The sequence below is a fragment of the Rhizobium sp. RU33A genome, from assembly GCF_900156055.1.
Classification (GTDB): Bacteria; Pseudomonadota; Alphaproteobacteria; order Rhizobiales; family Rhizobiaceae; genus Allorhizobium.
The window spans coordinates 57,176-114,846 of sequence record NZ_FTMQ01000008.1; the positions used below are offsets into that span (position 1 = coordinate 57,176).

50 protein-coding genes (2 of these 50 running past the window's edge) are annotated in these 57,671 nt (G+C 61.7%); 33 read left to right on the plus strand and 17 right to left on the minus strand.

Annotated features, from left to right (window positions below; translation table 11 throughout):
• The 20 genes from BW978_RS21505 to ligA form a co-directional block, all read left to right on the plus strand.
• A protein-coding gene (locus BW978_RS21505; RefSeq protein WP_076397909.1) for a peptidoglycan D,D-transpeptidase FtsI family protein crosses the window boundary here: on the plus strand, positions 1 to 457 show its 3' portion. The gene continues 1,289 nt to the left of window position 1, outside the view; only the last 457 of its 1,746 coding nucleotides appear in the window; the start codon falls outside the window, past its left edge; its stop codon occupies positions 455 to 457.
• 58 nt (positions 458 to 515) lie between these two features.
• Positions 516 to 1,970: a UDP-N-acetylmuramoyl-L-alanyl-D-glutamate--2,6-diaminopimelate ligase gene (locus BW978_RS21510; RefSeq protein WP_076398102.1), complete on the plus strand. Its 1,455-nt coding sequence runs from the start codon at positions 516 to 518 to the stop codon at positions 1,968 to 1,970.
• Positions 1,967 to 3,400, plus strand: a complete 1,434-nt coding sequence (locus tag BW978_RS21515) for a UDP-N-acetylmuramoylalanyl-D-glutamyl-2,6-diaminopimelate--D-alanyl-D-alanine ligase (protein ID WP_076397912.1) — start codon at positions 1,967 to 1,969, stop codon at positions 3,398 to 3,400. Before BW978_RS21510 ends, BW978_RS21515 begins: the two co-directional genes overlap by 4 nt.
• 24 nt (positions 3,401 to 3,424) lie before the next feature.
• Positions 3,425 to 4,525, plus strand: coding sequence for a phospho-N-acetylmuramoyl-pentapeptide-transferase (mraY, locus tag BW978_RS21520; RefSeq protein ID WP_076397915.1), 1,101 nt, complete (start codon positions 3,425 to 3,427; stop codon positions 4,523 to 4,525).
• A 7-nt stretch (positions 4,526 to 4,532) separates the two neighbouring features.
• Entirely contained in the window at positions 4,533 to 5,942 is a 1,410-nt protein-coding gene (gene murD / locus BW978_RS21525; protein WP_076397918.1) for a UDP-N-acetylmuramoyl-L-alanine--D-glutamate ligase, read from the plus strand.
• A gap of 1 nt (position 5,943) precedes the next feature.
• A complete protein-coding gene (ftsW, locus tag BW978_RS21530) occupies positions 5,944 to 7,098 on the plus strand; it encodes a putative lipid II flippase FtsW (protein ID WP_076397921.1) in 1,155 nt (384 codons plus the stop codon).
• A 6-nt stretch (positions 7,099 to 7,104) separates the two neighbouring features.
• Positions 7,105 to 8,226 carry an undecaprenyldiphospho-muramoylpentapeptide beta-N-acetylglucosaminyltransferase gene (murG, locus tag BW978_RS21535; RefSeq protein WP_076397924.1) on the plus strand — a complete coding sequence of 374 codons (1,122 nt, stop codon included), beginning with the start codon at positions 7,105 to 7,107 and terminating at the stop codon, positions 8,224 to 8,226.
• On the plus strand, positions 8,223 to 9,635 hold the full coding sequence (gene murC, locus BW978_RS21540) for a UDP-N-acetylmuramate--L-alanine ligase (RefSeq protein WP_069041119.1): 1,413 nt from the start codon (positions 8,223 to 8,225) through the stop codon (positions 9,633 to 9,635). Before murG ends, murC begins: the two co-directional genes overlap by 4 nt.
• Positions 9,636 to 10,610: a UDP-N-acetylmuramate dehydrogenase gene (gene murB, locus BW978_RS21545; RefSeq protein ID WP_076397926.1), complete on the plus strand. Its 975-nt coding sequence runs from the start codon at positions 9,636 to 9,638 to the stop codon at positions 10,608 to 10,610. It abuts the gene before it with no gap.
• A 69-nt stretch (positions 10,611 to 10,679) separates the two neighbouring features.
• Entirely contained in the window at positions 10,680 to 11,534 is an 855-nt protein-coding gene (locus BW978_RS21550; RefSeq protein ID WP_076397929.1) for a GGDEF domain-containing protein, read from the plus strand.
• Positions 11,535 to 11,739: 205 nt separating this feature from the next.
• Positions 11,740 to 12,666 (plus strand): D-alanine--D-alanine ligase, encoded by a 927-nt coding sequence (locus BW978_RS21555; RefSeq protein ID WP_076397932.1) that lies wholly within the window; start codon positions 11,740 to 11,742, stop codon positions 12,664 to 12,666.
• The gene (locus BW978_RS21560; RefSeq protein WP_139330632.1) at positions 12,663 to 13,586 is read left to right on the plus strand and encodes a cell division protein FtsQ/DivIB; all 924 of its coding nucleotides are present in this window, start codon (positions 12,663 to 12,665) and stop codon (positions 13,584 to 13,586) included. Before BW978_RS21555 ends, BW978_RS21560 begins: the two co-directional genes overlap by 4 nt.
• Positions 13,583 to 14,914: a cell division protein FtsA gene (gene ftsA, locus BW978_RS21565; protein ID WP_006725945.1), complete on the plus strand. Its 1,332-nt coding sequence runs from the start codon at positions 13,583 to 13,585 to the stop codon at positions 14,912 to 14,914. Before BW978_RS21560 ends, ftsA begins: the two co-directional genes overlap by 4 nt.
• 96 nt (positions 14,915 to 15,010) lie before the next feature.
• Complete coding sequence (ftsZ, locus tag BW978_RS21570) at positions 15,011 to 16,756, plus strand: cell division protein FtsZ (protein WP_076398104.1); 1,746 nt, start codon at positions 15,011 to 15,013, stop codon at positions 16,754 to 16,756.
• A 261-nt stretch (positions 16,757 to 17,017) separates the two neighbouring features.
• A complete protein-coding gene (gene lpxC / locus BW978_RS21575; protein ID WP_076397936.1) occupies positions 17,018 to 17,974 on the plus strand; it encodes a UDP-3-O-acyl-N-acetylglucosamine deacetylase in 957 nt (318 codons plus the stop codon).
• Positions 17,975 to 18,193: 219 nt separating this feature from the next.
• Positions 18,194 to 19,060: an outer membrane protein assembly factor BamD gene (locus BW978_RS21580; RefSeq protein ID WP_076397939.1), complete on the plus strand. Its 867-nt coding sequence runs from the start codon at positions 18,194 to 18,196 to the stop codon at positions 19,058 to 19,060.
• Positions 19,061 to 19,093: 33 nt separating this feature from the next.
• The gene (gene recN, locus BW978_RS21585) at positions 19,094 to 20,767 is read left to right on the plus strand and encodes a DNA repair protein RecN (protein WP_076397941.1); all 1,674 of its coding nucleotides are present in this window, start codon (positions 19,094 to 19,096) and stop codon (positions 20,765 to 20,767) included.
• Positions 20,768 to 20,825: 58 nt separating this feature from the next.
• Positions 20,826 to 22,274, plus strand: a complete 1,449-nt coding sequence (locus BW978_RS21590) for a phospholipase D-like domain-containing protein (RefSeq protein WP_076397944.1) — start codon at positions 20,826 to 20,828, stop codon at positions 22,272 to 22,274.
• 76 nt (positions 22,275 to 22,350) lie between these two features.
• Positions 22,351 to 23,163, plus strand: a complete 813-nt coding sequence (locus BW978_RS21595; protein ID WP_076398106.1) for an endonuclease/exonuclease/phosphatase family protein — start codon at positions 22,351 to 22,353, stop codon at positions 23,161 to 23,163.
• A 63-nt stretch (positions 23,164 to 23,226) separates the two neighbouring features.
• Positions 23,227 to 25,383, plus strand: coding sequence for an NAD-dependent DNA ligase LigA (gene ligA, locus BW978_RS21600; RefSeq protein ID WP_076397946.1), 2,157 nt, complete (start codon positions 23,227 to 23,229; stop codon positions 25,381 to 25,383).
• 2 nt (positions 25,384 to 25,385) lie between these two features.
• Here the strand turns inward: ligA and BW978_RS21605 are convergent, their stop codons facing one another.
• From BW978_RS21605 to BW978_RS21625, 5 genes are all read right to left on the minus strand, one after another.
• Entirely contained in the window at positions 25,386 to 26,234 is an 849-nt protein-coding gene (locus tag BW978_RS21605; RefSeq protein WP_076397949.1) for a GGDEF domain-containing protein, read from the minus strand.
• A 249-nt stretch (positions 26,235 to 26,483) separates the two neighbouring features.
• Positions 26,484 to 26,894 carry a hypothetical protein gene (locus BW978_RS21610; protein ID WP_076397951.1) on the minus strand — a complete coding sequence of 137 codons (411 nt, stop codon included), beginning with the start codon at positions 26,892 to 26,894 and terminating at the stop codon, positions 26,484 to 26,486.
• Between the two features lie 11 nt (positions 26,895 to 26,905).
• Positions 26,906 to 27,775 carry a TIGR02587 family membrane protein gene (locus BW978_RS21615; RefSeq protein ID WP_076397954.1) on the minus strand — a complete coding sequence of 290 codons (870 nt, stop codon included), beginning with the start codon at positions 27,773 to 27,775 and terminating at the stop codon, positions 26,906 to 26,908.
• 143 nt (positions 27,776 to 27,918) lie between these two features.
• Positions 27,919 to 30,030 carry a DEAD/DEAH box helicase gene (locus tag BW978_RS21620; RefSeq protein ID WP_076397957.1) on the minus strand — a complete coding sequence of 704 codons (2,112 nt, stop codon included), beginning with the start codon at positions 30,028 to 30,030 and terminating at the stop codon, positions 27,919 to 27,921.
• A gap of 165 nt (positions 30,031 to 30,195) precedes the next feature.
• Positions 30,196 to 30,732 carry a GNAT family N-acetyltransferase gene (locus tag BW978_RS21625; protein WP_076397959.1) on the minus strand — a complete coding sequence of 179 codons (537 nt, stop codon included), beginning with the start codon at positions 30,730 to 30,732 and terminating at the stop codon, positions 30,196 to 30,198.
• Positions 30,733 to 30,979: 247 nt separating this feature from the next.
• On the opposite strand from BW978_RS21625, the gene BW978_RS21630 reads away from it, so the two are divergent.
• The gene (locus tag BW978_RS21630; RefSeq protein WP_076397962.1) at positions 30,980 to 31,621 is read left to right on the plus strand and encodes a 3'-5' exonuclease; all 642 of its coding nucleotides are present in this window, start codon (positions 30,980 to 30,982) and stop codon (positions 31,619 to 31,621) included.
• 43 nt (positions 31,622 to 31,664) lie between these two features.
• A complete protein-coding gene (locus BW978_RS21635) occupies positions 31,665 to 32,153 on the plus strand; it encodes a CreA family protein (protein ID WP_076397965.1) in 489 nt (162 codons plus the stop codon).
• 208 nt (positions 32,154 to 32,361) lie between these two features.
• On the opposite strand, the gene BW978_RS21640 is transcribed toward BW978_RS21635, so the two are convergent.
• The 4 genes from BW978_RS21640 to BW978_RS21655 all read right to left on the minus strand — a co-directional run bounded on the left by BW978_RS21640 (position 32,362) and on the right by BW978_RS21655 (position 36,381).
• Complete coding sequence (locus BW978_RS21640; RefSeq protein ID WP_076397967.1) at positions 32,362 to 32,724, minus strand: hypothetical protein; 363 nt, start codon at positions 32,722 to 32,724, stop codon at positions 32,362 to 32,364.
• A 239-nt stretch (positions 32,725 to 32,963) separates the two neighbouring features.
• Positions 32,964 to 33,428, minus strand: a complete 465-nt coding sequence (locus BW978_RS21645; RefSeq protein WP_076397970.1) for a chemotaxis protein CheW — start codon at positions 33,426 to 33,428, stop codon at positions 32,964 to 32,966.
• A 2-nt stretch (positions 33,429 to 33,430) separates the two neighbouring features.
• Positions 33,431 to 35,398, minus strand: coding sequence for a methyl-accepting chemotaxis protein (locus tag BW978_RS21650; RefSeq protein ID WP_076397973.1), 1,968 nt, complete (start codon positions 35,396 to 35,398; stop codon positions 33,431 to 33,433).
• Positions 35,399 to 35,592: 194 nt separating this feature from the next.
• A complete protein-coding gene (locus BW978_RS21655) occupies positions 35,593 to 36,381 on the minus strand; it encodes a DUF2189 domain-containing protein (protein ID WP_076397976.1) in 789 nt (262 codons plus the stop codon).
• 60 nt (positions 36,382 to 36,441) lie between these two features.
• On the opposite strand from BW978_RS21655, the gene BW978_RS21660 reads away from it, so the two are divergent.
• The 3 genes from BW978_RS21660 (at position 36,442) to BW978_RS21670 (ending at position 38,366) form a co-directional block, all read left to right on the plus strand.
• Positions 36,442 to 36,675: a hypothetical protein gene (locus BW978_RS21660; RefSeq protein ID WP_076397979.1), complete on the plus strand. Its 234-nt coding sequence runs from the start codon at positions 36,442 to 36,444 to the stop codon at positions 36,673 to 36,675.
• Positions 36,676 to 36,794: 119 nt separating this feature from the next.
• Complete coding sequence (locus tag BW978_RS21665) at positions 36,795 to 37,394, plus strand: SCO family protein (protein WP_076397982.1); 600 nt, start codon at positions 36,795 to 36,797, stop codon at positions 37,392 to 37,394.
• An 87-nt stretch (positions 37,395 to 37,481) separates the two neighbouring features.
• Positions 37,482 to 38,366: a 50S ribosomal protein L11 methyltransferase gene (locus BW978_RS21670; RefSeq protein ID WP_076397985.1), complete on the plus strand. Its 885-nt coding sequence runs from the start codon at positions 37,482 to 37,484 to the stop codon at positions 38,364 to 38,366.
• Positions 38,367 to 38,516: 150 nt separating this feature from the next.
• Here the strand turns inward: BW978_RS21670 and BW978_RS23660 are convergent, their stop codons facing one another.
• Complete coding sequence (locus BW978_RS23660) at positions 38,517 to 38,690, minus strand: hypothetical protein (protein WP_175616926.1); 174 nt, start codon at positions 38,688 to 38,690, stop codon at positions 38,517 to 38,519.
• A 264-nt stretch (positions 38,691 to 38,954) separates the two neighbouring features.
• On the opposite strand from BW978_RS23660, the gene BW978_RS21675 reads away from it, so the two are divergent.
• The gene (locus BW978_RS21675) at positions 38,955 to 40,790 is read left to right on the plus strand and encodes an aminopeptidase P family protein (protein WP_076397988.1); all 1,836 of its coding nucleotides are present in this window, start codon (positions 38,955 to 38,957) and stop codon (positions 40,788 to 40,790) included.
• A 3-nt stretch (positions 40,791 to 40,793) separates the two neighbouring features.
• On the opposite strand, the gene BW978_RS21680 is transcribed toward BW978_RS21675, so the two are convergent.
• Positions 40,794 to 41,105, minus strand: coding sequence for an AzlD family protein (locus tag BW978_RS21680; RefSeq protein WP_076397991.1), 312 nt, complete (start codon positions 41,103 to 41,105; stop codon positions 40,794 to 40,796).
• The gene (locus BW978_RS21685) at positions 41,102 to 41,803 is read right to left on the minus strand and encodes an AzlC family ABC transporter permease (RefSeq protein ID WP_076398109.1); all 702 of its coding nucleotides are present in this window, start codon (positions 41,801 to 41,803) and stop codon (positions 41,102 to 41,104) included. The genes BW978_RS21680 and BW978_RS21685 overlap by 4 nt, the downstream gene beginning before the upstream one ends.
• A gap of 170 nt (positions 41,804 to 41,973) precedes the next feature.
• Between BW978_RS21685 and BW978_RS21690 the strand changes: the two genes are divergently transcribed.
• Positions 41,974 to 42,222, plus strand: a complete 249-nt coding sequence (locus BW978_RS21690) for a DUF2164 domain-containing protein (RefSeq protein ID WP_076397994.1) — start codon at positions 41,974 to 41,976, stop codon at positions 42,220 to 42,222.
• On the opposite strand, the gene panB is transcribed toward BW978_RS21690, so the two are convergent.
• From panB to pncA, 3 genes are all read right to left on the minus strand, one after another.
• The gene (panB, locus tag BW978_RS21695) at positions 42,223 to 43,050 is read right to left on the minus strand and encodes a 3-methyl-2-oxobutanoate hydroxymethyltransferase (protein WP_076397997.1); all 828 of its coding nucleotides are present in this window, start codon (positions 43,048 to 43,050) and stop codon (positions 42,223 to 42,225) included.
• 2 nt (positions 43,051 to 43,052) lie between these two features.
• The gene (gene panC / locus BW978_RS21700; protein WP_076398000.1) at positions 43,053 to 43,925 is read right to left on the minus strand and encodes a pantoate--beta-alanine ligase; all 873 of its coding nucleotides are present in this window, start codon (positions 43,923 to 43,925) and stop codon (positions 43,053 to 43,055) included.
• An 89-nt stretch (positions 43,926 to 44,014) separates the two neighbouring features.
• Positions 44,015 to 44,641: a bifunctional nicotinamidase/pyrazinamidase gene (gene pncA / locus BW978_RS21705; protein WP_076398003.1), complete on the minus strand. Its 627-nt coding sequence runs from the start codon at positions 44,639 to 44,641 to the stop codon at positions 44,015 to 44,017.
• A 191-nt stretch (positions 44,642 to 44,832) separates the two neighbouring features.
• On the opposite strand from pncA, the gene BW978_RS21710 reads away from it, so the two are divergent.
• The 3 genes from BW978_RS21710 to BW978_RS21720 all read left to right on the plus strand — a co-directional run bounded on the left by BW978_RS21710 (position 44,833) and on the right by BW978_RS21720 (position 48,309).
• Complete coding sequence (locus BW978_RS21710; RefSeq protein WP_076398005.1) at positions 44,833 to 47,172, plus strand: glucose/quinate/shikimate family membrane-bound PQQ-dependent dehydrogenase; 2,340 nt, start codon at positions 44,833 to 44,835, stop codon at positions 47,170 to 47,172.
• 140 nt (positions 47,173 to 47,312) lie between these two features.
• Positions 47,313 to 47,594 (plus strand): DUF6074 family protein, encoded by a 282-nt coding sequence (locus BW978_RS21715; RefSeq protein ID WP_054151711.1) that lies wholly within the window; start codon positions 47,313 to 47,315, stop codon positions 47,592 to 47,594.
• Positions 47,595 to 47,709: 115 nt separating this feature from the next.
• Positions 47,710 to 48,309 (plus strand): thymidine kinase, encoded by a 600-nt coding sequence (locus tag BW978_RS21720; protein ID WP_076398008.1) that lies wholly within the window; start codon positions 47,710 to 47,712, stop codon positions 48,307 to 48,309.
• Between the two features lie 12 nt (positions 48,310 to 48,321).
• Here the strand turns inward: BW978_RS21720 and BW978_RS21725 are convergent, their stop codons facing one another.
• Both BW978_RS21725 and BW978_RS21730 read right to left on the minus strand, forming a co-directional pair.
• Positions 48,322 to 49,104, minus strand: coding sequence for a glycosyltransferase family 25 protein (locus BW978_RS21725; protein WP_076398111.1), 783 nt, complete (start codon positions 49,102 to 49,104; stop codon positions 48,322 to 48,324).
• A 76-nt stretch (positions 49,105 to 49,180) separates the two neighbouring features.
• Positions 49,181 to 51,658 (minus strand): ATP-dependent helicase, encoded by a 2,478-nt coding sequence (locus BW978_RS21730; RefSeq protein WP_076398010.1) that lies wholly within the window; start codon positions 51,656 to 51,658, stop codon positions 49,181 to 49,183.
• Positions 51,659 to 51,936: 278 nt separating this feature from the next.
• Between BW978_RS21730 and BW978_RS21740 the strand changes: the two genes are divergently transcribed.
• The 3 genes from BW978_RS21740 to BW978_RS21750 form a co-directional block, all read left to right on the plus strand.
• Positions 51,937 to 53,160 carry an efflux RND transporter periplasmic adaptor subunit gene (locus BW978_RS21740; protein ID WP_076398016.1) on the plus strand — a complete coding sequence of 408 codons (1,224 nt, stop codon included), beginning with the start codon at positions 51,937 to 51,939 and terminating at the stop codon, positions 53,158 to 53,160.
• Positions 53,157 to 56,306 carry an efflux RND transporter permease subunit gene (locus tag BW978_RS21745; protein WP_076398019.1) on the plus strand — a complete coding sequence of 1,050 codons (3,150 nt, stop codon included), beginning with the start codon at positions 53,157 to 53,159 and terminating at the stop codon, positions 56,304 to 56,306. Before BW978_RS21740 ends, BW978_RS21745 begins: the two co-directional genes overlap by 4 nt.
• A 117-nt stretch (positions 56,307 to 56,423) precedes the next feature.
• On the plus strand, positions 56,424 to 57,671 hold the 5' portion of the coding sequence (locus tag BW978_RS21750; RefSeq protein WP_076398021.1) for an FAD-binding oxidoreductase. It continues 162 nt past the right edge of the window; 1,248 of the gene's 1,410 nt are visible here — the first part of the coding sequence; it begins with the start codon at positions 56,424 to 56,426; its stop codon lies beyond the right edge, outside the window.

Sequence of the window (57,671 nt, forward strand, 5' to 3'; positions counted from 1 at the left end):
CGCAGCGCTGGTCAACGGTGGAAAGCTCCTGCCGCCCACCTTCCTGACCCGCGACCGAGAGCAGGCCGACCAGATTGCCCAGGTGGTGGTGAAAAAACAGACCAGTGACGATATCCGACAACTGTTCTGGATGAACGGCAAGGCGGGATCCGGCAAGTATGCGCTCGTTGATGGCTTCAATGTCGGCGGCAAGACCGGCACGGCCGAGAAAGTCATCAATGGCCGCTATTCCGACGATCAGAATTTCAACTCGTATGTCGGCGCCTTCCCGATGGATGATCCGAAATATCTGGTCCTGAGCTTCATCGACGCGCCGAAGACGGGCGAGGGTGGTGGTCGGACCGCCGGTCTGACGGCCGCGCCCATCGTCGGCGAGATCATCCGCAGAAGCGCCGCAATTCTTGGTGTAGAACCCACATTCGGGGAAGACGGCTCAGCATTGCTCGTCTCTTATTGATCAGATCGACTACAGGCGGGGCGATTCGCGGAACTTGCCCCGGAAGGATGGAATGCAGATGCTTTTGGGCGCATTGGCTGGCGAGGACTTTGGGGATCAGGTGACAGCCGGGAGCGCTGCTTCCGTCGAGGTTCGCGGACTTTCCGCAGATAGCCGTAAGGTCACGCCGGGCACGGTTTTCTTCGCGCTCTCGGGAAGCAAGACGGATGGCTCGACCTTCGTCGCTCAGGCTGTGGAGAAGGGCGCTGTCGCCATCGTCGCATCGCATCCTGTGGACGCGCCCGTTCCCGTCGTGACCGTGGACAACCCGCGACGTTTCCTGGCACTCGCTGCAGCCCGCCTCGTCGGGCGTCAGCCTGAGACAATGGTCGCGGTGACCGGGACGGCGGGAAAGACTTCCGTCGCCTCCTTTACCCGACAGATCTGGGCTGAAGCCGGCCATGCCGCCGCCCAGATCGGCACGACCGGCGTCATATCGCCGACGCGTAACGACTACGGTTCGCTGACCACGCCCGATCCGCTCGCACTCCACACGCTTCTCGGCGAACTCGCCGATGAGGGTGTGACGCATGCCGCGATGGAAGCCTCCAGCCACGGCCTCGATCAGAGCCGTCTCGACGGCGTGGTGCTGGCGGCCGCGGGTTTCACCAATCTCGGTCGTGACCACATGGACTACCATCCGACCATGGAAGATTACATGGCGGCGAAGATGCGGCTCTTCGATACGCTGCTGCCGAAGGGCGCGCCGGCGGTCATCTTTGCCGACGACGCCTGGTCGGACGAGGCGGTCCGGGTGGCCAAGGCCTCCGGCCACGATGTGCGCACGGTTGGTCGCAAGGGTGACTTCCTCAGCCTCAAGCGGGTCGAGCATTTCCGCCACAAGCAGGTCGCCGAAGTCCATCATGGCGGTGACATCTATGAGGTTCACATTCCGCTTGCTGGCGATTTCCAGATCGCCAATGCGCTCGTATCCGCAGGCCTTGCGATCTCGACGGGCGTTTCACCTGCCGTGGCGTTGAAGGCGCTCGAACACCTCAAGGGTGCCTCCGGCCGCCTCGAACTGGTTGGCCAGACCAAGGCTGGTGCGCTCGCCTATGTCGACTACGCACACAAGCCGGAAGCCCTTGAAAATGTGCTGACATCGGTTCGCCCCTTCACGACAGGTCGTGTGATCGTCGTGTTCGGCTGCGGCGGCGACCGCGACAAGGGCAAGCGGCCGATCATGGGTGAGATCGCCGCGCGGCTCGCAGACATCACCATCGTTACCGACGACAATCCGCGTTCGGAAGTACCGGCGATCATCCGTTCCGAGATCATGGCGGCAACGCCGAAGGGTATCGAAATCGGCGACCGTGCCCAGGCCATCCGGGCGGGTGTCGCGATGATGTCCACGGGCGATACGTTGATCGTGGCGGGCAAGGGGCATGAGGAAGGACAGACCGTCGGTTCCGAGACGCATCCGTTCTCGGACCATCAGGAAGTCCGCAAAGCCTTGGGGGAGTTCGACCGTTGACCCTGCTCTGGACCGCGCGTGAAATGGTTGTCGCCATGGGCGGCCGGCCTTTCGGCAATCTGCCGGAAGGTGTGACCGGCATTTCGATCGACAGTCGGACGATTACGCCTGGCGAGGCTTTCTTCGCCATCAAGGGCGACCGCGTCGATGGTCATAACTATGCCAGCATCGCCATCGCCAACGGGGCTGCCCTGCTCGTCGTCAGCGAAGCCAAACTGCCGGCGCTCGGTCGGCTGACAATCCCCATGGTCGTAGTCGAAGACGTTCTGGTCGGTCTGCAGAAGCTCGGCATGGCCGCCCGCGACCGCACGCCTGCGACCGTAATTGCGGTGACGGGCTCCGTTGGCAAGACGACGACCAAGGAAATGCTGCGCGCAACACTTGCGCCATCCGGTAAAGTGCATGCCTCTGTCGCGTCCTTCAACAACCATTGGGGCGTGCCATTGACGCTCGCCCGTATGCCGATCGACACCCGTTACGGCGTGTTCGAACTGGGCATGAATCATTCCGGCGAGATAGGGCCGCTGTCGCGCATGGTCCGGCCTGATGTGGCTGTCATCACGACGATCGCACCGGCACATCTCGGCAATTTCGCCAGCGTCGACGAGATCGCCGACGCCAAGGCCGAGATCTTCGAGGGAGTCGTCAATGGCGGGGATGCGATCCTCAACCGCGACAATCCCTATTACGAGCGCCTCGAGCAGGCCGCACTCGCCCAGGGCGTCGAAAACATCCACAGTTTCGGCCAGCACGCCAAGGCCGAGTTCCGGCTGGCGGAATTCGATGGTGCTGCCGAGCTTTCCACGGTCTGGGTCTCCTTCGGTGGCGAGACACGTGAAGTGACGATCGGCGCACCGGGGCGCCACCTGGCTGAGAATGCCATGGCGGTTCTTGCGGCCGTCTCACTGGTGGGTGCTGACATCGACGCCGCAATCGAAGCCCTGGCGAACCTTGCTCCGGTCAAGGGACGCGGTGAACGCCACCGGCTGCAGATGCCCGATGGCATACTGACGCTGATCGACGAAAGCTATAATGCCAATCCCGCCTCGATGCGCGCGGCGATCGCCGTGCTTGCATCGGCACAGCCGACGGGCGAAGGGCGGCGGATTGCCGTGCTTGGCGATATGTTGGAAATGGGCGAATTTGCGCCTTCCGTTCATGCCGAGCTTGCTGGCCCTCTCCTGGCCGCCGGTATCGAACATGTCTGGCTCGCAGGCCCGGAAATGGTGGCGCTGCGCGACGCCCTGCCGGAAACGGTTCACGTCGTCTATCTCGAAACCACGGAGGAGCTCGCGAATTTCGTCAGCGCCGAGGTCCGCGCGGGCGATGTCGTGATGGTCAAATCTTCTCTCGGCATCGGTTTCGGCAAGATCGTTTCGGCCCTGCTTGACAAGCATCCGGCATTCACCGACACGGAGCGCCACTTTTAATCCGGGCTTTTGGAAAGGGCTCCAATGCTGATTTGGCTTGTGGAACTGTCGGACAACCTGCAGTTTTTCAATCTCTTCCGTTACATCACCTTCCGAACCGGGGCAGCTCTCTTCACCTCGGCGCTGGTGGTTTTCCTGTTCGGCCCGGCCATCATCTCGTCCTTGCGCGTGCGCCAGGGCAAGGGACAGCCTATTCGCGCCGACGGACCGCAAACCCATTTCAAGAAGGCGGGAACGCCGACCATGGGCGGCTTGATGATCCTGGCCGGCATCGTGGTGTCGTCGCTGCTCTGGGCTGATCTCTCCAATGTCTATGTCGTCGCCACCCTGCTGGTGACGCTCGGCTTTGGCGCCATCGGCTTCTATGACGACTATCTCAAAGTCACGAAGCAGACGGAGAAGGGCTTCTCGGGCAAGGCGCGCCTCGGCATCGAATTCGTGATTGCGGGCATCGCCGTCTACTTCATGATGTCGACGGCGCTGAGTTCCGGGCCTCAAGGCTCGACCTTCGGATCTTCGATCGCCTTTCCATTCTTCAAAGACTTCCTTATCGATCTCGGGATCTTCTTCGTGCTGTTTGGCGGCTTCGTCATCGTCGGCGCCGGCAATGCGGTCAACCTGACGGATGGTCTCGACGGTCTTGCCATCGTGCCCGTGATGATCGCCGCTGCCTCGTTCGGCGTGATCGCCTATCTCGCCGGCAATGCGGTGTTCTCCAACTATCTGCAGATCAATTTCACGCCGGGCACGGGCGAACTTGCGGTGGTGCTGGGCGCCGTCATCGGTGCAGGCCTCGGTTTCCTGTGGTTCAACGCCCCGCCGGCCGCGATCTTCATGGGCGACACCGGCTCGCTTGCCCTTGGTGGCCTGATCGGCTCGGTGGCGGTTGCCACCAAGCACGAGATCGTCATGGCGATCATCGGAGGTCTCTTCGTCATGGAGACGCTGTCGGTCATCATCCAGGTTGGCTATTTCAAGCTGACCGGCAGGCGCGTCTTCCTCATGGCGCCAATCCACCACCATTTCGAGAAGCTTGGCTGGACCGAGAGCCAGGTCGTCATCCGCTTCTGGATCATTGCCGTCGGCTTGGCCATGGTCGGTCTCTCGACCCTGAAGCTGCGGTGAGGCGGCGATGATCCCGGCCACCACGTGCAAAGGCAAGACCGTCGCGCTGTTCGGGCTCGGCGGATCGGGGCTTGCGACCGCAAAGGCCCTTCAGGCCGGCGGCGCAAATGTCATTGCCTGGGACGACAATCCCGACAGCGTTGCGCGGGCAGAAGCCGAAGGCGTACCGACTCGGGACTTACGCGAGATCGACTGGTCGTCGGTCGCATCGTTCGTGCTGTCGCCCGGCGTGCCACTCACCCATCCAAAGCCGCATTGGACGGTGGGTTTTGCCCGCAATGCTGGCGTGGAGATCATCGGCGATGTCGAGATCTTCGTGCGCGAGCGGCGGGCGCAGGCTCCGGACTGCCCGTTGATCGCGATCACCGGGACGAACGGCAAGTCGACCACGACGGCTCTGATTGCCCATATCCTTCAGGCGAGTTGTCGCGACACCCAGCTTGGCGGCAATATCGGCCGTGCGGTGCTGACGCTCGACCCGCCGAAGGACGGCCGCTTCTTCGTCGTCGAATGCTCATCCTACCAGATCGACCTTGCCCCGACGCTGAACCCGACCGCCGGTATCCTGCTCAACCTGACGCCCGATCATCTCGATCGCCACGGCACGATGCAGCATTATGCCGAGGTGAAGGAGCGTCTTGTCGCCGGGGCGAAGACTGCGATCGTCGGGGCCGATGACAGCTATTGCGAGCTGATCGGCGACCGTGTCGAACGCGCCGGGACCAAGGTCATCCGAATCTCGAAGCGGCAGCCGCTCGCCGATGGCCTCTATGCCGATGGCTCACGCATCATGCGGGCCGAGAACGGAGCATCTGCTCCTCTGGTTGATCTCGATGGGATCCAGACGCTGCGCGGCAGCCACAACGCCCAGAATGCATGCGCTGCCATCGCGGCTTGCCTGGCAGCCGGCGTCTCGGAAGACGAGATCCGCAGTGGCCTCCAGAGCTTCCCGGGCCTCAAGCATCGCATGCAGCCGGTCGCCCGCCGCCGTCAGGTGGTCTTCGTCAATGACAGCAAGGCGACCAATGCGGACGCTGCGGCACCGGCCCTTTCCAGCTACGAGCGAATCTACTGGATTGCCGGTGGCCTGCCCAAGGAAGGTGGCATCGCAAGCCTCGCACCACTCTTCCCGCGCATCGTGAAGGCTTACCTGATCGGCGAGGCTGCTTCGGCCTTTGCGGCTCAACTCGGCGACCGCGTGGCTTACGAGATCTCGGACCGCCTGGAGCGCGCCGTGGCGCATGCCGCTGATGATGCCGATCGGGATGGCGAAGCTTCGGCCGTGATGCTTTCACCGGCTTGCGCAAGCTTCGACCAATACAAGAATTTCGAGGTCCGCGGCGACGCCTTTGTTGCGCATGTCGCAGATCTGGACGGAGTGACGATGCTGATCGACCTGCCGACAGGAGGCAATTGAGATGGTAAGCCGCGTAGAGAGAGGGCCGGTCGCAGACTGGTTCTGGACGATCGACCGTCTGTTCCTGATCACCTTCGTTCTCCTGATGGGGATCGGGCTGATGCTCTCCTTTGCGGCCTCACCGGCGGTTGCAGAACGCCTCAATCTCGACAGCTTCCACTTCGTCAAGCGCCACGCCTTTTTCATGCTGCCTGCCCTCGGGGTGATGATCGGGCTGTCGTTCCTGTCGCCACGTCAGGTCAGGCGCATGGCCATGCTGATCCTTGCGGCCTCGCTGATCATGATGGTGCTGGTGCTTTTCATCGGTCTTGAGGTCAAGGGCGGACGGCGCTGGCTCTCGGTCGGGTCGATGTCGATCCAGCCGTCGGAGTTCATGAAGCCGGCCTTCGTCGTGATCTGCGCCTGGTTGTTCGCGGAACATGCGCGGCAGCCTGAAATTCCAGGCAATCTCTTTGCCATCCTGCTGTTTGGCATCGCGGCCGCCCTCCTGATCGCGCAGCCCGACCTTGGTCAGACCATCCTGATCGGCAGCGTCTGGGGCGCGATGTTCTTCATGGCGGGGATGCCGTGGCTGTGGATCGTGGTTCTGGGCGCGCTCGGCGGTGCTGGCTTCTTCGGGGCCTATTTGACCCTGCCGCACGTTGCCGGACGAATAGACCGGTTCCTCACCGGCGAGGGGGACACCTTCCAGGTCGATACCGCGCGCGAAGCGATCATTCGCGGCGACTGGTTCGGCCAGGGGCCGGGCGAAGGCATCGTCAAGCGCATCATTCCCGACAGCCATACCGACTTCATCTTCTCGGTGGCGGCGGAGGAATTCGGCATCCTCTTCTGCATGGTGCTCGTGGCGATCTTCGCCTTCCTCGTTCTGCGCGGCCTCAGCCATGCCTACAAGGAGCGCAACGACTTCAACCGTCTCGCCGTGTCCGGTCTCGTGCTGCTGCTCGGTGTTCAGTCGATGATCAATATCGGCGTCAATCTCGAACTTCTGCCGGCCAAGGGCATGACGCTGCCGCTCATCTCCTATGGCGGATCGTCGATGACGGCGATCTGTGTCACGGCCGGTTTCATCCTGGCGTTGACCCGCCGCCGTCCGGAAAAACGCGCCCAGGAGCGCAGCCTGTTCCGCTCGGTCGCGGGTGTGCCTGCGGAGTAAAGCGTCATGACCAAGGGTATCGTCTTGCTCGCCGCCGGGGGAACCGGCGGCCATCTCTTTCCGGCCGAAGCGCTGGCGCATGAATTGAAGGCGCGCGGCTATGGCGTGCATCTGGTGACCGATCGGCGTGCCGAACGCTACGCCGGAAGCTTTCCGGCCGATGAGATCCACACCGTGTCCTCGGCCACCATCGGCTCGAAGAACCCGGTTGCCGTCGTCAAGGCGTTTCTCTCGCTCTGGCGCGGTTATCGCGAGGCGCGAGCTCTGGTGTCACGCCTGAAGCCGAAGGCCGTTATCGGTTTTGGCGGCTACCCGACCGTTCCGCCGCTTTTTGCAGCGGCCGGTCTCGGCGTTCCGACGGCGGTGCATGAGCAGAATGCCGTAATGGGACGGGCAAACAAGCTGCTCGCTTCACGGGTGCGGGCAATCGCCGGTGGCTTTCTGTCTCCCGAGGGCGAGCACAAGGCCAAGATGGTGCTGACTGGCAATCCGGTACGACCGGCCATCATCGCAGCTGCGGCCGAGCCCTACCTGACGTCCGGTGCCTCCGAAGCCTTCAACCTCGTGGTCTTCGGTGGAAGCCAGGGCGCGCAATTCTTCTCCGACGCCATTCCGGGCGCCATCCGGCTTCTCCCCGATGGGCTGCGTCAGCGCCTCGTGGTGACCCAGCAGGCCAGGCCCGAAGACCGCCAGAAGGTCATCGACAGCTATGCGACGCTTGGCATTCGCGCCGATGTCGCGCCGTTCTTCACCGACATGGCGGAGCGGCTGGCGACGGCCCATCTCGTGATCTGCCGCTCTGGCGCATCGACGGTCTCCGAACTCGCGGTGATCGGTCGCCCGAGCCTGCTCGTGCCCTATCCGCATGCACTCGACCACGACCAGGCGGCAAATGCCGCAGCGCTCGCGGCGCAAGGCGGGGCGCAGGTGATCGCCCAGTCGGAGCTTTCTGCAGAGCGCATTGCCGACCTTCTGACGACGGCGATGGAGGGGCCGGAGCGACTCGCAACCATGGCGGCCGCCGCGAAAAGCACGGGCAAGCCCGATGCTGCCGGCTTGCTCGCAGACCTCGTAGAGGCTATTGCCGCCGGCAAGGGCATTGCCCAGTCGAAGGGAGCCACACAATGAAAATGCCGAAAACCATCGGCCTCGTCCATTTCATCGGGATCGGCGGCATCGGGATGAGCGGGATCGCTGAGGTGCTGCACAATCTCGGACACAAGGTGCAAGGGTCGGATCAGGCCGAGAGCGCCAATGTCCAGCGGTTGCGCGCCAAGGGCATCGAGGTCTTCGTCGGTCACAAGGCCGAGAACCTCGGTGACGCCGAGGTCGTCGTCGTGTCCACAGCGATCAAGAAGAACAATCCGGAACTGATTGCCGCTCGCGAGAAGCTATTGCCAATTGTCCGGCGTGCCGAAATGCTCGCCGAGCTCATGCGCTTCCGCAACGCGATCGCGATCGGCGGCACGCATGGCAAGACGACGACGACCTCGATGGTTGCCGCTCTCTTGGAAGCCGGCAATCTCGACCCGACCGTCATCAATGGCGGCATCATCAATGCCTATGGCACCAATGCCCGCATGGGCGAGGGTGAGTGGATGGTGGTCGAGGCTGATGAGTCCGATGGTACCTTCCTCAAGCTTCCGGCCGATGTCGCTGTTGTCACCAATATCGACCCTGAACATCTCGACCATTACGGGACCTTCGACAATGCGCGTGCGGCTTTCCGCCAGTTTGTCGAGAACGTCCCGTTCTATGGCTTCGGGGTGATGTGCCTCGACCATCCGGAGGTGCAGGCGCTGGTGAGCAAGATCGAGGACCGCAAGGTCATCACCTATGGCGAGAACCCGCAGGCCGATGTGCGCTTCTCGAACGTGCGCCTCGACGGCATCCGTTCGATCTTCGACGTGGAAATCCGCCGTCGTCGTACCGGCCGGGTCTTCAATTTCAAGGATCTGGTGCTGCCAATGCCCGGGCGGCACAACATCTCCAATGCCTGTGCTGCAATCGCTGTCGCGAACCGGCTCGACATTTCGGAAGAGAGTATCCGCAAGGGACTTGCCGGCTTCGGCGGCGTCAAGCGGCGCTTCACGCTGACGGGCGTATCGAATGGCGTGCAGGTGTTCGACGATTACGGCCACCACCCGGTGGAGATCAAGGCTGTGCTGAGAGCGGCCCGCGAAGCCTGCCAGGGTCGGATCATTGCGGTGCATCAGCCGCATCGCTATTCGCGCCTTGCCAGCCTCTTCGACGACTTCGCCAACTGCTTCAACGATGCCGACACGATCTTCCTCTCGCCGGTCTATGCGGCCGGTGAGGATCCGATTGAGGGTATCGATTCAGAAACGCTGGTATCGCGCATCAAGTCAGGCGGTCATCGCGACGCGCGTTACTTGGCCGCGCCGGATCAGCTCGCCTCTCTCGTCGCGGGCATTGCACAACCGGGTGATTTCGTGGTCCTGTTGGGGGCCGGCAACATTACCCAGTGGGCTGCTGCCTTGCCGACAGAACTGGATGCAATTGCGGGAAAGTCTTGAATGAAACAGGTGGATGGGGAAAAGCTTCTGGCGTCGCTCGGCCCGGGGGTCAACGATCTCAAGGGGCGGTTGACGCCAGATGCGCCGATGGACCGGGTGACCTGGTTCCAGGCCGGCGGCCTCGCCGAACTGATGTTCCAGCCGCATGACGTCGAGGATCTGACCGCGTTTCTGAAGCTTCTGCCCGAAGAGGTCCCGTTGACAGTCGTGGGCGTCGGATCGAACCTGCTCGTGCGTGACGGCGGGATCCCCGGTGTGGTCATCCGTCTGTCTGCCAAGGGGTTCGGTCAGGTGGAGCTTGCGGGCGAAAATCGGATTCGAGCCGGCGCGATCTGCCCGGACAAGCACATCGCCGCCATGGCGATGGACAACAATATCGGTGGTTTCCATTTCTACTATGGCATTCCCGGTTCGATTGGCGGCGCGATCCGCATGAATGCGGGTGCCAATGGTGGCGACACAGCGAGCCGGTTGATCGAGGTCGAGGCCGTCGACCGCAAGGGCAATGTGCATGTCCTGTCGAATGCCGACATGGGCTACAGCTATCGCCATTCGGCCGCGTCCGAAGGCCTGATCTTTACCAGCGCGCTCTTCGAAGGCTATCCGGAAGACAAGGCGAAGATCCGCGCAGACATGGATGCGGTCCGTCACCATCGCGAGACGGTGCAGCCGGTCAAGGAAAAGACCGGTGGCTCGACGTTCAAGAACCCCGAGGGCCATTCCGCCTGGGAATTGATCGACGAGGCCGGTTGCCGCGGCCTGATGATCGGCGGGGCGCAGATGTCGTCGCTCCACTGCAACTTCATGATCAATGTGGGCCACGCGACCGGTTACGATCTCGAATATCTCGGCGAGACCGTGCGCCAACGGGTTTTTGAAACTTCGGGTATCAAGCTCGAATGGGAAATCAAACGCCTTGGCATTTTCATGCCCGGTCGTGAAGTGAAGCCGTTCATGGGTGTCGCTGAGGCCTGAGGCTTCCGCCTCTTTCCTACGAAATTTTAACGTCGCTCGGTTAGGCTCCCCGAAGGTTCGGGGAGTTTCATGTTTGATCTGGTGCATGTCTGGGTAATCCGGCAGCTCACGCTTGGCGAGTTTTCCTCGCGGCAGGCGGTGCTGTGGAAGGCCGTTGCCATGGCAGCCAAGATCGCCGTGTTTGCCTACGGCCTCAACGTACTCAGTCACTTCATTCTCGTCGGTCTCGGGCTTCTGCCATATCCTCTGGGGCCGGCGCTGGTCGTCGCGACCATGCTGACGCCGCCCGTCTCCTTCATTGTCGCCGTGATTGCCTATTCGATTGTCGGCCTTGCGATCTATGACCTTGGTGTATCGCGCCAGCGTTTCGAGACATTGAGCCGAACCGACATGCTGTCCGGTCTGATGAACCGCCGGGCCTTTCTCGACACGTTCGAGGCCGCCCGCGGGCCCGTGGCCTTGATCCTGCTCGATATCGATCGTTTCAAGTCGGTCAATGACACTCTCGGTCACAAAGCGGGCGACGACGTTATCGTCCAAACGGCGAACTGCTTGACGAATGTGCTCGGCCCGGATGAGGCCATAGCCCGGATTGGCGGCGAGGAGTTTGCCGTGCTCTTGACCGGGCAGGGGACGGAGCAGGCGATGGAGATCGCTGAAGCCATCCGCGCATCTGTCGAAGGGATGCGCCTTGAAATTTCAGGGCGGCCTGTTTCGATTTCCGTGTCTGCCGGGGTCTCCGACGGTGTCGCCGAACTCGGCTTCAGTGAGTTGTTCTCAGGTGCCGACCGCGCCCTTTATCTCGCCAAGGCCAGCGGGCGGAATCGAATCGTGCATGCAAAAGAGCTCCCGGGGATGCCTCTAAGCGCATCCATTCCTGACGACGGTCAAGTTGGCATCGAACGCGGCCGACTGAGCGCCTGATCAGGGCCATCCGTTAACTTCTTCAGTCTTTTCATCGGCTTCTTACCATAACCTCAAGTCTTGGTTTGGCTTGTAAGGCAGGCGCATTCGCGAGCAAATTAACGAAAGTAAACGGTTCATTAACCTTAATGTTGTTCAACTGATCTGACAAAGACGGATCAGTCGGTGCGATTGCCGGTCGAATTTTAGATTTTGCGAGGCGTAGATGAGTGGCAAGCATGTCGCGGTTTTGATGGGTGGATTGTCCTCCGAGCGGCCTGTGAGCTTGTCCTCTGGCAACGCCTGCGCTTCGGCTCTCGAAGGTGAGGGCTTCAAGGTCACGCGCGTCGATGTCGGTCGCGACATCGGTCGTGTTCTCGAAGATCTGAAGCCGGATGTTGCCTTCAATGCGCTGCATGGTCCCTATGGCGAAGATGGCACCATTCAGGGCGTGCTTGAATATCTCGAAATCCCCTACACCCATTCCGGCGTGCTCGCCTCGGCGCTAGCGATGGACAAGAAGCAGGCGAAGATCGTGGCTGCCCAGGCCGGTATTCCTGTCGCCGAAGCCGTGGTCATCAATCGCTTTGATGTCGGCAATACGCATCCGATGGCGCCGCCCTATGTCGTCAAGCCGGTTCGTGAGGGTTCGAGCTTCGGCGTTGTTATCGTCCGTGAGGACATGGCGCACCCGCCGCAGATTCTGACGTCGAGCGAATGGCGCTACGGCGATCTCGTCATGGTCGAGCGTTATGTGGCAGGTCGCGAACTGACCTGCGGCGTGATGGATGGCGAGGTGCTCGGCGTGACCGAGATCGTGCCTCTGGGCAACAGCTTCTACGATTACGACTCTAAGTATGCAGCCGGCGGCTCGGAGCACGTGCTTCCTGCGCAAATTTCACCGAAAATTTACCAAAAAATACAATCATTGGCGCTGAAGGCACACCAAGCGATCGGGTGTCGCGGGGTGAGTCGGTCAGACTTCCGCTACGACGATCGCTTCTCCGAGGATGGTGATCTGATTTGGCTGGAGCTCAATAACCAGCCGGGCATGACCCCCACTTCGTTGCTGCCGGAAATGGCTGCCCTTGCGGGTTACAGCTTTGGTGAGTTCGTACGTTGGATGGTGGAGGACGCTTCTTGTTCTCGTTGAGCGGCAAAAAATTGGTGGGTGGGTCCGGCGCGTATCCGGCTGCGCCGCTTGCTTCGGGCGAGGCAAAGGTGCTGCCGCGTCCGCTGCGTCGCCTGGTGCGCTTCGTGCTTGCTCTGTGCTCGGGTCGCATCGCTCTGCCGCGCCATCTCGGCAAGGTCAGTTTTGCGGCGTTCTACGGTCTGGTCAGTCTGCACGGAATCGTTGTTGGCGGTCACGGTCCGATCGTCATGCAGACCGTTACGGCGTCCGCCGGTTTTGCCGTTGAAGACGTTCGTGTCTCCGGCAATCAGCATACGTCGGAAATCGATATCTTGCAGTTGCTCGGTCTCGATGGTTCGACCAGCCTGCTCGGTCTCGATATCGCAACTGCACGGCAGGCGCTCTCCGAGCTGCCTTGGGTCGAATCGGCAGAGGTTCGCAAGGTTTATCCGTCGACGGTCGAAGTGGTTCTGCGCGAGCGCCAGGCCTATGGCATCTGGCAGCACGGCAATGATCTGTCGCTGATCGAGCGGTCCGGTTCGGTCATTGCGCCTCTTCGCGACAACAAGTTCGCTTCGCTTCCGCTCTTCGTCGGTCGCGATGCCGAGACCGCGGCTGCGGCCATCGATGAAGAATTCTCCAAATGGCCGGCGATTGCCTCGCGGGTAAAAGCCTTCGTGCGTGTCGGCGGCCGTCGCTGGGACGTTCACCTGGAAAACGACATTGTCGTTCGCCTGCCGGAAGGAAATGTGGCCGGTGCGCTGGCTCTGCTCAACCGTTTCGATGCCGAGCAGCAGGTCCTGTCGCGCGACGTCGCTGTCGTTGATCTGCGTCTGCCCGATCGTGTCGCTGTTCGGCTGACTGCCGGCGCGCAGGAGCGCCGTACGGCTGCACTCGAAGAGCGTCGCAAGGCTCTGAAGAAACTGGAGCAGAAGATATGAGCATCTTCGGTGGCTCTTCCTTTGGTTTTCCGCGCACAAAGCCGCTTTCGTCGAAGCGGGCACATGTCGTGTCGGTGCTCGATATCGGCTCGACCAAGGTGGTTTGCATCATCGCACGTCTGACGCCGCGTCGTGAGTCTGCCGTGCTGCCGGGTCGTACGCATAACGTCGAGGTGATCGGTCTTGGTCATCAACGCTCGCATGGCATCAAGTCGGGTGTGATTGCCGATCTGGATGCTGTTGAAAACGTCGTGCGCCTTGCCGTCGATGCAGCCGAGCGCATGGCGGGCCTCACCGTCGAGAGCCTGATCGTCAATGTATCGGCTGGCCGTATCGGCTCTGACGTCTACACCGCCTCCATCGATCTCGGTGGCCAGGAAGTCGAATCAGGTGACCTGCGCAAGGTGCTGATTGCTGCCGGACAGCAGTCCCAGGGCAATGACCGCGCGGTGCTGCATTCGCTGCCGACAGGCTTTTCTCTTGACGGAGAGCGGGGAATCCGTGATCCCCTTGGAATGTATGGCGACGTTCTCGGCGTCGACATGCATGTGGTCACGGCCGAACGTGCAGCGCTTCGCAATCTGGAGCTCTGCATTAACCGGGCGCACCTGACCGTCGAGGGCGTGGTTGCCACGCCTTATGCCAGCGGCCTTGCAGCCCTGGTCGACGACGAGGTGGAACTCGGTTGCGCAGCGATCGACATGGGCGGTGGCATGACCACCATCTCTGTCTTCGCCGAAGGCAAGCTGATCCATACGGACGCCATCGGGATTGGTGGTCACCATGTGACGACCGATCTGGCGCGCGGGCTTTCGACCCGTATCGAGGATGCAGAACGTCTGAAGGTCGTTCACGGTTCGGCTGTCGCCAATGGCGCCGATGACCGTGAGGTCGTGTCCGTTCCGCCGATCGGCGAGGACGATCGCGATCAGCCGACACAGGTGTCGAAGGCGCTTCTGACCCGGATCATCAGCGCGCGGATCGAGGAGACCCTCGAGATGCTGCGCGACCGGATCCAGAAGTCGGGCTTCTCGCCGGTGGTCGGAAAGCGCGTCGTTTTGACGGGTGGTGCCTGCCAGCTCACCGGCATGCCGGAGGCGGCCCGCCGCATTCTGGCCCGGAACGTGCGTATCGGTCGTCCAATGGGTGTCTCGGGTCTGCCGGCGGCAGCCAAGGGACCGGCCTTTTCGACGGCCGTCGGGCTAACGATTTATCCGCAGATGGCGGATCAGGAAACACATGCCGGGCAGGGCGGGTTGTTCTCGCCCTTCGGCAACGGAAACAGCCGCTTCGCCCGCATGGGCCAATGGCTGAAAGAGAGTTTTTGAGTTTACCCGGCCGGACACAAGGTTCGGCCAAGGGAAATCTGTTGAAATGACATGGCCGGCTTGGCGATGCGGCCGGAAAAAGAAGGAACGGGTACCATGACCATCAAGCTGCAGAAGCCAGATATTACTGAGCTGAAGCCCCGCATCACCGTCTTCGGTGTCGGTGGCGGTGGCGGCAACGCCGTCAACAACATGATCACCGCTGGTCTGCAGGGCGTCGATTTCGTCGTCGCCAACACGGATGCCCAGGCGCTGACCATGACCAAGGCCGAGCGCATCATCCAGCTCGGCGTCAACGTCACAGAGGGTCTCGGCGCCGGTTCGCAGCCGGAAGTCGGTCGCGCTGCCGCTGAAGAATGCATCGACGAGATCATCGACCATCTCAATGGTACGCATATGTGTTTCGTCACCGCCGGCATGGGCGGTGGTACCGGCACCGGTGCTGCTCCCGTGGTCGCACAGGCCGCCCGCAACAAGGGCATCCTGACCGTCGGCGTCGTCACCAAGCCGTTCCACTTCGAAGGCGCGCGCCGCATGCGGCTTGCCGAATCCGGCATCGAGGAACTGCAGAAGTCGGTCGATACGCTGATCGTCATCCCGAACCAGAACCTGTTCCGCATCGCGAACGACCGCACGACCTTTGCCGACGCCTTCGCGATGGCCGACCAGGTTCTGTATTCCGGCGTTGCCTGCATCACCGACCTGATGGTCAAGGAAGGCCTGATCAACCTCGACTTCGCGGACGTTCGCTCCGTGATGCGCGAAATGGGTCGCGCCATGATGGGCACCGGCGAGGCATCCGGCGAAGGCCGCGCAATGCAGGCTGCCGAAGCCGCCATTGCCAACCCGCTGCTCGACGAAACCTCGATGAAGGGCGCTCAGGGTCTTCTGATCTCCATCACCGGCGGTCGTGACCTGACCCTGTTCGAAGTCGATGAAGCCGCGACCCGTATTCGCGAAGAAGTCGATCCGGACGCCAACATCATCCTGGGCGCCACCTTCGACGAAGCGCTCGAAGGCATTATCCGCGTGTCTGTCGTTGCCACAGGCATCGACCGTGCAGCACTTGCCTCCAAGGGCTTCGAAGCCGCTCCGCTGGCAAAGCCCGCTATGCGTCCCTCCGCGGCCGTTGCTCCGGCACCGGCCGCATATCAGCCTGCAATGACGCAGGCCCCCAAGCCGACCATGGATCCGGTCGCAGACACCATCCGTTCGGCTGAAGCCGCCATGGAACGCGAACTCGAAATCGCAACCGCCCGCCAGCCGCTGAGCCAGCCCCAGGCCGCTCCGCAGCAGGAATTCCGTCCGGCAAGCCGTCTGTTCGCTTCGCCGGCTCCGGAAGCAGCTCCGGCTCCGCAGATGATGCAGCCGGTCGCGCCTGCACCGATCATGAGCCAGCCGGCTCCGGTGATGCAGCAGCCCGCTCCTGTGATGCAGGCGCCGGTCGCTCCGGCACCTGTCATGGCCGAGCAGCGCATGGCGCCTGAGCCCGTCCGCATGCCGAAGGTGGAAGATTTCCCGCCGGTGCTGCGCGCCGAGATCGACCACCGCGCCCAGCCGGCAGCGCCCGCTGCCCAGGACGAGCGCGGCCCGATGGGTCTCTTGAAGCGAATCACCAATTCGCTCGGTCGCCAGGCTGACGAAGAGACCGTCATGGGTGACATGACCGGTTCGGCTCCGGCCGCTCCATCGCAGCAGCGCCGTCCGTTGTCTGCCGAGGCCAGCCTCTACGCTCCGCGTCGTGGCCAGCTCGACGATCACGGCCGCGCCACGCCGGCCCGTGCCACAAGCGAAGACGATCAGCTTGAAATCCCTGCCTTCCTGCGTCGCCAGACGAGCTAAGGGAAGTCGAGACTCAGTTTGAGAGACCCGGGTCGAGAGGCCCGGGTTTCTTTCGTTTCACGCTCCGTTACGAGGCGCCGAATTCTTGAGGATAATCAAGGATCTGGCTTCGTTACAAAGCGAAAGAATCAGTGATTTGGCTCACGTCCTGGTCAGACGTATGTATGTGATCGAACACAGGGCCCATCAGCCCTTGGACAAGAGATTGCGACGGCAAGCAAACGATCCACCGCCTCGTCGCTTCATTTTAAGGCTATCGGAATGGCAATTGCTTTGCTCGGATTTCAAACCACGATCGCAGCGCCCCTGACGCTGACGGGTATCGGGGTTCATTCCGGCCGCGAGGTCTCCATCACCCTCCAGCCGGCGGAAGCCGGGACAGGTATCGTGTTCGTGCGCCAGCACGACGACGGTTCGACCAGCGAGTATCGTGCGGTTTCTGCACATGTCGGCAATACTGACCTCTGCACCGTGCTCGGCACCAATCCGGCGCGCTCCGTTGCCACCATCGAACATGTTATGGCCGCATTTTATGCGCTCGGTCTCGACAACGTCGTCGTCGAAGTCGACGGCGCCGAAATGCCGATCATGGACGGCAGCTCGGAAGTCTTCATCGATGCGATCGAACAGGTCGGCATCACCAATCTCGGCGTCAAGCGCCGTTACATTCGCGTCACCAAGCCGGTTCGCATCGAGGCCGGTGCGTCATGGTCCGAGTTCCGCCCCTATGACGGCACGCGCTTCGAGGTCGAAATCGACTTCGACAGCAAGCTGATCGGCCGGCAGACGTGGGAAGGCGACCTGACGGCTGAAACCTTCAAGGCCGAGTTGTCGCGCGCGCGCACCTTTGGCTTCATGCGTGATGTCGAGCGCCTCTGGGCTGCCGGTTTCGCTCTTGGCTCCTCGCTCGAGAATTCCGTCGTCATCTCGGACGACGATACCGTGATCAATGTTGAGGGGCTGCGCTACGACAAGGACGAGTTCGTTCGTCACAAGACGCTCGATGCCGTGGGTGACCTCGCTCTCGCGGGTGCCCAGTTCATCGGCTGCTACCGCTCCTATCGCGGCGGTCACAAGATGAATGCGAATGCGCTGAAGGCGCTGCTCAGCGACCCGACCGCCTATGAGGTCGTCGAAGCGCCGAGCCGCAGCCACCAGGTCCGCGCCCGGGAATTCGTTCCGGTTCAGGTTTCGGAATTTGCGCCCTGGTCGGCGTAAGTACAAGACAGATCAGGTAAAGTTCAGCGCCGGCTTCCTAAAGAAGGCCGGCGTTTTGCTGAGCAGAAAAGGATGAGGGCAGAATGGCACTTTCTGGGTGCCCTGCCACAAAAATGCGTTAAAGTCACATCACTGCGTTGCCCTAGTGCCGCTTTTGTGGCTAGAAACGCCAGTTGAAGGCGACGGTTTTCAAGCGGCGCTGCAATCGGGATCTTTCGAATGAATCAAGTGGGATCGGTCGTTGTGAAAAATGCCGTGCGTATTGCGGGCCTGAGCGTCATGTTGTCTTTCGGCGCCGTGCTCGCGGGATGCCAGAGCGACCCTGATATCGACATCAGCAAGCTCGCCGCCGAGACCGAGCCGCCGGAAGTGCTCTACAATCAGGGCCTTGCCAATATCAAGGCCGGCAACATGGCTGAGGCGTCCCGCAAGTTCGATGCGGTCGATGCGCAGAACCCGTTCTCCGAATGGTCGCGCAAGGCGCTCGTGATGAGCACCTTCACGAAGTATCGTCTCGGCCGACATGCCGATGCGATCGCGACCGGCAATCGCTACCTGAGCCTCTATCCGAAGTCCGAGGATGCGGCTTACGCGCAATATCTCGTCGGTCTGGCCTACTGGAAGCAGATTTCGAGCGTCACGCAGGATCAGCGGAACTCGATCAAGACGATCGAAGCGATGGAGCGCGTCGTCAACGACTTCCCCGATTCGGAATATGTCGACGACGCACAGGCGAAGATCCGCTTCGCGCGTGACCAGCTTGCTGGCAAGGAAATGCAGGTCGGACGCTACTATCTGGAGCGGAAGGAATATCTCGCGGCCGTCTCGCGCTTCCGCGTCGTCGTCGAGCAGTATCCGAACACCAACCAGATCGAAGAAGCTCTGGCCCGTCTGGTCGAGTCCTACTATGCCATGGGCGTGGTGTCGGAGGCTCAGGCTGCGGCGGCGGTGCTCGGACACAATTATCCGGACAGCCAATGGTATGCCGACAGCTATGCGCTGTTGCAGAGGGGCGGTCTCGAACCGCGTGAGAATTCCGGTTCGTGGATCACCCGCGCCGGTCGCAGGCTGCTGATCGGGACCTGACGGTCTTAAGTCACGAAGTGAGAAACTGAGCCTATGCTGGTCCAGCTGTCGATCCGCGATATCGTTCTGATCGAGCGGCTGGATCTTGCCTTCGAGACCGGTCTATCCGTGCTGACAGGTGAAACCGGAGCCGGCAAATCCATTCTTCTCGACAGCCTCTCGCTGGCCCTTGGGGGCCGCGGCGACGGCTCGCTCGTGCGCCATGGCGAGGACAAGGGGCAGGTCACTGCCGTCTTCGATGTCGGCGGCAGTCATCCAGCCCGCACGCTGTTGAAGGGCAATGGCGTCGATGACGACGGCGACCTCATCTTCCGACGCGTCCAATCCGCCGATGGCCGTACCCGTGCCTATATCAATGATCAGCCTGTCAGCGTGCAGTTGATGCGCCAGGTCGGCCAGTTGCTGGTCGAGATCCATGGCCAGCATGACGACCGCGCGCTGATCGACACGAATGCCCACCGTATGCTGCTCGACGCCTTTGCCGGGCTGACCGACGAGGCGCTGGATCTCGGGGAAAGCTATCGCCGCTGGCGGGAGGCCGAGCGGGCCTACAAGACCCACAAGGCGAAGGTCGAGGCGGCTGCACGCGAAGCCGACTATCTGCGGGCCTCCGTCGAGGAGCTGGAGGGTCTCTCGCCGCTTGATGGCGAGGAGGAGGACCTTGCTGAACGACGCTCCGCAATGCAGAAATCCGAACGTATCGCCGGCGATATTGCCGAGGCCTCCGAATTTCTCAATGGCAATGCTTCGCCCGTGCCGCATATCGCATCCCTGATGCGCCGACTGGAACGCAAGAGCCATGAGGCTCCCGGACTGCTGGAAGAGACCGTGCAACTGCTTGGCACGGCTCTGGACACGCTGTCAGCCGCTCAGATGGAAGTGGAAGCTGCCTTGCGCCGCACGGAATTCGATCCGCGCGAACTGGAGCGGGTTGAAGAGCGTCTGTTTGCGCTTCGCGCTGCCGGCCGGAAGTATTCGGTCGCCGTGGCAGATCTCCCGGCGCTTGCCGAAAAGATGGTGGCTGATCTCGCCGATCTCGATGCCGGCGAAGAGCGGCTTGGCCAGTTGGAAGCAGCCGTAAGCGAGACCAGGGCGCATTACGATCATCTGGCACTGCAGCTGTCCGGTAAACGGCAGAACGCCGCCCAGGCGCTCGCCGATGCCGTCATGCAGGAACTGCCGGCGTTGAAGCTTGAGCGCGCGCGTTTCATGGTCGAGGTCTCAGCCGACGCCGACAACGCGACCGCCGACGGTATCGACACGGTCGAATTCCACGTTCAGACCAACCCCGGCACGCGGCCCGGCCCGATCATGAAGGTGGCCTCGGGCGGTGAGCTGTCGCGCTTTCTGCTCGCGCTCAAGGTGGCGCTTGCCGATCGCGGTTCGGCGCCCACGCTTGTCTTCGACGAGATCGACACCGGGGTCGGCGGTGCGGTTGCCGATGCCATCGGCCAGCGGCTGAAGCGCCTGTCTGCCAAGGTTCAGGTTCTGTCCGTCACCCATGCGCCGCAGGTTGCGGCTCGCGCGTCGGCGCACTTCCTGATCTCTAAGGGACCGACCGGCGATGCGGGGGACAAGATCGCGACCCGGGTTGCCATCATGGAGCCGGAGCATCGCAAGGAAGAGATCGCGCGCATGCTTGCCGGCGCATCCGTCACCGACGAGGCGCGGGCGGCAGCCGCCAAGCTGCTTGCCGCCGGCGAGTGAGCCACATCCATCCGGCTGTGGTTGCCTTCCACCCTGAAACCTGTTTCGTTGCCGCATCATGATGGACCTGATCCAGATCTACTGGGCCGAAACCCTTGCCGTTCTGTCCGTCGTTTTCGGCACGGTGGCGGCCACCCATGCGGCGATGACGAAACGCGAGGTGCGCTCGGCGCTCGGCTGGGTCGGCATCATCATCCTGTCGCCGCTGGTGGGCGCAATGATCTACGCGGTGGCGGGGATCAACCGTATCCGGCGCGCAACGCTCATCTCCAGACGCGCGCTCGAACTCGACGAGATCTGGCGCAGCCTCTCGCTCTACAGCGTCGACCGCGAAACCGTGGCCGGCCAGTTCGGCGACCGATTCGGACCGATGAAACTGCTCGGTGACAGGGTAACCCGGCATCCTCTGTCGTCGGGCAACCATATCGCGATGCTCTCGACCGGCGATGAGACCTTCGATGCCATGTGCCAGGCAATCGAAGCTGCGCAACACAGCGTCATCCTTGAAACCTACATCTTCGATCGCGATGTCGTCGGCCGACGCGTGGCCGACTGCCTGATCGCCGCGCATCAGCGCGGTGTCGCCGTCCGTGTGATCGTTGATGCCGTCGGTGCGCGTTACAGCGTCCCCAGCATTATCGGCTATCTCGAAGAGGGGGGCGTTCCCGCCGCCGTCTTCAACGGGCAGGTCATCATGGGGTTGCGGCTGCCTTACGCCAATCTGCGCACGCACCGGAAAATTCTGGTTACGGACGGGACCACCGCCTTTGTCGGCGGCATGAATATCCGTGCGGGCTTCACCGGGCCGGATGGCGCGCGCGACACCCATTTTCGGGTGACCGGACCTGTTGTCGCCGACATTCTGGCTGTTGCCGCCGAAGACTGGCACTTCGAGACCGGTGAAGTGCTGCTGGGGCCGGAATGGGGCGTCCGGCTCGATGACGCGGTGCCGGGAGCAGGGACCGCTGTCCGGGCGGTGGTGTCCGGCCCTGACACGCATATCGAGACGAATCATCGGCTTCTGCTCGGCGCTTTTTCCGTCGCCGAACGGTCAATCCGGATCGTCTCTCCATACTTTCTGCCCGATACGACCTTTATTGCGGCACTGAACACGGCAGCCCGTCGGGGCGTTCAGGTGGACGTGATCGTGCCCTCGCAGAACAATCTGGCGATCGTCGCGCGTGCAATGATGGGGCAGTTCGACCAGATCCTCCGCGAAGGGTGTCGGGTGCATCTGGCGGACGGTCCATTCGATCATTCGAAGCTGATGGTCATTGACCGGCAATGGTGTTTCATTGGCTCGTCCAATCTCGACTCGCGTTCGCTGCGACTGAATTTCGAGATCGATCTCGAGGTCTATGATCGGGACCTTGCCGCGCAGATCGAAGACCGGATCGATCGCAGCCTGTCCAGCGCCGGGCAGGTCACCCTTGATACCCTCCGCGCACGATCTCTGCCCAATCGGATGATTGATCGCTTGTTCTGGCTGGGATCGCCCTATCTTTGATCGAGGACGGCGTTTTGTGCGTGGCCTCAACCGCAACCGGCCCCCGGCCCAACCGACGACGGATGCAACAGGTGTGATGAAGAAGACCAAGCCGAGCCTCGCCCGCACGATGGTGACATCCATTCGCAATCGCAGATGGCGTCCAGCGGAGCGGGTGGTCAAGGCACAGGTCGATGGTGCGCTGACCGTCGCTTCCTACAATGTGCACAAATGCGTCGGCACAGACGGCCGATTTGATCCCGAACGCATCATCGACGTTATCAGGGAAATCGGTCCCGACGTGATCGCGCTGCAGGAGGCAGACCAGCGTTTCGGCGAGCGCTCCGGGCTTCTCGATCTCAATCGGCTGCGGCTGGAGACAGGCCTTCTTCCGGTACCGGTACTCACCGGGCCGAAGTCGCATGGATGGCGGGGCAATGTGCTGCTGTTTCGCGAAGGGATTGTGCGCGACGTGCATCAGGTGGCACTGCCCGGTCTTGAGCCGCGGGGCGCCCTGGTGGCCGAAATCGATATTGAAGGCCGGGCTGGGCTGCGGGTGATTGCCGCGCATCTCGGATTGTTGCGCTGGGCGCGCCGCCAGCAGGCGGATGTCATTCTCGATCTCTTGCAGAACCGCGCCGAGCGGGCCACGCTCTTGATGGGGGATTTCAACGAGTGGCGGCTGGGGCCCGGTTCCGCGCTGACACGGCTGGAGCCGGTTTTTGGGCCGTTGCCGCCTCCAATCCCGAGTTTCCCGGCTCGAATGCCGGTTCTCTCGCTCGATCGGATCATGGCGAACCGGTCCGGTCTGATCGCCGATCTGACGGCCCATGATACACCTCTTGCCCGCCTTGCTTCCGATCATCTGCCGCTGACGGCACGGCTTGATCTCAGCAAGGTGGAGGAGTGAGCGCACGCTCTTTTCATTCGCCGATTTTCCGCTAAACCCGACTGACGAAATGCGGAGGTTGCCATGGCTGATGAGACCATTCCTGTCGAGACCTTGACCGAGGAACAGGCGAAGGCCGAACTGCAGCGGCTGGCAAGCGAGATCGCCCATCACGATGCGCTTTATCACGGCAAGGACAAGCCGGAGATCTCGGACGCGGATTATGACGCGCTGAAGCTGCGCAATGATGCGATCGAAGCGCAGTTTCCGCAGCTGGTGCGAACCGACAGTCCCTCACAGCGCGTCGGTGCGGCCCCCGCCGGGATCTTCGCGCAGGTGGTTCACGCCCGCCCGATGCTGTCGCTCGACAACACCTTTTCCGACGAGGACGTCCAGGACTTCGTGTCTTCCGTCTACCGCTTCCTCGGCCAGCTGCCGGACAATTCCATCGCCTTTACCGCCGAACCGAAGATCGACGGGCTCTCGATGTCGCTGCGCTACGAGAACCGCAAGCTGGTGACGGCGGCGACCCGCGGCGACGGCACGACGGGCGAAAACGTCACCGCCAATATCCTGACGATCAAGGAAATCCCGACCGAGCTTCCGGAGGACGCCCCCGACATCGTCGAGGTGCGCGGCGAGGTCTATATGGCGAAGTCCGACTTCCTGGCGCTCAACGCGCAGATGGAGGCCGAGGGCAAGCAGACCTATGTCAATCCGCGCAACACGGCTTCCGGCTCGCTGCGCCAGCTCGATCCGAAGGTGACGGCGAACCGCAAGCTGCGCTTCTTTGCCTATGCCTGGGGCGAGATGAGCCAGATGCCGGCCGAGACGCAATGGGAGATGGTGCAGGTCTTTGGCCGTTGGGGGTTCCCGATCAATCCGCTGACGCAGCGTCTGACGTCGATTTCGTCCATACTTGACCATTACCGCGAGATCGGGCTGCAGCGTCCTGATCTCGACTACGACATCGACGGTGTCGTCTACAAGGTCGACCGGCTCGATCTTCAGGCGCGCCTCGGTTTCCGGTCCCGATCACCCCGCTGGGCGACGGCGCACAAGTTCCCGGCGGAGCAGGCCTTCACCACGGTCGAGGCGATCGACATCCAGGTGGGCCGCACGGGTGCTTTGACGCCTGTCGCGCGTCTGACGCCGATCACCGTCGGCGGCGTCGTCGTCACCAATGCGACGCTGCACAACGAGGACTACATCAAGGGCATCGGCAATTCCGGAGACCGCATCCGGCCTGACGACCATGACATTCGTATCGGCGATACCGTGATCGTCCAGCGCGCCGGCGACGTTATCCCGCAGGTGCTCGACGTGGTGCTGGAAAAGCGGCCAGAGGACTCGGCGCCCTATGTCTTCCCGAAGACCTGCCCGGTCTGTGGCAGCCATGCCGTGCGGGAGAAGAACGAGAAGACGGGCAAGCTTGATTCGGTCACGCGCTGCACCGGCGGTTTCGTCTGCCGGGCCCAGGCCGTCGAGCACATCAAGCATTTCGTCTCGCGCAATGCCTTCGACATCGAAGGGCTCGGGACGAAGCAGGTCGACTTCTTCTTCGAAAGCGACGATCCGGCGCTGATGATCCGCACGGCGCCCGACATCTTCACGCTGAAGGCACGCCAGGACCAGTCGCTGACCAAGCTCGAGAATATAGAAGGATTTGGTCGTGTCAGCGTCCGCAAGCTGTTCGAGGCGATCGATGCGCGGCGCGAGATCGCGCTCCACCGACTAATCTTTGCGCTCGGCATCCGCCATGTCGGTGAGACCACGGCCAAGCTTCTGGCGCGCTCCTATGGCAGCTACGCAGCCTTTGCGGAAGCCATGCAGGCGGCCGGGCCAAAGTTTGGCGACACCTGGAACGAGTTGAACAGCATCGATGGGATCGGCGAGGTGGTCGCCGCCTCGATCGTCGAGTTCTTCAAGGAGCCGCGCAATCTCGAAGTCGTACAGCGCCTTTTGAGCGAAGTGACGCCGGTGGACGCCGAGGCACCGATCACAAGCGACAGTCCCGTGGCTGGCAAGACCGTCGTCTTCACCGGATCGCTGGAGCGCTTCACGCGTGATGAGGCGAAGGCCAGGGCCGAAGGGCTCGGAGCCAAGGTTGCGGGCTCTGTATCGAAGAAGACGGATTATGTGGTTGCGGGTCCGGGTGCAGGCTCGAAGCTCGATAAGGCCCGTGAGCTCGGCGTTCAGGTGATGACCGAAGACGAGTGGTTGACGCTGATCGGCGGCTGAGGTCAGGCTGCCGTAATCGCTGTTTCCGCAAGGTCCAGGCGAGCGGGTTCCTGCTGATGGGGCGTGCGCGGCAGGTCGCGTTCAAGCACGATCCTGTTGCGGCCGGACGACTTCGCGAGATAAAGCGCCTGATCGGCTGCGGCGTAGACGGCCGTGAAATCGCGAAGCGGCGTGATGTCGGCCAAGCCGCCGGATATGGTAACGGCGATCGACTGGTGAACGGACTCGACCAGACGATTGGCAATGGTTCGCCGTAGCTTTTCCGCCATCGCGATGACATCGGCAAACTCGGCATCCCGAAAGAGGATGGCGAACTCTTCTCCGCCGATACGCGCGACGAGATGGGCGGGTCCGGTGATTTCGCAGAGCGTTTTTGCAACCGAGACAATCACATCGTCGCCGGCCAGATGGCCATAGCGGTCGTTGATCTGCTTGAAACGGTCGATGTCCAAGATCAGCAGATGCCCGCGCTCAACCTGAGAGAGATCGTCGATGAAGGCGCGGCGATTGAGAAGGCCGGACAGCATGTCGGTTCGGCTCAACTGGCGGAATTCGAGCCTAGTTCTGGCGAGGTGGATGACCGCATAACCCATGTAGAGCGAGCAGAGCATCGTCAGGACGAAGGATACAATCATGGCGATGCCACAGCCGATTGCCAGATCGCGCAACAACGGGTTGAGCAAGACATCGAAGGCGTGCAGGACAAGCAAGATGCCTGCGACCATGAAGCAGGCGATGATGGAATTACGGATCGACAGTCTGGTCGCAAAGCGGATCACCGCATCCCAGTTGTCGAATTCTGTCAGCCCAATATCGCGGATGACCCACGCTTCAATCCGTTGCTTCAACATAGGTTTTGACCACACAGAAAGACTTGAAACGAAAATCGATCAGTCGACGCGAGAGCTTATCTGTCGCCGTCTGCTGTCATGAAATATGGTTGCTCGCAAACATTGCGACCGCTTTCCCGCAAGGTGCCGAATGCAACCCTGACCGTAAAGAGTTCATTTTCATTTCTACTAGTATTAATCCCCTAAAAATTAAGGTTCGATGAATCCAAAACCCTGGATTGCATATGGCCGCGTGCCCATCCGATACGTTCACGGCTCAGTGAAGCCGGATGGGACAACCTGCAGCTGATGGAGAGACGGATTGTTGACGAAGAGCAGGCCGCCCCGGGACGTCGAGCCGGCAGCGACGTAGTCGAAGGTCATTCCCGCTTCCTCGATCAGCTCAGGTCCGTCGAGCAGGGCCGCCGTTATTTCCACCGCAGCGGCCGCCTGATCACCTGAATTGCTTACCTCGATCATGACGCGCCAGCCGGAGGACTGGGGAGCAATGGCGAGGATCTGGACGGCAAGTTCCGGTGGGCGGTCGTGGCTCGTCATCGCTTCGAATACCATCCAGCCGATCATCGCAACGACAATGGTGGTTGCCGCAAGGCCGGTGAGCCATTCCACCCAATGCGGGCGGATGGGGTCGGTCGCTTTGCTGGCATTGTCACGGGTCATGTCGGGCCTCCTCAAAGGATAAGTCTGGCGGCCGCCGCGCCGATCGCTGCCGGGAAGCCGAGCACGACCAGCGTTAGAAGGGCCTCTGCCATGCCGAGGTCATCCAGCCGGCCGAAGGTCCAGAGGCTGTAGAGGCTGACGGCAAGGGCGACGACATAGCCGGGGATCGTGAACCTGACAAAGGCATGCCAGACCGGCGTATCCTCCTGAAGACTGTGGCTGCCCTTGAAGGCGAGCGCATAGACGAAGCCATGCATCAGCATCATCGACAGTGCCATGAGGGCAAGCGCATGCCAGATGGTCATTTTGTAAGCGAGAAGGATCATCTCTTCTGTCGGCGCCAGATTGAGCGACAGGAAAAGCGCGCCGACGGCCATCATGAAGAGCTCGGTGAGATAGCCCGGATTGGCCTCCTGGCTTGGATCGGCACCGTCCTGCTCGTCATCGGCATCATCGTCCTGCATGCTGAGCTGGCTTCGGCCGAGCAATGCACCGATGCTGGCCGGTACTGCCTGTAGAGCCACCATTCCAACCCATTCGCGCGGTGCCATGTCGAGCTTGATCACCCCGAGCAGAACAAGGATCAGCGCACTGGCGGCGACGCCCATGCCATAGGCGACGATCGCGTCGCGGGCCGATTCGCGCCATGTGGCGGTCCGTTCGAAACCGATACGGTGGGAAAGTCCGACGAGGAGAGGCAGATTGAGGACCAGCAGCAGAAGAAGCCGCTCTCGGTCCATGTAAAAGCCGAGGAACCACATCTCCATGGTCATCAGCATGGGGATGGAGAAGAGAAGGGCACCGGCAAGCCCGCGTGCAAGGCCGACGAGAAACCGGCTTATCCGTGCCGATTCGTGACGTTCATCTGCGACTTCTGCCATTGTTCCACCGTCCCTTGCCGCGCAGGGAATGCGCAAATGGGGGTGGTTGTTCCGTCTGGCAGGAGGTTGACCGGCTGCCGATAGGCAACCGGTTCACGTCTGGCAGGAGTGTTGCAGGCGCACTTCCTGCGGCCAAGGGCTGATCAGCCCTTCGGCTTGAATGTCTTTTTCTTGGGGCCTGCCGATGGGCCACGGTCGTCGAACTTACCCTTGGGCTTTCCGGCGCCGGCGAAAGCCGGCTTGTCGCCCTTCGGCTTGCCGGACCAGTCGGGCTTGGCAGGCTTGTCCCAGGAATTCGACGCACCCTTCGGCTTCTTCTTGAAGCCTAGCTTGTCGTCGCTCCAGTCGGTACGCTTCGGCTTGGGCGCGTCGCCCCAGACTTCAGAATCCGTCACCGCCATTGCGTCGCGCGGCGGCCGGGCAGGGCTGTCGTCCTTGCGGGCGTAGGGCTTCTTGTCGCCAAACGGCTTCTTTTCACCGTAGGGTGCCTTGTCGCCATAGGCCTTCTTTTCGCCGTAGGGCTTCTTGTCACCAAAAGGCTTCTTGTCGCCAAAGGGCTTGCGGTCGCCGTCCTCGCGCGGGGGGCGGGGGGCACGTTCCTTCGGAGCTGCGTTAAAGTCCGGCATGCCGGGGAGCTGGGAAAGCGTAATGCCGCGTTCAAGCGCCTTGTTCGGGCCAAGCGCGCCCAGGAACGTATCGAGCGCGCTCTCGGCGATCTCGACGAAGGTTTCCTCCGGCTGCATCTTGATTGCGCCGATCTCGTTCTTGGTGATGTTGCCGTTGCGGCAAAGCATCGGGATCAACCAGCGCGGCTCGGCATTCTGGCGGCGGCCGACGGAAACGGAGAACCAGACGCTGGCGCCAAAATCGCCGCGCGGCTTGGTCGCCGAGTTGGCCGGGTTGGCATAGTCCGGCTCCTTGCGGGCCTTGCCTGCTTCGAGGCTGACGGGGATCAGATCTTCCGGTGCCGAGCGATGGCCACGCTGCAGGCGCAGGAATGCAGCAGCGATCTGCTCGGCGCCGTGCGTTGCGATCAGCGCCTCAATCATCGGAACTTCGTCTTCGGTGATCACCTGTGTAAGCGAGGGATCGGCCATCAGGCGTTCGTCATCACGGGCCTGAACTTCGTCGGCAGACGGCGGCAGGGCCCAGGTCGGACGGACATTGGCCCCGCCGAGCAGGCGTTCGGCCTTGCGGCGCGCGCTGTTCGGGACGATGAGCGCAGACACACCCTTGTTGCCGGCGCGGCCGGTACGGCCGGACCGATGCAGAAGGGTTTCAGAGTTGGTCGGCAGGTCGGCATGGATGACGAGTTCGAGACCCGGCAGATCGATGCCGCGAGCGGCGACGTCTGTCGCGACGCAGACGCGCGCACGGCCGTCGCGCATCGCCTGCAGCGCGTGGGTGCGTTCGTTCTGCGAGAGTTCGCCCGACAGTGCCACGACGGAGAAACCGCGATTGTGTAGGCGGGCCGTCAGGTGATTTACGGCAGCACGGGTGGAGCAGAATACAATCGCGTTCTTCGCCTCGTAAAAGCGCAGCACGTTGATGATGGCATTCTCGCGATCGGGATTGGCAACGGCCAGCGCACGATACTCGATGTCGACATGCTGCTTCTGCTCGGACAATGCCTCGATGCGGCGCGCGTCGCGCTGGTAGCTTTTCGCAAGATCCGCGATCGAGCGCGGCACTGTCGCCGAGAACATCAGCGTGCGGCGATCGTCGGGCGATTCTTGGAGGATGAATTCGAGATCCTCGCGGAAGCCGAGATCGAGCATCTCGTCAGCCTCGTCGAGCACGACGACGCGCATCTGGGACAGGTCTAGCGCGCGGCGGGTAATGTGGTCTCGCAGGCGCCCCGGTGTGCCGACGATGATATGGGCACCGCGCTCAAGCGCCCGGCGCTCGTTACGGATATCCATGCCGCCGACACAGGAACCGATGATCGCGCCGGTCTCGGCATAGAGCCATTCGAGCTCACGCATGACCTGCATGGCCAGTTCGCGAGTCGGGGCGATTGCGAGCGCCAGCGGCGCGCCGGCTCGCTCGAAACGACCGCCTTCCGGCAGCAGCGTCGGGGCCATGGCGAGACCGAAGGCAACCGTCTTGCCGGAGCCCGTCTGGGCGGACACGAGCGCGTCGCGACCCTCCAGCTCAGGGTCGATCATGGCCTGCTGCACGGGGGTCAGGGTGTCGTAGCCGCGCTTGCGCAAGGCATCAGCGATCGCCGGAACGATGGCGTCGAAATCAGTCATGGAGTGGTCTTTCGAATGTGATGGATGATGCGGGCCAAAGCGCCGCGCCCGCCGATTGCGGGTATGTTGGGGCTGTTCCTACTCGTCTCGACCCAAAAAGTCGAGAGGCAGGGAACGAAAACGCTGCGCTATGGTGAACCATGGGCCTCGCACCATCCGGACACGTCATGAGCGAAGCCGCGCCATGGCCAGGGCTTCGACATAGGTTCCGCCGCGAAAGGCATAGTTCGCCATTCGTCCCTCCACTGTGAAGCCAAAGCTCTCATAGAGGGCGATCGCGGCGGAATTGTCCGCGTGTACTGTCAGTTCAAGGCGCCGCAGGTTCAGCCAGTCATCGGCGATCTCGATGGCTTCGCCGAGGAGCGCGCGACCGATCCCGCGGCGGGTGAAGTCGTCATGTACGCCCATGCCGAGCGTTGCGACATGGGCGCGCCTGCCTTTTGCCGGCGACAAACCGATATCGCCGACCACCACGCCGTCGAATACGGCCACGAGGTATCGGGCATCGACGGACTGCTGTTCTATGCCGCGCCTGATTTCCTCGACGCTGTGATAGGGCAGGCGCATGGTGCCCCAGCGGTAGCCCGGCAGGTTGTGCAAGTCGGCGATTGCGGCAGCGTCGGCCAGGGATCGCGCACGGATGGTCAGGCCTTCGGGCCAGGTACGCTTATCTCGGGAAGCGACGGGATGTGATTGCGGCATGCTTGCTCTCCATGTCTTTGGCGGGAGAGCGAACCGGACGCCTGCTCAACCGCAGGGCGTTCGGGATAAGTAGGTTCTACAGACGCGACCTGACCCGGACACCCTTGCAAAGGGGGATCACATGAAGGGTCATAGCGGTGGTCGAGTACGTTGTAGCCATCCGCACATGATGGAGACGGCGCAGGCGTCGGTCAAGAGAGACGCCCGGACCCTTGTCCGAATCCGCTTGAGGTTTTAAGGCTTTGAAATGTCCACCTCCCAATTCTCCGGCAAGACGATTGCCATCGACTTCGAGACCGCGACCGAGGCGCGTGCCAGTGCCTGCTCCATCGGTCTCGCCTTCATCGAGAACGGCCGTGTCGTGCGCGTCGAGGAGCGCCTGATCCGGCCGCCGGAAAATCGCTACTCGCCCTTCAACATCGCCATTCACGGCATCCGGCCCGAACATACGGCCAATGCGCCCGAGTTTACCGAAGTGATGGCAGAGTTTGCCGGTGACTTCGAGGGCGCACGAATGATCGCCCACAATGCATCCTTCGACTTTTCCGTGCTCAGGGCCTGCCTCGATCTGTCGGGGCTAGATTATCCGGAATTGTCTTACCTCTGCAGCGTCAAGCTCGCCCAGCGCCACTGGCCTTCGCTCGGATCGCACCGGCTGAACGTGCTGGCCGCGCATCTTGGCGTCAGCTTCCTGCACCACAACGCCGCCGAAGATGCGCGCATCTGCGCCGAAGCCTGCCTTGCCATGGCTCTCGAGGCCGAAGTCGACGACCTTTTTGACTTGGCGCTGAAGCTCGGGCTCAATCCGGGCCGTCTGCACCGGCAGGGCTATGATGCCTGCTCCTTTGCCCGCAAGCCGAAGAAGAAAGTGCTCGCCTTGCAAGCGTGACCGGGCATCCTATCTTCAGGGATATCACGAAGGAGTGAAGTCCATGTCGATTCGTAAAGCCGCCGCCGCTGCCGTCATTCTCGCCTCGACGGCGATCCCTGCATCGTCCGAGGTCGTCGGCAAGGTCGGCGTTGACTGGGTCGGCAATGACATTGTCATCGAAGCGATGACGGATCCTGAAGTGAAGGGCGTCACTTGCCACGTCACCTATTTCGATCGCTCGATCATCGATCGCTTGTCCAAAGGCAACTGGTTCGAGGATCCTTCCAACAACTCGATTGCCTGCCGTCAGACTGGACCGATCGAGATCGGTGACATCGATCTTTCGGAAGAAGGAGAAGAGGTGTTCCGGGAAGGCTTGTCGATCATCTGGAAGTCGCTCGTCGTCAATCGCATCTACGACAAGAAGAACGATACGCTGATCTATCTTGCCCACTCGCGACAGGTTGTCGAAGGGTCGGCCAAGATGGCGATCTCGACCGTGCCGCTGTTCAATCAGACTGTCGTCTGGACTTCGGGCAAACCGAATTGACAGACCAGTTTTGGGGGGAATTGAGATTGGCGAGCCCGGTGTGACATCTGTCACTTCAACGGGACGATGCCGTGGGTCATGCATGTCGAACCGGCACCGCGTCACCCCCAATTTCGCAGCCGGACGGAGAGGATCCTGTTCAACTCTCCACACAAAGACGCCCTGGAACCTTGCGGATCCAGGGCGTTATCATAAGGCGAGCGATGTCTTACTTGACGTAGACGATCTTGCCGCCGTTGGCAGCTTCGTCAACGTGGAATACGTTGTTGGTCTGAACGCTCTCGGCCTCAAGAGCCTGTGCGATCGCCGGGTCAGACGAAATCTGCGCCTGCGCTTCGGTCATCGACTCCGAGCTGTTGGCCAGCTGCGAAAGACGGGTGTGTTCAGAGCGGTCCTGGTCGTTGTCCAGGCTGTCGAGACGAACGATGCTAACGCCCTCGGTAGCCATGGTCGTGGAATTGGTCGTGGTCGTCGTGTCGACCATCGGTGCAGCGGTCTGGGCAAGGGCAACGCCCGAAACGGAGGCGATGGACATGGCACCGGCGAGCGCAAGCTTTACTGCAGAATTCATGGTCTTTCTCCTTGGTTTCTCTTCAGAATTTTTTGCTTCGTGGGAAGCTGACAGAAGAACGCAGGACCATGACCAGGGTTCCGACAGGTGTGAAAATTATTTATAAATCATAACAAATATTCGTCTTAATTTTATACAACGAAAGAACACGCCACCGGCGGGGCCGATCGCGTTCCAAACGAAACGGAAGAAAAAATGCTCCGCAGATACGGAGCATTTTCCTGGGAAGGGAATGCGGCTTAGGCGGCCTGAGCGAGCTCGTCGGCGATGACGGTGTCGAGGTTGAGGAAGCAGACCATCTGTTTCTCGAGCGCGACGATACCGCGGCAGAAGGCGCGCTGGGCTTCCGGGATGATTTCCGGTGCCGGCTGAAGGTCTTCACTCTTGATCGTCATCATGTCCGAGACTTGTTCGACCAGCAGTCCGACCAGCTTGCCGGCGATATCGGTGACGATGATCGCCGCGCGTTCCGAGGGTTCGGTCATCTTCATGCCGAGACGGCAGGCCATGTCGATGACCGGGATGACGGCGCCGCGCAGGTTGATCAGGCCGAGAACGTAAGGGGGGGTATGCGGCATCGGGGTGACCGGTGCCCAGCCGCGGATTTCGCGGATGGCCATGATGTCGATGCAGAATTCCTGGTCGCCAAGATGGAAGGATACGATTTCCAGATAGGCGCCCGACTGTTTGATGGCATTACTCATGTTCAGAACTCTTCCCAGTGTTCCTGAGCTGCGGCAGCAGAGGCTGTTGCCGTAGCGGTACGGTTGAACGATCCCGCAACCTTGTTCATCAGCGCCCGTGCGGGAGACGGTCTCTGAGGGGAGGCGGCGCGCGCAGCCTCCTGATATTGATCATGAGCAGCTTCGCCCAAGTTCACCTTGAACTGTCCGACAAGTCGCGAAAGGTTTTCCGCGTCGCTTGCCAGCGTGTGGCTCGCCGCATTGGTCTGCTCCACCATCGCGGCATTCTGTTGCGTGACCTGATCCATCTGGCTGACGGCCGAATTGATCTCGCTCAGTCCAACTGATTGTTCTCTCGCGCTGGTAACGATTGCCTTAACGTGCTCGTTAATTCGTAAAACATCTTCGCCAATCCGGTGCAGCGCCTGTCCGGTCGCCGTCACCAGCTCCACCCCGGAGCGCACTTCGTCGTTGGAACGGGTGACCAGGGTCTTGATGTCACGCGCCGCATCGGCAGCGCGTCCGGCCAATGCCCGGACTTCTTGCGCAACGACAGCAAAGCCCTTGCCGGCGTCGCCGGCACGGGCCGCCTCGACGCCCGCGTTCAGGGCGAGAAGGTTGGTCTGGAAGGCGATCTCATCGATGACGTTGATGATCTTGCCGATTTCGTCGGTCGCATCCTCGATGCGGTTCATCGCGGACATGGCGTCATTGACGACGGCGCCGGATTTCTCGGCGTAGTCCTTTGCATTATCGACCATATGGCTGGCTTCTTCGGCCCGGTCGGTTGCGCTCTTCACGGTCTCGGTGATCTCGGAAAGGGCGGCGGAGGTTTCCTCGAGCGAGGCAGCCTGCTGCTCGGTGCGGCGCGCGAGATCGTCTGCGGCGCTCTTCATCTGCTGGCTGTTGGCGCGAATCGAGCTGCTGTTGGTCGCAATCTCGGTCATAACCCGCTTGAGGTTGGAGGCCACTTCGTTGAAATCTGTCCTGAGCCGCTCGAGATCCTGCGGGAAGGGCACAACGATGGTTGCGCAGAGATCACCCTGAGACAGGCGGGTCAGTCCTTCCCCGAGCGCGTCGACCGCGAGCTTGAGAGCGCGCGTGTCGGCTTCCATGGTTGCCGTGCGGCTCTCGCGCTCAGCTTCGTTCTGCCGGCGCTGGGCAAGGCTTGCTTCCTCCAGGTCATGCTTCTCGATTGCGGCCTTGCGGAAGATATCGGCCGAACGGGCCATGCCGCCGATTTCGTCATGCCGGTCAGTCCCAGCGACTTCCGTCTGGTAGTCGCCGTCCGTGATGCGCTGCATGCTCGTGCGAACGAGCCGGATGCCGTTGGCAATCGAGTTGCCGTGAATGAGCTGAAGTGCGATCACCGAGAAGAAGGCTATACTGCCCAGCCCAAGCTGGAAGGTCAGCGCCTGATTGCTTCGGCTGGTTGCCTCGTTGACATAGTCTTCGACCAGATTGCCACCGAGGGCCGAGAGGTTGTTGAGCACGTTGCCCAGACGCTCGCCCGCACCGTCGATCGCATCGTCGATGGCGGCGTATTCTTCTTCCGGCGCGCCGGTCTCGACCATGCGTTTCAGGTCGACCTGTATGGCCTGTGCGACGGCATTCAGGTCCGCTTCGTAGCTTGCGACTTCGCCCGGCGAACCGGCTTCTGCGGCGACAGAGGCAAGTACGGATGCACCATCCCGAAGCAGCGCGACAGCGGCATTGATGATCTCGACACGCTCCGGTTGGATGCTTCCTTCCCCGCTGTCGATGATCGTGTCCATGGCCGCCAGCACCATGTTGGCATTGGCAAGGCGCATCTCGTTGATGCGCTCGACTTCGTTCTTGATCTCGATTGAGTCGTGGATTGCGGTCGATATGCGTGCGTTCTGGTACCAACCGACTGCCAGCATCGAGCCGATGCCGAGCACTGCCGCGGCGCCCAGCGTCATAAGGCGCTGTTTGACGGACAGGTCTTTACCCGTGATGAGATTGACCATGAAACTCCCCAGCCCTTGTCCCGACTGCCCCTGCACGTCGGTGACGTGTCATGCGCAATCCGGAGAGGAGTCTCCCGGCGGACGATCATGTCCGCTTGGCTGATTTGAGCCAAAACGCCGATGCAGAATCCCTAATATTAGTTAATCAAGAACTAATAATACAGCCAGCGGTCGAATTCCTTGTTTCTCGGGAGTTAGGTGGCTGTAATTGCGCGACGATAAAGGTGCCATGTCGCGTGTCCTGCGACCGGCAAGACAACCAGCAGCCCGAGAAAAAGCGGCACCATGGCGAGGATGGCCAAGGTGGCAATGATCAGCCCGAAGACGAGCATGGGGGCTGTATTTTCGATCACAGTGCGCATGCTGGTCAGCATGGCGGTGACGAAATCCACATCGTGATCGAGAAGCAGCGGCATCGAGATGACCGTTGCGCTGAAGAGGATCATTGCAAGGACTGCCCCAACAACAGTGCCCACGGCGAGGAACAGGAGACCTTCCGGGGTGGTGAGCACGACGTTGACGAAGGCGTCTAGGGTTGCGGGAACGAGGAAGCCGAGGAACAGCGCCATCAACAGGCGAACCTGGTAGATCCAGATCCAGAAGATGAAAAGCACGACGAAGGCCATCCAGGACAGTTGCCGCTCGCGCTGGCGAAAGACTTCAGCGAGGATCGACTTCCAGCTGACAGTTTCGCCAAGCCTGTGCCGGCGGCTGATCTCGTAGAGACCGACGGCAATGAACGGCCCGATGAGCGGGAAGCCGATCGCGACGGGAATGATCATCCATGGCAGGTGATAATAGGTAAGCATCACGGCGATGAAGATGCCGCCTGCCGCATAGATTGCACCGAAGAACAGGCCATAGGCGGGATAGGCGCGAAAGTCACTCCAACCGTCTGAAAAGGCGGCACGGATATCGCTCATGCGCAGCCGGTTGATCTGCAGCTTCGGCAGAGAGCCCCGATCGAGTGCCTGCTGTTCCATGCGTCCCTCCCAAGACATGCGGTGCTGCGACAATCTGTCAGAAACTACCATGCGTGTTCCTTGATATCCGTCAAATCGCAAGGCCCGGAGTTTAAATTCTCGCGTTTCTTCCTGAATGAACTGCGCTATCATGGCGTCATGTCTGATTTCGCGCGCTCACAGAAATGGTTGCCTTTGACCGCCCTGATGCTTGCAGGGACACTGTTCACTCTGGCTGTGTTTCTCGGCTGGATGCACTACGGCTCGGACATTTTCCTGAGCTTGATCGAAACCGGATTGGCCTATTGCTTCTAGCCGCCGTCATCCGTGACAAATCAGCGCTTGTTCCAGCGTTTACACCGAGTTGAATTGCCTTCTCGCGACGGGAGGCTTATCCGGCTCGGCTAGAAGTTTGATTTCAAGGAAATACCATCATGAAAACGGTCAGGGTCATCTTGTGGGCGGCAGTCGTCGTCATGGCGGGTGTTCTCGGCTGGCTGACCTATTCGGTCACGCAGTCGGATCAGACGATCGCGGAGGCGCCCTTCGGCGTGCCGTTCCAGCTCGTCGACCAGAACGGTCAGCCGATCACCGAGCAGGCTTTCCGCGGCAAGCCGACGGCGCTGTTCTTCGGCTTCACCCATTGCCCGGAGGTCTGCCCGACAACGCTTTTCGAGCTGGATGGATGGTTGAAGCAGGTCGATCCTGACGCCAAGGGTCTGCAGGCCTATTTCGTGACTGTTGATCCCGAGCGGGATACACCGGAGATCCTCGGCCGTTACGTCTCCAACGTCACGGATCGCGTGAAGGCGATTGCCGGGGAACCCGACAAGGTTGCCGAAGTCGTGAAGGGCTTCCGCGTCTACGCCAAGAAGATCCCGCTCGACGAGGCTAAGCCCGATGGCGATTATACCATGGATCACACGGCCTCCATTTTCCTGCTCGACGCCGAAGGGCGCTTCAAGGGCACGATAGCCTACGGCGAGAACCCAGATACGGCCGTCAAGAAGCTGGAAAACCTGATGAAGGGCTGACGGTCGCGCCTTCGGCGGAGGTTGCCATGACGGCGATTGCATTGTACCGCAACGCCTGAACGTCCTGACCGCCGAGGAAGACCTGCCGTGAGCGAAATTCGCCTCTATGTAAGCACCACCGAGAAGAACGCCAACCGGATCCTCGATCTGATGAGCTTTGCTTTCGGCGAAGAGGACTTCGCGATCGCGACCACCGAGGTCGATGAGAAGGCGGATATCTGGGAGGCCTCCATCTATATGATGGCGGACCAGGAAGAGGAGGTCAGGCCACGTGTCGAGGACCTGCTCGCCGAAGAATTTGCCGATGCGACGATTGTGCGGGAGGTCATCCCGGACATCGACTGGATCGCCAAATCGCTCGAAGGCTTGAAGCCGGTCCGCGCCGGTCGCTTCCTGGTGCATGGTTCCCATGACCGGGACAAGGTACAGGCGCATGACGTTGCGATCGAGATCGACGCTGGCCAGGCCTTCGGTACGGGTCATCACGGCACGACGGCAGGCTGCCTGGAAGTCATCGAAAACGTGGTTCGCTCTCGCAAGGTTCGCAATGCGCTGGACCTCGGTACGGGCAGCGGCGTGCTGGCAATCGCCGTGCGCAAGCTGCTCCCGGTGCCGGTGCTGGCGACGGATATCGACCCGATCGCCGTGCGCGTCGCCAAGGAAAACGCCCGTCGCAACCAGATTGTTGAGGGCATCGACTTCCGCACGGCGCCCGGGTTTCACTCGACGGCTTTTCGCGAGCATGGTCCGTTCGATCTCGTCATTGCCAACATTCTCGCGAGGCCGCTGATCAAGATGGCACCGCAGCTGGTCGCGCATCTCGCGCCGGGTGGCTCCGTTATCCTCTCGGGCATCCTTGCCGAGCAGCGTTGGAAGGTGATTGCGGCCTATAGCGGCCAGGGCCTGTCGCATGTGAAGACGATCTGGCGCAATGGCTGGGTGACGATCCACTTCACGCAAGGGAAGGGCTGACACCTTACGTCAGCCAATGAAGAATAAAAAAAGGCGGCTCGTAAGGAGCCGCCTTTTTGGCATCGGCATCATGCCGCGCCGAGGTCCGCGAGCGTGGGAGGAGCGCTCAAGCGGATGCTAGACTGGCTGGTCGTTCAGACCAGGGTTTGTTCAGATGATCGAGTGCTGATGCGGACGACGGCGCAGTTCTTCGCGCTTCAGGCCCATGGCCTCCAGCGATGCGTCATCGAGCGACAAGAGGGCGCCCGTCGTATAGAGATCGGCACGGCGCTGGCGTGCCTCGACGAAATTGTTGAGGGCGGTGCGCAGGAAAGACTTGGCCATCTCTCGGTTCCTTTTCCGTTGCGGACGCTCGTTTATCGCGTCCTCGATGACCCTGATATAGTCTGTTCGCGCTTGGTCAGTCAGATGGGCTAGAGCACGGGAGATCTGCAAATGCTGCATAGCAGCATAAGCTCTGCCTGAATTTGCGGCATAACGATATCAGCGGACGCGCATATGCTGCGAAAGCGTGCGGCAGTGGTGGTGGGGGCGATGCGGCCTTGCTATAAGCCCTGACAGAATCCGAAACCCATCGCGAGCCATGTCATGTTTCAGTCCTTTGAGGTCAAGTCCACGCCGCTTCACGGCAAGTCCAGGATCGCAGCCCTTCGCGCGCTGTTTGCCGAACTTCAGATCGATGGACTGCTCGTGCCGCGCTCGGATGAGTATCTAGGGGAATATGTGCCTGAGTCCGCCGAGCGTCTCGCCTGGGCGACGGGCTTCACCGGTTCCGCCGGCATGTTGATGTTAACCGAAACGCTCGCCGTCGTTTTCGTCGACGGCCGCTATGTCACGCAGCTTGCCCAGCAGGTCGATGCATCTGTCTTCACGCCGGGAGACCTTGTCGGCGAGCCGCCGCACAAGTGGATCGAAAACCGCGCGCCGAAGGGTTTCCGTCTCGGCATCGATCCCTGGACCCATACGGGTGCGGAAGTCCGCCGGCTGGAGAAGGCGCTGGCCGACAAGGGCGGCAGTCTGGTGTTCCTGCCGTTCAATCCCGTGGATCGCCTCTGGACCGAACGTCCGGCCGAGCCGAAGGGCGCGGTGATGATCCAGGCGCTGAACCAGGCCGGTGTTTCCGCCGCCGACAAGCTGAAAAGCATTGCGACCGATCTCCGCGAAAAGAACCTGACGGCTGTGCTGATTGCCGATCCCTCGTCGGTGGCCTGGATTTTCAACCTGCGGGGCAGTGACGTGCCGCATACGCCGCACCCGCTTTCGCGCGCAATCATCAAGGCAGACGGTTCGGCTGAACTCTTTCTCGACAGCGCAAAGACCAATCTCGAAGTCGAAAGCTATCTGCGCGATCTCTGCGTGCAGGTGGATCCGGCTGTTCTGGCCGAACACATCGAGCGAGTGGCGCGTGACGGTGCGCGCATTCTGGTCGATCCTGACCTTACGCCCTACGCCCTTTCGCGGATGATCCGCGAGAGCGGTGGTGAAGTTGTCGAAGGCAACGACCCGGCGAAGCTTGGTCGGGCGGTCAAGAATATGGTTGAGCTCAACGGCTCGGCGGCCGCACACCTGCAGGACGGTGTGGCGATGGTCGAGTTCCTTCACTGGTTCAACGAACAGCCGCATGGCAGCCTGACGGAGATTGCGGCGGCGCAGAAGCTCGAAGCGGTGCGCGCAGCGGTTGGCGAGCGGATGCAGAATCCGCTCAAGGACATTTCCTTCGACACGATCTCCGGTGCCGGCGAGAATGCTGCCATTATGCACTACCGTGTCACCACCGAAAGCGACCGACAGATCCGTTCGGCCGAGATGTTCCTGATCGACTCGGGCGCGCAGTATGTGAACGGAACCACCGACATCACCCGCACGCTTGCCGTCGGCGCAGTGCCAGCCGAGCAGAAGCGTTTCTTCACGCTGGCGCTGAAGGGCATGATTGCGATCAGCACGGCGCGTTTCCCGAAGGGCACGCGGGGTTGCGACCTCGACCCGCTGGCGCGTATCGCTCTCTGGAAGGCCGGTGCCGACTTCGCCCATGGCACGGGCCATGGCGTTGGGTCCTATCTCTCGGTGCATGAAGGACCTCAGAGGATCGCCCGGCTTTCGACCCAGGAGCTGCTGCCCGGCATGATCCTTTCCAATGAACCTGGCTATTACCGCCCGGGCAGCTTCGGTATCCGCATCGAAAACCTGATCTATGTGCGCGAGGCCGAGGCGATCGAAGGTGGCGACCAGCCGATGCTCGGCTTTGAGACCCTCACCTTTGTGCCGATCGACCGTGCGCTCATCGTCGAGGACCTTCTCACGCGTGACGAGCTGCAGTGGCTCGACGCCTATCATGCCAAGACCCGCGAAGAATTGTCGCCGCTGATCTCCGATGCAGCGACGCGCGAGTGGCTAGAGCAGGCAACGGCGCCGTTTGCGCGCTGAGGGTCAGCCGATCAACTGGCGCATCAGCATGACGGCGGCCCAGCCGCCGATCAGCATGGGGATGGCACCGAAGCGCAAGCCGATCAGGAGGGCCGCAGCCATCGCGACCTTCACGTCGATCTCGCCATAGAAGAAGGCGGGCGCGACGAGGGCGGTCAGGACGGCTGCGGGGACGGCGTTGAGGGCAGCCTCAAGGCGTGGCGGCATGGATTTCAGCCGCTTTACCAGGACGTATCCGGCGATGCGGGTGAGGAAGGTCGCGGCGGCCGCTGCCGCGATCAGAAGCGTCATGTAGGGCGTGAGCAGGGTGGTCATGGTGCGGTCTCCTCACGGGCGGCAGGCAGCGGGAGAACAGCCGCCAGAAGAATGCCTGCGAGGGCGCCGACGCTGATGTGCCATGGTGCGCCGATCAGGTGCTGGGCAATCACCGAGACCACGGCACTGATGGCGACGATCATCAGGAAATTGCCGCGCTTGCGGAAGCCGAGGACGAGGCCGAGGAAATAGATCGGCAGTAGGACGTCGATGCCCCAAGCAGCCGGATCTCCCATGACGCTGCCGAGCGCGCCGCCGATGGCGGTCATGGCGACCCAGGGCACGTAGATCATCGCGCCGAAGCCGAAATACCAGGGAAAGCTCACCTCGCGGCCGCTCTCGCCGCGGGCGATGGCTTCTGCAAACTGCGGATCGGTGAGCAGGAAGAAGCTCAGCATCTTCTGCGGAAACGTGTAGTGGTCGATGAAGGGGGTGAGCGCTGCCGAATAGAGGACGTGGCGGAAGTTCACGGCCAGCATCGAGAGGATAACGACCCACATGGGCACGTTCTGGCCGAAGAGTTCGATGCCAACCAACTGGCTGGCGCCGGCATAGACCGTCGCGCTCATCAGGGCTGCCTCGGCGACCGTCTGGCCATTGGCGACGGCTACGGCTCCGAACAGCACGGCGAAGGGGCCGGCAGAAATGATGACGGGGAGGGCCTTCAGCGCACCCACGGTGAAATCTGATCGGGACATGGCGAAGTTTCTCACGTTTACCTGCTGGCTAGCCGCTGTCGGCTTGTCCGACAAACCAATTCCGCTGATGGAACGACCATCGGCATTGATGAATGGGCCTTGCCACATAAAGTTGGGCGGGGTCTTGTCGAAAAGTCGCGGCGAGCACGGCCGGTCAGGGAGAGCATGGTATGGAAAAGGATCTGATCAGCCGCGAAGACATGGAGCGGCTTCTGCAGAAGGTGCAGCGCCATCTGTCGGACGACGCCGAGGTCGAGCTCGGACGGTTCGAGGCCGAGGCACTCGTCGACCTCGTCGCCGCGCTAATCGGCCCGTTTTACTACAACAAAGGCCTGCGCGATGCGCAGGCGCTGCTCGCCCGACAGGTCGACCAGATCAACGATGCGCTCTACGAAATGGAGCGCCTGCCGGAGACGTGACTACTTCTTCGGCCGGATCTGGAACGTGTGTTCCTGGCCGGGGAAGATGCGCTCCTTGACCTCAGCCGCGTAGTCGCCTGCGGCTTTCTCGATCACCTCGGCAAGTTCGCTGTAATGCTTGACGAAACGCGGCTTGAACTCGTTGAACAGGCCCAGCATGTCGTCGGAGACGAGGATCTGGCCGTCGCAGGCCGGCGAAGCGCCGATGCCGATGGTCGCTGCCTTCACCGTGGTGGTGATCTCGCGGGCGAGCGGTTCGACAGTGCCTTCGATCACCATGGCAAAGGCACCGGCTTCGTCGATCCCCTTGGCGTCGTGGCGGATCTTGTCCTGCTCGGCTTCGCTGTGTCCCTTGGAGCGATAGCCTCCGGACGTGTTAACCTGCTGTGGCATCAGGCCGATATGGCCGAAGACAGGCACGCCTCGGCTGACGAGGAATTCGACGGTCTCGGCCATTTCAGCGCCGCCCTCGAGCTTCACGCCGTCGCAGCCGGTTTCCTTCATCAGGCGGACAGCATTGCGGAAGGCCTGTTCCTTGCTCTCCTGGTAGGAGCCGAAGGGCAGGTCAACGATGACGCAAGCGCGCGACACGCCGCGCATGACGGCCTGACCGTGGGCCACCATCATGTCCATGGTGACGCCGACAGTCGTGTCCATGCCGTAGAGCACCATGCCGAGACTGTCTCCGACGAGCAGCAGGTCGCAGTGGCGGTCGAGGATGCGGGCGATCGGGGTCGTGTAGGCGGTCAGCGACACGATCGGCCTGACGCCTTTAAGGGCGGTAACGTCGGCCGGGGTGAAACGCTTCTGGCGGGGTGGTGTGCTCATGTTCAGGCGGCCTCCATGCCGGTGGCGGCCGCTTGGCCGATGATGCGGTTATCGAGAAGCTTTGTTTTGCCGAAGCGCACGTAAAGAAGCACGAGGGCGGTCTCCTTGACCGTCTCGATGCGCTCGAGCGTGCGCGGATCGCGGATGGCTACGACCTCCGGCTCTGCCAGCGGTTCAGCTTGCAAAAACTCGACGAGTTTTGCTTCCAGGGTCGCGACGTCGCGGATGCCGGTCAGCAGTAGCCTTTCGGCTTCCGCGAGGGTCTTCGGCACGATCACGGCTGCGGCGCGTTCGGCGGGCGAGAGATAGACATTGCGCGAAGAACAGGCGAGGCCGTCGGATTCGCGGACCGTTGGCACGGGTACGAGGCGCACCGGCTGGGCGAGATCTTCGACCATCTTCTGAATGATGGTGACCTGCTGGTAGTCCTTCTCGCCGAAATAGGCGGCATCCGGCTGGACGATGTTGAAGAGCTTGGTGACCACGGTCGCGACACCAGCGAAATGGCCGGGACGGGCCTCGCCCTCAAGCTCGGAGCCGAGCTTCGGCAGGTCGACGACCGTCTGCATCGGCTCCGGATACATGTCTTCCACGCCCGGCGCGAAGAGAAAATCGACGCCGGCCTGTTCCAGCATGGCGCTGTCACGAGCGAGGTCGCGTGGATACTTCGCCAGATCCTCGTTCTTGCCGAACTGAAGCGGATTGACGAAGATCGAGACGACCGTGACGTCGTTTTCAGACTTGGCACGGCCGACCAGGCTCAGGTGACCCTGATGCAGATAACCCATGGTCGGCACGAAGCCGATGGTCTGGCCGGCGCGGCGGCGGGGCGCGAGCTTCTGTCGCAAAGCGGCGATCGTGGTGACGACTTCCATGACCGGCGTCCTCCCTGTCTTCTCACTGGCTCGGCTCTAGCGCTTGCCGTCAAAAAAGGCAATCGCACGAATCCTTTGCAGAAACTTCCTCAGAAACCGATTCGGCTGTTGTCGGTGATCTCGACGCCCGCCTCGCGCATGGCCTCGACTGCGTCCTCCACGCCCTTCGCATCGATGCCACGGCAACCATCGGCGATCAGGCGGACCTTGACGCCCGGCAGCATGTCCACGGCATCGAGGGCCGAGAACCTGACGCAGTAGTCTGTCGCGAGGCCCATGATGTCGACCTCAGTGACACCCTTGGCCTTCAGCCAGTCGGAGAGGCCGGTGAGGGCGGCCTTATCATTGTCGCGGAAGGCGGAATAGCTGTCGACGGTGGGGTTCTCGCCCTTGCGCTGGATGTAATCGATGCGGTCTGTTTCGAGTTCGGGGTGAAACTCCGCGTCCTGTGTGCCCTGCACGCAATGGTCCGGCCACATCACCTGCGGCTGCCCGGAGAGTTCGCCCATGTCAAAGGGCTTCTTGCCCGGATGCTGGGAAGCGAAGCTGCCGTGGTTCTCCGGGTGCCAGTCCTGCGAGGCAACGACCAGATCATAGGCGCCATTTGCCATCATGCGGTTGGCCACGGCCACGACCGCGTCGCCGTCTTCAACCGGCAGATTGCCGCCTGGGCAAAAGCCATTCTGGATGTCGATAAGCAGCAGGGCCTTGGTCATGATCGGGCTCCATTTCTTGTGCGGCGCAAGATGGCAATGACGGGGCTTCTGATCAAGGGCGAGACTTGCGATTTCGGATGGTTCCGAAAGATGGAACAATCGTTTGGTTCTATCGTTCCGCTCAAGGCGTTCTTTGACGTGACCGCGCCCGCGGTCAAATCCGCAATTTTCAAAAATCGAATGGAACCGGCATGTTTCTGATCGTTACCGCCGTCGTCTTTGGGGTCCTGGGGCTTGTCCTCGGGGCAGGGGGCATTCAGCTCCTCATCCTGGGTGGCAGTCCCTATTTCCTTCTGGCCGGGCTCGCTTTCCTGGGCACCGCCTTCCTGCTTTACCTCAAGCGTGCCGAGGCGCTGTGGGTCTACGGTCTGTTCATTCTCGCGAGCCTTGTCTGGGCCGTCATGGAAGTCGGTCTCGATTGGTGGCAGCTCGGGCCGCGGGGCGGTCTGATCATTGTCCTCGGCCTTTGGCTGATGCTGCCTGCAATCCGCCGGCGGCTCGGTCCGGCCCATCGCCGCGACCGCATGGCGACAGGTGTCATGCCACTCGCGGTGCCGGTTCTGATTGCGGTGGTCGTTGCCGGCATATCGCTTTTCGTCGAGACCTATGACCGTGAGGGTTCGCTGCCGACGCAACAGGTGGCTGCAGCGCCGGCTCTCGGTGGTGATGTTCCTGACGGCGACTGGCATCAGTATGGCCGAACAGCCTATGGACAGCGCTATTCGCCGCTGACCCAGATCAACACGGAGAACGTCAAAGACCTGAAGATCGCCTGGACCTATCAGACCGGCGATGTGAAATTGCCGGAGGATGTTACCGAGACGACCTATCAGGTCACGCCGCTCAAGATCGATGACACGCTCTACCTCTGCACGCCGCACAACTGGGCGATTGCCGTGGATGCCGAGACTGGTCAGGAAAAGTGGAAGTTTGATCCGAATGCCGGCCTGGAATCCGACCGTCAGCACCAGACCTGCCGCGGTGTCACCTACTACCGCGATCCGACAGCCGTTGAAGGCACTGTTTGTGCCGAACGCGTTTACCTGCCGACCTCGGACGCGCGCCTGATCGCGCTGGATGCCGGGACCGGCGCCATCTGCGAGAATTTCGCCAATGGTGGCACGCTGCGTCTCGAGCAGAACATGCCGTACAATCCGGCCGGATATTACTACTCGACCTCGCCGCCGGTCATTGCTGCTGGCAAGATCATCATTGGCGGTGCCGTCAACGACAATTACTCAACGCAGTCGCCGTCCGGCGTGATCCGTGCCTTTGATGTCAACACGGGCGAACTGGTCTGGAACTGGGACAGCGGCAACCCGACGGAAACGGCCCCGATCGGCCCCGACGAGACCTACACGCCCAATTCGCCCAACAGCTGGTCGATCTTCTCGGTCGATGAAGAGCTCGGCCTCGTCTACATCCCGCTCGGCAATCAGGTTCCTGACCAGCTCGGCATGGGGCGCAGCGAGAGTGTGGAGAAATACTCGTCTTCGATCGTCGCGCTCGACGTCAATACCGGACAGGATCGCTGGGTCATGCAGACGGTGCACCATGACCTCTGGGACATGGACGTGCCGGCTCAGCCCGTGCTGACGGATCTGACGAATTCCGAGGGTGCGGTTGTCCCCGCGCTGATTGGACCGACCAAGCAGGGTGACATCTATGTGCTGGATCGCCGGACCGGCGAGCCGATCATTCCTGTGCGCGAGCTCCCGGCACCCGGTGGTGCGATCCCGGAAGACTTCACCGCGCCGACCCAGCCGATCTCGGATCTGACCTTCCGTCCGCCGGCACTCACTGAAAGCAACATGTGGGGTCTGACGATCATCGACCAGATGATGTGCCGCATCCAGTTTCATCAGCTGAAATACGAGGGTCAGTACACGCCGCCTTCGCTGGAAGGCACACTCGTCTATCCCGGCAATTTTGGCACCTTCAACTGGGGTTCGGTCGCCGTCGATCCGGAGCGCCAGGTGATGTTCGGCATGCCGACCTATCTCGCCTTCACATCGAAGCTGGTGCCGCGTTCCGAAATTCCGCCGAAGGAAGAGGGTGAAACTGGCTCGGAACAGGGGCTCAACCGCAACGAGGGCGCACCTTACGGTATCGTCATGGGGCCATTCCTGTCGCCGCTTGGCATTCCCTGCCAGGCGCCACCGTGGGGCACCATTGCCGGCGTCGACTTGCGTTCGGGCGAGATCGCCTATCAGAAGCGCAATGGCACGGTCTATGACATGACGCCGCTGCCGCTGCCCTTCAAGGTCGGCGTGCCCGGTATCGGTGGTCCGATGATCACCAAGGGTGGCGTGGTCTTCCTTGGTGCCGCGGTCGACAACTATCTCCGAGCCTATGATCTGACCAACGGTGAGCAGCTTTGGGAGAGCCGCCTGCCAGCGGGTGGCCAGGCGACCCCGATGACCTATGCGCTCGACAACGGCAAGCAGTATGTCGTGATGGTCGCCGGCGGCCATGGCTCCGTGGGCACGGATCCGGGCGACTACATGATCGCCTACACGCTGCCCGATTGAGCGTAGCTCTATAGGTTTGAACCCGCCCGCAGCCGCGGGCGGGTTCACTTTCGGCACACTTCGGCGTGTCCGGCCTTGCTGCGAAACGGAACGTTAACCATGTGATTCTACACACATGTCGTAACGTGAGGATGTTTCGCATGAGTAGCCAAGCCATGAACGGCCAGTCCAACCCGACGACAATCGCCTTCTTTCCGCTCGCGAGCCGCCGGGATCTGGTGCGCCGTTCCGCGATCGAACTCGACCGCCTGAATGGCTATGCCGCGACGGAATTCTGGAAGACGACATGCCGCCGGCTCGGCAACGAACTTCTCGAACTCGGTTGCCCGGAAGACGAGATGCGGGCTGAAATCATGGACTTCCAGGCGGCCGTCCAGGTCGAACTGATGTGGTTGCATCGCGAGGAAGCCGCCCAGGGCTGAGCCCTTCGGCGTCACGCGTGATAGTTCCTGTTGGCAACGCTGCCCGGTGCTTGTCCGTGGTCTCACCTCTCCGGTAAGACGGCGGCAGCATCACTCCAGCTCGAGCAGCGCAGCCTTGGCCAAACTCCACTACATCTACGCCACCATGAATGCCGGCAAGTCGACGCTGCTTCTGCAGGCGGCGTACAACTACCAGGAGCGTGGCATGCGGGTGGCGATGCTGATCAGCGCGCTCGACAACCGCGCCGGCAAGGGTTTCATCGGCTCGCGGATCGGTCTGCGTGCAGAGGCTACGGCCTTCGGGCCAGAGGCTGATCTCTTCACGGCCATCAAGGCCGATCACGATGCGTCGCGGCTGTCTTGCGTCTTCGTCGACGAAGCGCAGTTCCTCACCACAGAACAGGTCTGGCAGCTGGCACGGGTTGTCGATTCCCTCGATATTCCCGTGATGGCTTATGGATTGCGGACCGATTTCCGCGGCGAACTCTTCCCCGGCTCGAAAGCGCTGCTCGCGATTGCCGACGAACTCACCGAGGCCCGCTCCATCTGCCACTGCGGCCGCAAGGCGACCATGGTCGTTCGCGTTGGCGAAGACGGCAAGGCGCAGCGGGATGGTGCACAGGTTCTGATTGGCGGAAACGAGACCTATACCTCGCTCTGCCGCCGTCATTGGCAACTGGCCTTCGCCGCAGAAGAAGTCACCGGCAACACGTGAAGTTTTGGCGTCTCAGCGCTTTCGGTTGACCAGCTTTTGCCAGAGCAGCAGTGCGCCGCGGGCGAGAACCCGGCTCACCTCCAGATAGGCGCGGTAGGGCAGAACCGTGAGATAACGCCAGCGCGGCAGCTTGTGGGAATTCATGTCGCCCTGAATCTGCGATTCAAAGTCGGTATCCTGGCTTGCGATGAGTGGGCTGATAAAGGCGCCCTTCAGCCCTGACAGATATTCCAAATCGAAGGCAATGTCGTAGGCGAGCCGCATCGGCACTAGGTCTTTTTCAATCCAGCGGGCGGCCTTGCGGTTGATCATGTAAGCGCCTGAGCCCTTCTCACGGGTGAGCGCGATTGCCAGCGAGCGACGGTCCGTTAGTTTCCGATAGGGGAATTTCCGGCCGCTGCTGACCGTCGTCAGGCGCAGGATGTCCCAGGCATCGGCATTCTTCGCTGCAGTATCGATCGTTTCGAGGAAGTCCGGCTCGAAGCTCACGTCGTCTTCGAGGATGAGGCAGAGCTCCGCGTCGGAAGCAAGGAAACGGCGTGCACATTCGACGTGGCTGAGATAGCAGCCGACTTCGCCATATTTCATGCGGCGGCCATGCAGGAGCTTGTAGGAGAGTTCGGAAAATTCCGGAATCGGGAAGTTGAGGTTTCGTCCGATCACCGCCGAAACACGCTCGGCGACGATGCCGGCGGCAGCCGTCTCGCGGTTCATCACCTCCATGCGATCTTCCGCGCCGTCCATGTTGATCAGGTAGACGGCGAGGTTCAGGCGGCTTTCCGGAAGGACTTGCAAGGCGGTCTCCATCGACACGTTCGGGCGCCCAGCCTTCTGCGCAATCCTCACGGAAGCGTCAATAGTCGCTGTCGTCTCAGGCCTTCTCGACAAAACCGTCGAGCACGCGCTTCTGGCCGGCCCGGTCGAAATCGATCGTCAGCTTGTTGCCATCGATGGCCGAGACATTGCCATTGCCGAACTTCATATGGAAGACGCGGTCCCCCACGGAAAAGCGTGAGGGTTCCGATGTCGTCGACTTGGCGACGAGTTCGCCATCGATCGTCTTTGCGCGTGGTCCGCTTTCGCCGTAGCCGATGCGCTCGACCGCATGCCCGGAACGGTTGCCCCAGTTGTCGCGGGTGGCGTCGGTCTTGTTCGCCTGGGCGCGCTTCCAGCCTGGCGTCGAATAGCTGTTCTGGAAGGGCTCCTGCTTATCGAAGCGGGACTGGCCATAGGGGTTACGGCCATAACCGCCATAGGAGGTCTCGGCCTCAGCGACCTCGACATGGGCGGGCGGCAGCTCTTCGAGGAAGCGCGAGGGCAGGGTGGATTGCCAGAGGCCGTGAATGCGGCGGTTCGAGACGAACCAGATGTGACAGCGACGCTTGGCGCGGGTGATGCCGACATAGGCAAGGCGGCGCTCTTCCTCGAGGCCCGAGCGTCCGCCTTCGTCCAGCGCGCGCTGGTGGGGGAAGAGCCCTTCTTCCCAGCCGGGTAAGAAGACGGTCTCGAATTCCAGGCCCTTGGCTGAATGCAGCGTCATGATCGAGACGGCGTCGAGGTTTTCGTTGGTCTCTGCATCCATGACCAGAGAAACATGTTCGAGGAAGCCGCGCAGGCTCTCGAACGCTTCCATCGAGCGGATGAGTTCCTTCAGGTTTTCCAAACGTCCCGGCGCTTCTGCCGACTTGTCGTTCTGCCACATGGCCGTGTAGCCGCTCTCGTCGAGGATCTGCTCGGCAAGTTCGGTATGCGGTGTGTTTTCGAGCAGGGTCTGCCAGCGGCGGAAATCGGTGACGACGTCGAAGAGCGCCTTGCGGGCCTTGGGTTTCAGCTCGTCGGTCTCGATGATGTCGGCCGCTGCCGCGAGCATGGGTATGTCCCGGGCGCGGGCATAGTCGTGCAGATTGCGGATCGTCGTGTCGCCGAGGCCGCGCTTCGGCGTGTTGACGATGCGCTCGAAGGCGAGGTCGTCGGCGGGCTGGCAGACCAGGCGGAAGTAAGCCATCGCATCGCGGATTTCGAGGCGCTCATAGAAGCGCGGGCCGCCGATGACGCGGTAGTTGAGGCCGAGCGTGACGAAGCGGTCTTCGAATTCGCGCATCTGGAAGGAGGCGCGGACCAGGATCGCCATGTTGTTGAGCGGATGCTGGTTGCGCTGCAGCTGTTCGATCTCTTCACCGACGGCACGGGCTTCCTCTTCAGAATCCCAGGCGGCATGGACGACGACCTTGTCGTCGTTCGGATCGACGCGGTCGGTAAAGAGGGTCTTGCCGAGGCGGCCCTCGTTATGCGCGATCAGAAAGCCTGCGGCACCGAGGATATGCTCGGTCGAACGGTAGTTACGCTCGAGCTTGATGACCTTGGCGCCAGGGAAATCCTTCTCGAATCGCAGGATGTTGTCCACTTCGGCGCCGCGCCAGCCATAAATCGACTGGTCGTCATCACCAACGCAGCAGACATTCTGCGGCACGCCCGGCGGCCGCTGGGCGAGCAGGCGCAGCCACATATACTGGGCAGTGTTGGTGTCCTGATACTCGTCGACCAGTACGTATTTGAAGCGCTGGTGGTATTCCTTCAGCACGTCCGGGTTCGCTTTGAACATGCGGATCGGGTGCAGCAGCAGATCGCCGAAATCGCAGGCGTTCAGGGTCTTCAGACGGTTCTGGTAGGCGATGTAGAGTTCGCGGCCCTTGCCGTTGGCGAAGGCACGGGCGTCGCCCTCGGGAATCTGGCTTGGGTCGAGACCCTTGTTTTTCCAGCCGTCGATCATCTGGGCGAACTGCTTGGCCGGCCAGCGCTTGTCGTCCAAACCTTCAGCCTGGATGATCTGCTTGATCAGACGCACGACATCATCGGTGTCCAGGATGGTGAAGTCGGAGCGTAGGTCAACCAGTTCAGCGTGGCGACGAAGCAGCTTGACGCCGATCGAGTGGAAGGTGCCGAGCCAAGGCATGCCTTCGACGGCGCCGCCAACGAGGTGGCCGATGCGTTCCTTCATCTCGCGGGCAGCCTTGTTGGTGAAGGTCACCGCCAGGATCTGGCTTGGAAAGGCTTTCCCAGTTGCCAGGATATGGGCAATGCGGGTGGTGAGCACGCGGGTCTTGCCGGTGCCGGCGCCGGCGAGCACCAGAACGGGACCATCGACGGTCTCGACCGCTTCACGCTGTTCCGGGTTGAGGCCGGAAAGATAATCGGGCGCGCGGGCCTGATCACGGGCAGCCATAGCGCGGGCCGCAATGCCAAGGCCACCGGGGGCGGGAGCGCCAGCAGCGGGGGCAGGAGACGCGGCAGGCTTGCGCGGTGCGGGTTCTTCGTCGAAGAAGGGAATGTCGTCGAAACCGTTACTCATGCGGCTCAATGTAGTGATTCGGGTCGGAAAGGCCAGTGACGGCGTTCTGGTTTTATTCCTTCCGCCTTGTTGCGCACGGATTTCGGCAGGCTTTAGGCTGAGGGATATGCTAGGCTCCCGTGAGGACGGTTTCGACCAGCTTACCGGGATGCGAGATCACGGCGGCGTGAAAAGACGCGAGATTACAAATCAGTAAGCTTGGCGTTCTGGCATTGCCACTGACCGTTTGCGCCCGATACTTACCGCCTGACATTCCGTTTTACATTTTGGAGCCTTGCATGCCGATTTGGAAGCAACTCGCCATCAGTTTCGCTGTTCTCTTCGCCGGACTATGTTCCCTTGTCTATTTCTCACCCGGGGTTGGGCAGGCGCTTGTTTCCATGGGGGTGCCCGCTTCGGCCGTGGCGCTGGTATCTGCAGCGCCCGAAGGTGAAGAGCAGGCACCGCGGGGCCAGGGGCAGGGCGGTCAGCAGGCTCAGTCCGGCGGCCAGGGACAAGGCGGCGGGCAGGGCCAGGGAAACCGCCGTGGCGGCGGCAACCAAGCCATTCTCGTGGCCACGCAGCCGGTTGCCATGGGTGTTGTCAACGACCGCTTGAGCGCAATCGGCGACGGGGAGGCTATCGAGGCGGTAACCGTCATGCCGCAGGCATCCGGGACGGTTGACGAGATCCTCGTTTCGTCCGGTCAGAGGGTGACGAAAGGCGACGTGATTGCCCGCCTGGATAGCGAAGAACAGGTCATCTTGCGAGATCAGGCAGCTGTGGCGCTCCGCAGCGCCAAGGAGAAGGCCGAATCCTACCGCAACCTGCAGAGCTTCTCCCGCCTCGACGTACTTGACGCGCAAATTGCCGAAGAGCAGGCACAGCTGCAGCTCACCACCGCCGAGCTCAATCTGAAGCGCCGCGACATCATCGCGCCCATCGATGGCGTCATCGGGATTGTCGGGGTCAGTGTCGGCGACAATGTCACGAACACGACAGCCGTCGTTTCCCTCGATAATCGCAGCCAGCTGCTCGTCGATTTCTGGGCTCCCGAACGCTTTGTCGCGGCTGTGCGGCCGGGCATGCCGGTCGAAGCCACTTCCGTCTCCCGCCCGGGCCAGGTTTTCCAAGGCACGGTCGAAGCGGTGGACAGCCGAGTAGATCAGGCAAGCCGCACGATCCGCATTCGCGCCAAGATCGACAATCCTGACGATGTGCTACGCGCTGGCATGTCGTTTGCCGTCGCGATGCGTTTTCCCGGCGATAGCTACGCGGCTGTCAACCCGCTTGCGGTGCAATGGGACGGAGAGGGCTCCTTCGTGTGGCAGATTGTTGATAACAAATCCGTGAAGACGCGCGTGCGTATCATTCAGCGCAATTCGGACCAGATCCTGGTCGATGCGTCGCTCAAGGAGGGCGACGTGGTTGCCGTCGAAGGTCTGCAGCGCGTGCGAGAAGGCGGGACGGTTGAAATTGCCGGCGCGCCGCAGGATGATGCCGAGGAGGTCGCTGCGCGATGAGTTCGACAGAGAACGGTTCCGAACAGTCCGGACGCAGCTTCACCGCCCTTTTCGTTCGACGTCCGGTGCTGGCCGCAGTGCTCAACACACTGCTGGTCGTTGCGGGCCTGGCGGCGCTTGCGGGCATCGAAATCCGCGAACTGCCCGATGTCGACCAGCCGGTCATCACGGTCAGCACTGATTATGATGGCGCGTCTGCGCAGACCATGGACCAGGAAGTCACGCGCATCATCGAGGGCGCGGTTGCCCGGGTGAGCGGTCTCAAGTCGATGTCCTCTCGATCCCAGTTCGGGGAGAGCCGGACGACGCTGGAGTTCAGCGACAATGTCGACTTGGCCGTTGCCGCAAACGATGTACGCGATGCGCTCGGCCGTGTGCGTAACCAGTTGCCCGACGATACGGATGAGCCGCGCATCGTCAAGGCGGACGCGGATTCGCAGCCGATCATGCGGCTCGCCGTGACGTCCACCACGCTGTCGATGGAAGACTTGACGCTACTGGTCGAGAACGAGATCTCGGACCGCCTGGCCGCCGTCGAAGGCGTCGCCGACGTCCAGATTTATGGCGATCAGGAAAAGGTCTTCAGGATCGATGTCAACCAGGCTGCACTCGCCAGCCGTGGTTTGAGTGTGGCCAGCCTTGCAACCGCATTGCAGAATTCCTCGCTCGATGTTCCTGCCGGTTCTCTCGAATCACAAACGCAGGACATCGTTGTGCGGGCGACCGCCAGCCTTGCCACGGTCGACGATTTTGAGAATGTGTTGATCGGTGAGCGCGTGCGGTTGCGTGACGTGGCGACCGTGACACTCGGGCCTGATGATGGTTCGACCTCGCTGCGATCGAACGGTGTGCAGGGTGTCGGTCTCGGCATCATCCGTCAGGCGCAGTCCAACACGTTGAACATCTCTGCTGGCGTGCATGCTGCCGTAGAGGACATGGCGAGCGCCCTGCCGGAAGGCACGCGGGTTATCGTCACCAGCGACGACGCGGTCTTCATTGAGGGCGCTTTGCACGAGGTCGAGCTCGCACTCGGGCTTTCTGCCGCAATCGTGCTCGTGGTCCTCTATCTCTTCCTGCGCGACTGGCGTGCGACGTTGATCCCTGCGCTCACAATGCCCGTCGCTCTGATCGGCACGCTGGCGGCGATCTATTTGGTCGGCTTCTCGCTCAACATTCTCACGCTGCTCGCAATCGTTCTCGCGACCGGCCTCGTGGTTGACGACGCGATCGTCGTTCTCGAAAACATCGTTCGCCGACGGTCAGAGGGTATGGGCCCGCGCGCGGCCGCCGTTCTCGGGGCGCAGGAAGTGTTCTTTGCGGTCCTTGCGACCACGGCCACACTTGCTGCAGTCTTCGTGCCGCTGTCCTTCTTGCCGGGCCAGCTCGGTGGTCTTTTCCGCGAATTCGGCTTCGTCCTGGCCTTTGCGGTTCTGCTCTCGTCGGTTACAGCGCTCACGTTGTGTCCGATGATGGCATCGCGCATGCTCAAACGCGAAGCCGACGACGATCAGGGAATGCTTGGGGCTTTCGGCAAGCGCTTCGCCGGCTTCTATGGCAGAACGCTTCGGGCCTGCCTTGTAAATCCGCTGATCGTCTGCGTTGTTGCCCTGGTGTTCTCGGGCGCCGCTTATATCGCGTTTACGTCGATCCAGAGCGAGATCACACCCCGCGAAGACCGCTCGGTTGTGTTGATGCGGCTTTCCACACCGCAGGGGTCCAGCCTTGCCTATACCCGTGATCAGGTGCAGCGGGTCGAGGAGAACCTGAAGCCGCTCCGGGACAGCGGGGAGATTGTGAACATCTTCTCGATCTCGGGTCAGGGCTCATCCAATAGCGCCTTCATGGTGATGACGCTGGCACCCTGGTCGGAGCGTGAACGCAGCCAAAACGAGATCGTTCAGGACGTCAATGCCGCCGCCGCTCTGGTGCCGGCGCTGCGTGGCAATGTGTTCCAGACCAACAGCCTCAGAATCCGTGGTGCCGGCAGCGGCCTGCAGATGGCGGTCGTCGGTTCGAACCATGAAACGCTCACGGCATCGGCACTGCAGATCGTCGATCAGTTGCGTGACCGTCCGGAGTTCCAGACACCGCGTCTCGATAATGAGCCGACCCAGGCACAGATCTCGGTGACGATCAATCGCGAACGGGCGTCCGACCTCGGCATTGATATCGGTGCGATCGGAACCTCGCTACAGGCTCTTCTCGAAGGTCGATCGGTCACCGACGTGTTCGTCGATGGTAACTCGATCCCGGTTCGCCTTGTGTCGAGCACGCAGCCGATCAATGACCCGACGGATCTGGAAAACATCTTCCTGACCACCTCCGACGGTCGTGTCGTACCGATGTCGACGATTGCCTCGCTTGAGGAAAATGCAGTCTCGCCAACCCTCAACCGCGAACAGCAGCTCGCCTCGGTGTCCTTCTCGGCAAGCCTCGGCGATGGCGTTGCGCTCGGAGATGCTGTCGAGATGGTGACACAGATTGCGCAGCCATTGCTGCCGCCAGGCTCGCGCCTTATCCCGCTCTCCGAAGCTGCGACGCTGGAAGAGAACAGCTATGGCATGGCGCTTACCTTCGGCTTCGCGATCGCGATCATCTTCCTGGTGCTCGCAGCTCAGTTCGAAAGCGTGGTGTCCTCGCTGATCATCATGGCGACGGTGCCGCTCGGGCTTGCCTGTGCCGTCTTCGCGCTCGTCGTCACCGGCTCGACGCTCAATGTCTACAGTCAGATCGGCCTTGTGCTGCTCGTCGGTGTCATGGCGAAGAACGGCATCCTGATCGTCGAGTTTGCCAACCAGCTGCGTGACCGGGGGCTCTCCGTTCGCGAGGCAATCGAGACGGCCTGCACCATTCGTCTTCGTCCCGTGATGATGACGATGATTGCAACGGTACTCGGGGGTGTGCCGCTGGTGCTGGCGCAGGGCGCCGGTGCAGAGGCGCGTATCGCGCTCGGTTGGGTGATCGTCGGCGGTCTCGGCTTTGCGACGCTCGTGACGCTTTACATCACGCCGGTCGCCTATCTCCTACTTGCCCGCTTCTCCAAGCCGCAAGCCCAGGAAGAAGCGCGCCTGAAGACGGAACTCGAGGATGCCACGCTGAAGATCGCCAATGATCGCGGTGCGCCGCCGAGGGTTGCAGCCGAGTAAAAGGCTGAGCGCGCCTCTGCGGCTGTCTGACGACTGGACAATCTCCGAGCCCTATCCCATAGCAGGGACGCACCAATTTCCCGGTGCGTCCCACGGCTAATATTCGGGAGGTCGCGGATGGCCCGCAAGGATGTGATCGACGGCAAACGCAATGAAGAAGGCATCGCTCTGGCGTTGCCGGTCCTCAAGCAGCGTTTCGGAGAGCGCTTCCAGAAAGGTCAGTCGTTCCGTGACCAGCACAGCCACACCACCACCTATCTGCCGTCACAGCGACCGGATGGGGTCGTATTCGCCGAAAGCAGCGAGGATGTTCGAGAGGTCGTGCGGATCTGCGCCATGCATCGCGTGCCGGTCGTGCCCTTCGGCACGGGCTCCTCGCTTGAGGGGCAGGTGAACGCACCTTGCGGCGGCATATCGATCGATTTCAGCCGCATGAACCGGATCCTCTCAGTCAATGCCGAGGATCTGGACTGCACGGTCGAGCCGGGCGTGACGCGCGAGGATCTCAACACCTATCTGCGCGACACCGGTCTCTTCTTCCCCATCGATCCGGGTGCGAATGCGTCGCTCGGCGGCATGGCTGCGACGCGTGCATCCGGCACCAACGCGGTGCGTTATGGCACGATGAAGGACAATGTGCTGGCGCTGACGGTGGTGACGGCGGATGGTGAGGAGATCCGCACCGCGCAGCGGGCACGCAAGTCCTCGGCCGGCTATGATCTGACCCGGCTGTTCGTCGGGTCGGAAGGCACACTCGGGGTGATCACCTCGGTTACGCTCAGGCTTCAAGGCATTCCGGCGAAGATCAGCGGTGGTGTCGTGGCTTTCCCGACGCTCGAAGACGCCTGCAACGCCGTCATCATGACGATCCAGATGGGCATTCCCGTGGCGCGCATCGAACTCCTGGACGAGATGCAGATCCGCGCCTGCAACGCCTATTCGAAGCTTTCCTATGCCGAGCGTCCGACCTTGTTCGTCGAATTCCATGGGACGGAAGAGACGGTGGCGCTTCAGGCCGAACAGTTCGGCGAGATCGCGGCCGAGTTCGGCGGTGGAGAGTTTGCCTATACCGCCAATGCGGAAGAGCGGAACCAGCTTTGGAAGGCGCGCCACAATGCCTATTGGGCAAGCCGGGCACTGGCGCCGGAACTTTCGGCCCTGTCGACGGATGTTTGCGTGCCGATTTCGCGTCTCGCGGAATGCGTGGCCGCGACGCAGGCGGATATTCGCGAACATGGCTTTCTGGCCCCGATTGTCGGCCATGCCGGTGACGGCAATTTCCATGTCCTGCTGCTGTTCAATGACAAGGACGCCGCTGATGTCGAGAAGGCTGAAGCCTTTCTCGAGCGGCTGAACGGGCGGGCG

Coding starts and splice junctions, on each gene's coding strand:
- ftsW (WP_076397921.1), top strand. CDS start 5,944: ATGGTAAGCCGCGTAGAGAGAGGGCCGGTCGCAGACTGGTTCTGGACG.
- BW978_RS21690 (WP_076397994.1), top strand. CDS start 41,974: ATGGAAAAGGATCTGATCAGCCGCGAAGACATGGAGCGGCTTCTGCAG.
- BW978_RS21685 (WP_076398109.1), bottom strand. CDS start 41,803: ATGTCCCGATCAGATTTCACCGTGGGTGCGCTGAAGGCCCTCCCCGTC.
- BW978_RS21680 (WP_076397991.1), bottom strand. CDS start 41,105: ATGACCACCCTGCTCACGCCCTACATGACGCTTCTGATCGCGGCAGCG.
- BW978_RS21665 (WP_076397982.1), top strand. CDS start 36,795: ATGAAAACGGTCAGGGTCATCTTGTGGGCGGCAGTCGTCGTCATGGCG.
- BW978_RS21745 (WP_076398019.1), top strand. CDS start 53,157: ATGAGTTCGACAGAGAACGGTTCCGAACAGTCCGGACGCAGCTTCACC.
- BW978_RS21715 (WP_054151711.1), top strand. CDS start 47,313: ATGAGTAGCCAAGCCATGAACGGCCAGTCCAACCCGACGACAATCGCC.
- ftsA (WP_006725945.1), top strand. CDS start 13,583: ATGAGCATCTTCGGTGGCTCTTCCTTTGGTTTTCCGCGCACAAAGCCG.
- BW978_RS21615 (WP_076397954.1), bottom strand. CDS start 27,775: ATGGCAGAAGTCGCAGATGAACGTCACGAATCGGCACGGATAAGCCGG.
- panC (WP_076398000.1), bottom strand. CDS start 43,925: ATGGAAGTCGTCACCACGATCGCCGCTTTGCGACAGAAGCTCGCGCCC.
- murD (WP_076397918.1), top strand. CDS start 4,533: ATGATCCCGGCCACCACGTGCAAAGGCAAGACCGTCGCGCTGTTCGGG.
- BW978_RS21625 (WP_076397959.1), bottom strand. CDS start 30,732: ATGCCGCAATCACATCCCGTCGCTTCCCGAGATAAGCGTACCTGGCCC.
- BW978_RS21595 (WP_076398106.1), top strand. CDS start 22,351: ATGAAGAAGACCAAGCCGAGCCTCGCCCGCACGATGGTGACATCCATT.
- BW978_RS21645 (WP_076397970.1), bottom strand. CDS start 33,428: ATGAGTAATGCCATCAAACAGTCGGGCGCCTATCTGGAAATCGTATCC.
- BW978_RS21675 (WP_076397988.1), top strand. CDS start 38,955: ATGTTTCAGTCCTTTGAGGTCAAGTCCACGCCGCTTCACGGCAAGTCC.
- BW978_RS21555 (WP_076397932.1), top strand. CDS start 11,740: ATGAGTGGCAAGCATGTCGCGGTTTTGATGGGTGGATTGTCCTCCGAG.
- murG (WP_076397924.1), top strand. CDS start 7,105: ATGACCAAGGGTATCGTCTTGCTCGCCGCCGGGGGAACCGGCGGCCAT.
- lpxC (WP_076397936.1), top strand. CDS start 17,018: ATGGCAATTGCTTTGCTCGGATTTCAAACCACGATCGCAGCGCCCCTG.
- BW978_RS21655 (WP_076397976.1), bottom strand. CDS start 36,381: ATGGAACAGCAGGCACTCGATCGGGGCTCTCTGCCGAAGCTGCAGATC.
- BW978_RS21510 (WP_076398102.1), top strand. CDS start 516: ATGCTTTTGGGCGCATTGGCTGGCGAGGACTTTGGGGATCAGGTGACA.
- BW978_RS21580 (WP_076397939.1), top strand. CDS start 18,194: ATGAATCAAGTGGGATCGGTCGTTGTGAAAAATGCCGTGCGTATTGCG.
- panB (WP_076397997.1), bottom strand. CDS start 43,050: ATGAGCACACCACCCCGCCAGAAGCGTTTCACCCCGGCCGACGTTACC.
- mraY (WP_076397915.1), top strand. CDS start 3,425: ATGCTGATTTGGCTTGTGGAACTGTCGGACAACCTGCAGTTTTTCAAT.
- BW978_RS21740 (WP_076398016.1), top strand. CDS start 51,937: ATGCCGATTTGGAAGCAACTCGCCATCAGTTTCGCTGTTCTCTTCGCC.
- BW978_RS23660 (WP_175616926.1), bottom strand. CDS start 38,690: ATGGCCAAGTCTTTCCTGCGCACCGCCCTCAACAATTTCGTCGAGGCA.
- BW978_RS21635 (WP_076397965.1), top strand. CDS start 31,665: ATGTCGATTCGTAAAGCCGCCGCCGCTGCCGTCATTCTCGCCTCGACG.
- ligA (WP_076397946.1), top strand. CDS start 23,227: ATGGCTGATGAGACCATTCCTGTCGAGACCTTGACCGAGGAACAGGCG.
- BW978_RS21710 (WP_076398005.1), top strand. CDS start 44,833: ATGTTTCTGATCGTTACCGCCGTCGTCTTTGGGGTCCTGGGGCTTGTC.
- pncA (WP_076398003.1), bottom strand. CDS start 44,641: ATGACCAAGGCCCTGCTGCTTATCGACATCCAGAATGGCTTTTGCCCA.
- BW978_RS21730 (WP_076398010.1), bottom strand. CDS start 51,658: ATGAGTAACGGTTTCGACGACATTCCCTTCTTCGACGAAGAACCCGCA.
- BW978_RS21650 (WP_076397973.1), bottom strand. CDS start 35,398: ATGGTCAATCTCATCACGGGTAAAGACCTGTCCGTCAAACAGCGCCTT.
- BW978_RS21590 (WP_076397944.1), top strand. CDS start 20,826: ATGATGGACCTGATCCAGATCTACTGGGCCGAAACCCTTGCCGTTCTG.
- BW978_RS21550 (WP_076397929.1), top strand. CDS start 10,680: ATGTTTGATCTGGTGCATGTCTGGGTAATCCGGCAGCTCACGCTTGGC.
- murB (WP_076397926.1), top strand. CDS start 9,636: ATGAAACAGGTGGATGGGGAAAAGCTTCTGGCGTCGCTCGGCCCGGGG.
- BW978_RS21630 (WP_076397962.1), top strand. CDS start 30,980: ATGTCCACCTCCCAATTCTCCGGCAAGACGATTGCCATCGACTTCGAG.
- recN (WP_076397941.1), top strand. CDS start 19,094: ATGCTGGTCCAGCTGTCGATCCGCGATATCGTTCTGATCGAGCGGCTG.
- murC (WP_069041119.1), top strand. CDS start 8,223: ATGAAAATGCCGAAAACCATCGGCCTCGTCCATTTCATCGGGATCGGC.
- ftsZ (WP_076398104.1), top strand. CDS start 15,011: ATGACCATCAAGCTGCAGAAGCCAGATATTACTGAGCTGAAGCCCCGC.
- BW978_RS21640 (WP_076397967.1), bottom strand. CDS start 32,724: ATGAATTCTGCAGTAAAGCTTGCGCTCGCCGGTGCCATGTCCATCGCC.
- BW978_RS21620 (WP_076397957.1), bottom strand. CDS start 30,030: ATGACTGATTTCGACGCCATCGTTCCGGCGATCGCTGATGCCTTGCGC.
- BW978_RS21610 (WP_076397951.1), bottom strand. CDS start 26,894: ATGACCCGTGACAATGCCAGCAAAGCGACCGACCCCATCCGCCCGCAT.
- BW978_RS21605 (WP_076397949.1), bottom strand. CDS start 26,234: ATGTTGAAGCAACGGATTGAAGCGTGGGTCATCCGCGATATTGGGCTG.